The organism is Pseudoalteromonas gelatinilytica (genome assembly GCF_001641615.1).
In the GTDB taxonomy this organism is placed as follows: domain Bacteria; phylum Pseudomonadota; class Gammaproteobacteria; order Enterobacterales; family Alteromonadaceae; genus Pseudoalteromonas; species Pseudoalteromonas gelatinilytica.
On sequence record NZ_LRRU01000017.1, the window covers coordinates 173,014 to 227,059 of the forward strand.

Here is a 54,046-nt window from a genome sequence, read left to right on the forward strand (position 1 = left end):
AACGAGTGCAAACTCATCCCCACCAACACGTGCGACAGTAATATCGTTACATGCAAATAAATCTAAAGTATGACCAATATGGGCAATTATCTCATCACCAACGTGATGGCCTAATGCATCATTAATAAACTTGAACTTATCTAAATCAAGTAACATTAAACTTAATTTAGAGTCATTAAATTCTGCTCTGGCTATGCCTTGCGTGAGTCTATCATGCAGTAGCACTCGATTTGGTAGTGAGGTCAATTGATCATGATGAGATAAATAAGTCATCTGCATAGACATAGCTAAAGCTTCGCTTACATCTTGAAACACCATAACAGCGCCGCATTGATTATGGTTTTTATCAAGGATAGGAGCTGCGCTGTCTTCAACTCGATGTTCAATTCCTTGCTTACTTATTAGTTGCGTATTTAAAGCCATAGCAACAGGTCTATTTTCATTTAATGCAACGACTAATGGGTTAATTGATGAAGCTTTGGTCGTAGCATCGACTAACTTCATCACCTCTTCAATATGGCGACCTTTCGCTGCTGTTTGTGACCACCCTGTAAGTCTTTGCGCTACAGGGTTCATATACACAATATTTGCCTTTTTATCAGTAGAAATAACAGCATCAGCAATCGAGTCAAGAGTGATTCTCAACTGTTCCTTTTCAGCAAAAAGTTCTGCTTGAGTCTGTTGCAATATCTTTTCTTGTGACCTGATTTTTATATGATTTTCAATACGAATTCGACATAGTCTGAGGTTTAAGGGTTTTGAAATAAAGTCTATCGCGCCAAGAGACAATGCTTTTTCTTCTATCGCAGGATCACTGTGAGACGTAATAACAACAGTTCTAATATGTGCCAGAGTAGACTTTTTCTGTATGACTTCTAAAATATCAAAACCACTGACTTTAGGCATTTCTAAGTCAAGAACTAAGATATCAGGCTTAATTTTTTCTATAAGTTGTATAGCCTCGGAGCTATTGTTAGAAGTTGTAATCTTACCAACATCCTCTAGGGCATGCTCTAACTGTAAGGTATTAATTTCTTCATCATCAATGATTAGAACGCTGCAATTGTCCATTTAAGTTTCCCGCAATACTTTGTACCTACTTACAATAACGCTAAAACAGTAAATTTGCGACACACTTTTTTATTAGTCTTAAAATATTATTTTTTGTATATTAAACTGGTATTTTTGAAAGCATTAGCTAGTTTTTAATTAATGTGTAAGTAATACATATTAACTATGTAATAAAACAAAATGGATAATTTAGGGAGGAATTTTGAAACATTATTACATTAACGATAACGCCCAAAACACAGGTGAACATGAGGTACATACAGAGTCATGCCCGTACTTCAACTTGATAACAGACCGCACTTATTTAGGTTTCTTCCATAGTTGCAAAGATGCAGTAGAGAAAGCAAAAACCAAATATTCAAATGTTGATGGTTGTAAGCATTGTTGCTCGCTTTGCCATACTCGATAGAGAAATTTATAACTGAGAGACTGACTTGATTTAGTCACATTGTTCAGTCTCTCTCAAGTTGTGATAGCTAAATTAAAGGTTTGTTTTAAATTGGCCTACAGCCTCAACGACTTCTTTTGCGCCTTTTTGAATGTCATCGATTACATTACCTGCACTATTAGATAAATCCAAAGCATCTTTGGCTTCTACTAGGCTAGATTCAATTTGGGTTACAGCGTCCTGAGTAAGTACTTTGTTTTCTGCAACCACACTAATTATTTGCTCTGTAGCTAAACTCGTTCTTGATGCTAATTGTCTTACTTCGTCTGCGACAACTGAAAAACCACGTCCTTGCTCACCCGCTCTTGCAGCCTCTATTGCAGCATTAAGTGCTAATAAGTTTGTTTGATCTGCTATTCCTTTAATACTTTCAACCAATTGAGAGACTTTTGCTGATTGTACATCAAGTTTATTAATGCCTTCGCTCGCAGTTTCAAGTTTCTTAGAAAGCGCATTCATAGTTGAGATAGTTTGCTTTACAACACCTAAACCATTTTCTGCATCAGAGTCCGTTTGTTTTGAGATATCGTAAGCAATGCCAGCTGTTTCTGAAATAGCTTGCTCTCTTCTCATTTGTTCTGTAATGACAGTCGCGAACTTAGCAACTTTATATAAATCTCCATTTTCATCATGAATAGGGTTATAAGAAGCTTCAAGCCATACTTCATTGCCATAACTATCTATTCTTTTAAAGCGGTCAGAGATAAAGCGCCCCCCCTTTAACTCTGACCAAAACTCTTTGTAAGAATTTGAATTTGCTTCTTCTGGATCGCAAAAGATACTATGGTGCTTACCTAGTATTTGGCTTTTAGAGTACCCCATTGCATTTAAAAAATTATCGTTAGCACTCAGAATTATTCCATCTAGAGTAAACTCGATTACAGCAGATGAACGACTAAGAGCAGCAAGCATATCTTCTTTCTCTCTCGAATGAGAGATAGTGCGAGTGAGCTCAGATGAGAAAATAGCTATATCTTCATTTACAGGTTGAACAATGCTTCTAAGCCACAATTCTCTATCAGTTTTCGTTTTTAACTGTAAAGCACCATGCCAATGGTTAGTTTTCTTAAGTGCTGACAAGAATTTTTGTGTATGAGGTTTATTTAATGACTTTTTTAAGATCAAGCTTTCAATGCTTGCCCCTTTTAGATCCTCAACTTCAATTTCGATTGCCGCAGCAAAACGATGATTTGCTTCTAAGATATGCCCACTTTTACTTAATAAAAAAATACAGCATCTCTTCTTTCAGTTCCTGCTTAATATTTTCATACTCGGCAGTTTGCTCTTTCAGATAAGCAATTTCAGATAACAATTTTTTATTTGTAAACCACATTTGGGGTGTTTCCCTTAAGAGTCAACTCAAAATTTGAGTGTTAAGAATCAATAGTTTAGACAGTAGATACTAAAAGTAAAGATATGACAGATTAAGGGCTCATATTATCACTTCAACTGGCCTTCAGTACGAAGTTAGTGAGCAATTGGATCTTTATGTTAGTTCATAAATAAGAGAGGTTATGTAAATAACCTGTTTCTCTGTAATCTGGTTTGAGTGTCCCTCCCATCACTTTTATCCAAGATTAAAGTGCATGTGCGTAAGAATCAAAAATTGTCTTTAACGCCCCCCAAAGAGGCAGATCACTCTAGCGCATTTCTGGACATAAATGTGTCAGCGTATTTATTTGGTAACGCCTTGTATAGAGGCAAAAAATTGCTGGCTAAAATTAGCTACGAAGGAGCAAAAGCCAACTGTTTTTTGTCCTTTTAAACGACTTATTATATTCATGTTTCTACTACAAAAGTTTGATCGTTAACTTTGCTTATCGCAATTCCCAAAAAGTTACCCACTACTTCAACAAGTTCTTTAATCAAAAGATTATCTGTAATGTGAAAGTCCCATGAGTCATAATTTATCTCAATACTCGAAAAGGTCGCTTTGAGGGCTTTTGCATTTTTTGCTAAAGCACTAGAGTTGTTTCCTTTTACTCGAGAATTTGAGTGGACTATTTGATTTCTTAGTTGTTGGAACTCACATATACGGTCATATAATTTTTTCTCTTTTTTAAGGTCAATGTCGCAGGTGAGTTCAATGTACCTAATTGATTTCCTAATTAAGTTATTGTCGCTAAGATCTTTTAAACTTAATTTACTGTTTGTACAATTTTTTATCTCTTCACTCAGGTGTGACAGAGAACTTTCGAGTAAAGTATAAACAAGCACTATTGAAGAATGATAAAAATAACTTTTTAGCTTTGTTATTTCTTTATTGAATAAATCGACCAAAATTTCTTCGTCATCAGGGCGGCTATCAATATCAGAGGCCATATTCTCTTCTAAAGCATCGCCTTTTTCAGATATAGCTTCACTAATATCTACTACATAACTCCGTAAATATTTTAGCTCGTATTCAGTTCGCTCTTTAAAGTTAACTAAATCAATTGATTTTTCTGTAAATGAATTCTTTTTAGTTAGCATACGATGGCTTATAGAATAGATATAACGATCTATTAAGGTGTGAGCAACGCAAATAAGCCTCCGCACACCATCTTAATAACGAAAATCAACGCATAATAAAAATACAACGCGTTGCGGATCACTCTTGAACAGTTTGTTATAAATACTTATTTCAGTTCTTTTACCTTGCGAGCCATTAGCTGTGATCTGCTTATCAAGATCTCGTAGTATTTTTCACATGGTTTAACGTCAATGAAGCGATAGAGCTCTCGTCCAGCTTTAGTTAGAAACTCTGTTCGATTTTCACGATGACCTTTCAGTGTCATTGCAAACTTATAATTACTATATTCAATTACATATCGCTCATTCTTGGTAAAGTGGAATTGTTGCTGAGGTTGTACCAAACCAAGATCTTGAAGGTGACGAATGTCCGCCTCTTGTATCCCTTGATTTTCGATATGCTTGTTAAGAGATGAGTATTTAAAACGCAACAACTCACCGTTAACTTGAAAAAGGAACTGACAGTAACGATTAAATAACTTTAGATCATTATTACTCAGAGATTGAAGGACAAGCAATGTAGCTCTACTACACGCTTCTGGCTCTAAAACCTCACCGGCAAGTATTTTAGCCCAAAGTTCTTGGACATTTTCAATAGAAACATCTTGGCACTTATCAAAATAAAACGACAACCAATCCACATCTATAGTTACACCATCGGCAATATCATTATTCTCAAGGAAGTTAATTGACTTATCAACTATACCCTCAATATTTTCTTGTCGGCGCGTCTCTTGCGTTGAAATCCGTCTAGCAGCTCTGAGAGCAAGTGCGTCAGACTCTCCTTTAGCCATAATAACAAGCGTATCAGATTCGGCCCTTGCTTTTCTGCGAATCCTTGTAGGCTCATACAAAACGCCAATTGTGTTACTCACTGCATCAATCAACTTACATGCAGGTTCAGATAGAGCTTTTAAGTCGATTAGACTAGTTTCTGTCATTGTGCTTTCACCAAGTATCGATTGCCGTGTATTTATAACAATTTTATAGTGCACGCGTCGCGCATCTTTCTGCCAATGTCACGCTCATGTATTAATAAATGTATTAGTAACAAATAACATAACGCATTACCAATTCTAATTTTTATTGGTACTAAAGATATACAAAAAAGAAAATGCGCTCGTCGCTCAGTTTCTTGAATATGGGAGCACTACAATAAAACTGTATATTAATACTGTTATTTATGTCATCACCAACATAAAAGTTAGTGCAATATCAGATTATGGAGTAGAGCCAATATCAATAGGTGAATCACTGTATCTGATAGCTCAAAGGTAATCTATAGAGTAATTACGTTAACTCACTTTGGGGCACGAGTTATATTTAAAACCCGTCTGTGAAAAAAAATGGCTTAGATTTGCCACTTAAGCCATGCTGTTATGGTAAGTTGTGAAAAAGCACATGTGTCTACTGAGTCGATGACGATTTAATAAGTGATTCAGCCATACTTTCCTAAAATGAATATTTATAGGATACAATGATCTACTTCAAAGGTACTTCGATAGGCATCATCACTGCACCATTATCAGGCTTATTTTTCTCTTCTACGTGGATTGCAAGTGAAAGGTACATAATCGAATTTCGAGCGAGCTTCATCAACGTCATGAGCCTTGATTCAAATTCACTCTCTTTTATCAGCACAGAATGACTTGAAAGCTTTTGGTGCTCATAAATTTTTGACTGTGCTTGACGCAAACCTTCATCAAGTAATTTTTTTTTGGTCTCTAGTTCGGCTTTAAGAGTTATATTATGAGCCTTTTTCGCCAAAGCAATTTCACCATACAGCTCTTGAAGCTGTTCTTCAAAGTCATTTATACCACCATTAAGCTTTTCAAGCTGTGATTGCTTAAAAGCTTTACCTGATTGAATTAGGGTATAACCAAAATCATCAACAATCTTTAAAGAACAATGCTCTATAGCATTTCTAATTTCAGAAAATGCCTTTGCATCAGGATCAAGCCACCGACTAACAGAAGTCGAGTCTTTCACATCTCGAATGTCTTTCAGGATGTAGAATAAGGCATGGATAAAGCAATTCTGACTATCTTTAAGCTTACTGTGTGGTTTCCAGCTCTTACTGCCTTTCAGCTCACTAAAAATACTGTCAAAGCTGATTTTATGATCATACTTGATATCATTCAGATCAAAAAAGCGATTGATAAAGTAGGCAATTTTATCAAATATCGAGTAAAGTGTTCTGAACGCGCTTTTAAAATGACTAGCTTTTAGATTGGTAATGGAGTGTGACATATCATCAACGTGAGGATATGTTTTGTTGAAGAAATGTGTATGGTCACTAGGTATGTTTCTAGCCGAAAAAATTAAATAACGCGCATAGCAATAATCGTTCTTTAATTCATCGAAGTTCCCATGATACATAAGCTCTTCATGCATCGATAAAGCGAAGTTTATTTGTTGAGAAAAAGAGGGAAGGACCATAATGTCTTGATAGACAATTTCAGATACGCAAACGTCATTTAAGTCATTGATAAAAAGCTTGTTATCTCCACACCACTTTAAATATTCACCTTGCTTTCTTGTCTCAACTTCTTCTTCAAATGACTCAAAATAGTCAAAGTCTTCTGGTTCAAAAGTATCTTCAAACCATGCTTTAAAATTCATAAAATTGCTGTTTTCTGAATAAGCAATTCTTTGCTCAGGATGGAGTTGTTCAATACTTTCAAGACCTAAATTAATGAGTAGGTATGCAGTATAGTAATGGTAGTGCTTATGACTAGGATCGTAAACATTGCTCGCAAGAAAAAGCTCATTGTTTGCTTTAGATATTATAGTCACTGGGTTTTGTATGCATGTAAAGGCATTATCCCAGAATGGAATACAGCAGAAGGCACGACCTTGAGAACTTAGATAATTGCCTAAATTGGTTTCAATGCAACTTTGGAGAAAAAGTTCTTCGTCAGTTGGAGAGTCGATTTTTCGTATGACGTATAGAGCTTTTCTGAAAAATATAACGGATTTACTTAGTTCATCAGAAAACCAATCTAGTTTATGGTAGTTAAAAATCGCTACTGAACAATTACCCAATATATAGCAAAAACGAGCTTCATCAACGAGACTTTCAAACTTATAATCAACGCCCAACAACGATTCTAAGAACGTTTTAATCTTTTCATGATCATTAGCTATCAAAAACTCATCAGCCTTCATTGACAGCTCTTCAAGAGCACTTGAATTCAAGACATCTTCTGACATATAGCGCGCCGTTAAGTTAATTTCACATCATACTAACGCATTGGGAATTAGTATTCATTTTATATCAATAAGTCACATATGCTAATGGTCTAAACTAGCTAAAAATGTCATTCTCACTATGTCTGTGGCTTAAGAATTCAGCAACATTATGCTACCCCAATCCTGTTGAATCGTTAATGACATTACGAAAAGTAAGTCAAGTGACGATTTGGCTAAGCAAGTTCTCAATTGGTCGCAACACACTTTGGGGCAATAAGAACACTGCCTGCGTTACATCAACAATCGGTTTCTCTCGATATTTTAATCGCGTCTTCAATCTCTATTCCCAAATATCTCAGCGGAAAATTTGACCGACAACAGCGCCTTATTAAGTACGATCACCTTTTAATCTCAGCAGCATATCACTCCCTCTTTCCAAAAGATCTTCATAGGTTAAGACCTTAATTTTACCGCTGAAGAATATATTTCTTCTACGTAATCTCTCTTTATCTAACTCAGACAAGCTATCCCGTCTGCCAATAACGACAAAACCTGACGGTGAATAAAGACCATTTAACGAAGTTCTTGCGTATGGGTTGTTTTTATCAATCCAGTCTAGCCAATCCAATATCTGTTGCTCTGCATGCACGAGATGACTAGTTGGATTACCAACCTTTGTATATAACTTGAGATTTGATGATTCAAGTTCCACCACATCACATGAACCATCATATTTCTCGAGCGCATAATCTGTTTCGTACTCTCCACCTAAGCGGTGCTTGGGTATAACTCGCTTATATTCAAACCCGAATAATATGGGGTTTCTGGATAAATGTGCCTGTATAGAGTTTTCATTTCGTTTTTCAGACTCTAACAGTACTGTGAACTCATCAATTGCCAACTGTAAACTCAGTAGCAATCGATCTGCGCTTTCTAGATTCGAAAGTTCTTCCTTGATGGTTTGTCTAATAATAGAAATATCAGATGGGGAGTAATGTTTTTCAGGGTCTATACTAGATAATAGCTTTTTTGCACTTTCGAACTCATCAGATTGTCGAGACGTAAGACGATATCTCTCACCTTGAAGTTTGAAGCCACCCTCAATCATCTTGCGGTGTAATATAGCTAGTTCATCCTCGCAATCGGGAGTGTTTGGATAAACTGGGACTTCAGATATCGCAGCTATGGCTAAAGTACTTAGAATATCTTCCTCATAATCTTCTTCTAGAATTTGATCAAGAAGATGACAAACTTCCATCTCTCCACGTTCTATATTGAATGAAAAGCATATAATGTGAATAGTTCGTTTACCGCCTTCATTAGAATAAATTAGCTCTTTTGCAATATTTATTAGATCAAAATTGTTCATTTTGGGACTATCATCATCCTCAATCTGTTGAGAATGAATAACATTTGCAAGTTCTTTATTTTCTCCTGTGAGAATCGTGAGCCTACGCTGTCCGTCTTTCCATTTATCTAATCTACTCACCGATACTCCCTGAGTACTTAACATTTTAGTATTTATGCGACACGCAGTCTGTGTTGCATAATCGCTTGTTGGACTGAGCCGCTACCTGCTCGGTGTGTAAGAGTTGTTGTTGTTTATGCTATGGTAATTAGTTTTTTGGTGACTCTCACTTTCCTAACTAATTTAATCAGCTTAGCTAGTGTTATGTAAGCTTTCCCTGCATTACTCATCCTTTATTATTTTTCTATTACACCTAAGTATAGCTAGATAAGCAACTATATTTTTTGCACGCATATTGGTTTCCAGACTGAGCTGAAAAATAGGTTAACCCATTGATTTTACTTAGCTAGAAAGACAACTAAGTCATTCGCAATATTTTTTGTCGCTACATCTAAATTCATGCAACAAGTAATGCTTATTGCAACACTTAGCTGTATTTAGAGACTTTGTTAACCCTTAGCCACACAAACGATGTGAGGAAGGCGACCCTCCTCGAATATAAACACCTACCATTGGTCATGCAACTCTGTCAGATTTAATCGGTGCCACATAAATCAAACCTGACAAAACGGTAATTAAAAATAAAAAACCTATTTATAAATAATTATTTAAGCTTCTTAGATAAAATGCAGATGTAGTTTATGTCTGACTGCGCTTGTTACATCTGAAAGTTCTATTTTTGATTTATTATCAAAGTGAGCATCCTCTATAATAGTTATGAAATTACCACTCAGACTATCGATAAAATCACTGATTAAGCTCGTATCAACAACAAAGTGAAAATTATCACACATAAAGTAATCACTTAATGCATCTGTAATAATTTCTCTTATTAAAAAAAGATCATCACTTGTAGTTATATGAAATTGTAAATACGCTGATATTTTTTTGATAAATTCATAATTGTTAATACGAAACTCTTCTAAAACACGCTTGTTTGAAATCTCATTTTGCTTTGTAATTGTAGAGTAAAATATCTCATCACTTTGCCGAGAAGCTTGTCCTGAAATGTGAAGTGCAATATTCACAAAAGTTTTTGCGCATTCATAATTTGAAAACCTCACACTATCTATTTCCCTGTAGCCAGCAACATTTTTTTGGATAAAACCAACTGTGCCTTGACCGTTACTTATCAATGAAAGATTTCGGTTTTCTTTCAGCACTGAAACTAGTTTAAAACAGTTCTTGTCAACTTGTTCGAGGAAAGGTTTTATTGTAGCAGCAATAAGATTTGATGCTGATGAAAAGCTTAACTTTCTATTCTTATGACGAAACTTTTCACATAATTTTTCTGCATTTAACTCAAAGTATTTCACTTTATTTTCGAGAGATGCATGAAGAGATGAGTAATTTTTATTTGCCAAAAACTGCGCCCATGGATCAAAGCTTTTACATTTTGACTTTATTCCGATACCAATACTTTTGGTATTTTCATAAAAAGACTCAGCGGTTAATTTGAGTAACTCTGTAGTAAAAATCATAATTTTTCTCAGCATCAGACATAGGAGGTCGTTTAAGCAGCTAATGCATTAAAAAATGATTTGGACTTAGTAATATTGAGATATTTGATGATGGTCGACCACAACCAAGTCAGTTAAATACTGCCTTCGAATGCTAGTTATATTAGCACTGTCCCAAAAGCATAGTAAAAAATAGGAATAAAAAAATCAAGAGAGATATTAGAGGTAATTGAATCTTTAATATTAAAGATGAAATGGTGGCCCCTCCCAGACTTGAACTGGGGACCTAACGATTCTGGTTACCCACTACTTTCGTAATGGCCTGGACTATATCATCACCCTAGATAACTTTATCTGTGGGGTGTCGGACGCTAATGATGTATTACACAGCAAGTTCGTGCTGAACCATCTAGTCTCTGAACCTTCTCCAAACGCTTTTGGAGCTTGGCTGCTGATTAGCATGTTTAAATAAACGAAGCCTTCCAGCAATTCATCCGATTTTCCATATGCCATTACTGACATAGGTCACAATTTCTTATGAGTCGTGTGCTCTAACCAACTGAGCTAAGGGGCCAAATTTTCATTTTAAGTATGCACTTAAAGATAAGTGGGAATACTAACGGAATTACCGTTTAACTTCAAGGCATTGCACCTTTTCTTTGCCCTTATAAGTACACACCAAATTCTTATACCACATAAGAACTGGGGACCTAACGATTATGAGTCGTGTGCTCTAACCAACTGAGCTAAGGGGCCATTGTATTAGCGAAAGCTAAATTTTTTGATGCGTTTAGCAGGTTTAACTGACTAAAGCGGGATGCAGTATAAAAAGTTTTTGTAACCTTGTCACTAGCAAAACCCTTTATTTTAACAATCACTAAATCAACTGCTCAAATAGTAAACTCTTTGTTTTTACAACGACCTTAAAGCATGCCGATTAGTTTCTAGCCTCCGACATTGTTCTAGATCAAATAGCTAAATCACTAAACTCGTTAAAATAGCCGCTCAATCAATTGCGGAGTGCTGACTGTGATAAATTTACCTAGCTGGGATCAATCTCTGATCAACAAGTACAATATTTCTGGGCCTCGATATACATCTTACCCAACAGCATTGTCTTTAGCTGATGGTTATAACCAACAAGATATGATTAACGCGATTGCGGCATCGAAAAGCCGTTCTTTATCTTTGTATATCCATATCCCTTTTTGCAGTCAGCTTTGTTATTACTGTGGTTGTAATAAAGTAATCACTCGTCATCAATCTAAAGCCGATTTATACCTAGATAATTTAGCGCTTGAAATTGCTGAGCAAGCAACACTTTTTGCCGATTATAAGGTTGAGCAATTGCATTTAGGGGGTGGTACGCCAACGTTCTTATCGGCAGAGCAAATGAGTCGCTTAATGGCATTGGTTGAACAGCATTTTAATTTTGCTGATGATGCCGAGCGCGGTATTGAGATTGACCCTCGCTCTTTAGCTGATGGCATGCTAGTTCATTTACGTAAGCTTGGCTTCAATCGTGTTTCGTTTGGTATTCAAGATTTCAATGATGCTGTGCAACTGGCGGTTAATCGCCCGCAAAGTGTGCAATCTGTAAAAGGCTTGATTAGTGAGGCTCGTGAACTTGGCTTTAAGTCTATTAATGCCGATATGATTTACGGTTTGCCACTGCAAACACCTGAGAGCTTTAAAGAGACGATTGCACAGCTGATAGAGTTAAACCCTGATCGCGTGTCGGTATTTAACTATGCCCACTTACCAGATAGATTCGCAGCACAGCGTAAAATTAAAGACGCTGACTTACCATCTGCGGGCGATAAGCTCACTATGTTCAAAAATACCCTTGAGCAGATGTTAGCGGCGGGTTATCAGTTTATCGGTATGGACCACTTTGCCCGTAAAGACAATGAACTGGCAATTGCACAAAACGCGGGTCAATTACATCGTAATTTCCAAGGTTATACAACGCATGGCCAATGTGACTTATTAGGTTTGGGTGTGTCGTCGATTTCACAAATTGGCAATGCCATTTTACAAAACGAAAAAGAGTTAAAACACTATTACAAAGCCGTGCAAGAAGGCTTTGGCAGTGCAGTCTGTAAAGGTGTTGCTTTAACTGATGACGATACGTTACGTGCCGCAGTGATCAAACAATTGATCTGCCAGTTTGAGCTGGATATTCCTGCAATCGAAAAGCAGTTTAATATCAACTTTGCCAGCTACTTCTGCGAGGCACTACAAGCACTTGACCCGCTACTGGCTGATGGCTTGGTGTCTGTGAGCCAAGAAAAAATCACAGTAACAGCCCGTGGTAATTTATTTATTCGTATTATTTGTATGTGCTTTGATGCGCACCTACAACAACAAATCAAGCAAACTCGTTTCTCACGAGTTATCTAACCCAACAAAAAGCAGAGCCTAGGCTCTGCTTTTTATTTTGCTTAAATCACTGCACGTATGTTTAATTGAATACGACGTTTTCGCTGCCTGGGGCTGCTTTAAACTCTTCAATGATACGTACGCAATCTGCTTTTATCTCATCGCTAAGTTGCTCTTCAGCACGCCAGCGAGTGGTGTCCATTTTAAAAATCTCTTTTTTAGAGTATTTCTTACGGGCATCATGGGTTGGCATGTCTTTAACTACTTCGTACATTTTAAATATGCCTGGGTAGCGCTCACTTAACTCAAACTCTTCTGCAAAGCTGTATTGAGAGATCAGCACCCAAATGCGCAAGCTGCCTTCTGAGAACTCACATTGCTCTTCATTCATTGCACGGGCAATTAAATGAATGCTATCGGCTAACTTTGCATTACGCTTTGTTCTTGATGCCGCAAGCTTTTGCTCATGCTCAGCTTGCTTCTTGGCGATAAGCTTATTTTGCTCTTTTAGTTTATACAGAAGTTGTCCTGCATAAAACGCAAGCCCTGCGATAATTGCCGCACCAATTACGATGGCAATAATCAAGGTTGTGCTCATCGCTCATCCTCATCTTCGTCATCAAACCATTCGTTCGCTAAATCGTCAGATAAGTACTTATCGAAGTCTGATTCACCTTCATCGTAAAAATCATCTTCAAAGTCATCTTCGTACTCGTCTTCATCATCTTCGATACCTAATAGCTCACATAGAGCTTGGTGACGAGCAATACGACTATTAAAGTACTTAGCGTCTTTACCTGTTAGTAACTCGCCACGCTCATGACGTTCTACCAGTTTCAGAAGGCGCTCGTCATTTTCTAGCGCTTCTAGTTCTTGCTCTGGCGTTAACTCAGGCTCAGTTACTTTCTTCAGCTCAACCATTGGCTTTAAGTTGCGTTTCATTTCAACTTTTGGCTCCGCCTTAGGCGCAACTAAAGAAACCGGCTTTTTACTACCAACACGCTTATCTTTCGGTTGATTGTTCGCAGCAGTGTTTTCTGCTCTTTGTGCATCAGGCGCATTTCGAGACCCAGGTTTAGCACCTTTCGTCTTTTTAACTCGCTGCTCTTTTAACGCGCGCATCTCTCTAAGCTTTTCTTTACTTAGACGTACAGGACCATTCGATGGAATTTTACGCGACTTTTTCTTTCTACTCATATCTTGATCATCTCACTTAAGAGGTTGTGCACAACGCCTGTGTGGCATTGTAATGCTGGCATAACCAGAAGAATTCGATGTGCGGATGTGGTTGGTCAACTTGACGAACTGCGCACTTTTCATACTTTTAGTACAAACGGTGGCTATTGTAACAGGACAAATAAAAAGGCGGTAGAGAAAACATCTCTACCGCCTACTAATCTGAGCGCCAATTATCTGGACACTTCTCCCTTCGACTTTTTAGTCTTTATTATTTTTATTATTATTGTTTTTCCATTTTGTTATTGTTTTAACCTTCCGTGTAGCATTCCATTTTGTTTTTATTATTAAACTTCCATGAGCTTTTATTATTCTCGGTCAATCCTGACGCTTTTTTGTTATTTCCTTTAGGACACCTAACCAGTGTCAACCCCTAAAGACTTGCCGCAATCACTTTCCTTATTACATTGTCCATGTTGTTTTTGCTGTCTCAGCGACAGTGGTTAATTTACTCATTAATAATTTTGTTACAACTAATTTATATAATTTTTCTTACAGATAAGATATTGCAACAAGATCAAATCAACCAATAACAAAGACTTACAATTAAAAGTGAAATAAAAATAAGATTTAGCTTACAGCTCGATATGGTCAATGTCTCACAAGAGTGTGGGATATTTCGACATGGATTAAATACAAAAAAAGCAGCTTGCGCTGCTTTTTTCACACTAATCACATATTACTGCGCAGTATTACTACTGGCAATCAGACTTTAGTGTAAGCCACCTAAGTATTTTGAAAGTACTTCGATGTCTTTGTCTGTTAACTTTTTAGCGATGTCTTGCATCATACCGTTTAAGTCGTTATTACGCGTGCCATCACGGAATTTTTCAAGTTGTGACTTGATGTATTCTGGATGTTGGAACGAAATTTTCGGGAATTTTGCAAGTGATGTACCGTTACCACGTGGACCGTGACACGCAGCACATGCTGGAATACCACGCTCTGCATCACCGGCTTTATAAAGCTGCTGACCAACTTCTACTACATCTTTAGGTGTTGCACCTTCAGACATATTTAAAGAAGAGAAGTAAGCTGCTAGGTCTTTCATGTCTTGATCGCTAAGCGGCATAGCCATACCACTCATTACTGGATCCATACGACCTTCTTTGCCGCCAGATGTCATACCTAATTTCAAATCTTTTAATTGTTTATAGATATAATCTGCGTGTTGGCCTGCAAGCTTAGGGTAGATATTAACCGGCGCATTACCGTCTGGGCCGTGACAAGCCGCACACGTTGCCGATTTCTCTTTACCTGCGTTTACATCGCCATCAAATGCTGTTGCGTTGCTTGCTGACAACGTACCAAGCAATATAGTTAAAGATAGTGCTATTTTTTTCATGGTGAATTCTCTGTTTCCGACCCTGTATCATCTACAATATGGATGTTGTGATTTCTATATTCTACACGATAATAAATTCTCTGGCACGTTTTCTGCCCACATTAAGCTCATAATTTATAGGGATTTGACTTAGATTAAGTTTCTACCTAGTAATTTTCCTAATTCAAAGCCAATTTAGCACGCTTAAATACGCTTTTGAATGCTGCTTTAATAGTATAAAATACGTGCCTTAAGTGGAAATTAGCCACTGTTCGTTATTATTTATAAAAGACTAGGAGAGCCTGTGCTCAAATCTCGTATCAAATACAATACTGCGTCCTTTGTTACCAGCGCACCTGATATCTCACGCTTACCTGCTGATACGGGGATTGAAGTCGCGTTTGCTGGTCGCTCTAATGCGGGTAAATCAAGTGCCCTAAATACGTTAACAGATCAAAAATTAGCACGTACCTCTAAAACACCAGGTCGTACTCAGTTGATCAATACGTTTGAGCTAGATGCCGACAAACGCCTTATCGACTTACCGGGTTATGGTTTTGCGAAAGTGCCTATCGAAATGAAAAAGAAATGGCAAAAATCGCTAGGTGAATACTTACAAAAGCGTCAAAGCTTAAAAGGTATCGTTGTTTTAATGGATATTCGTCATCCGTTAAAAGATTTAGACCGTGACTTAATCGATTGGGCTGTGGGCAGTGAAATACCTGTGCTTGCACTTTTAACTAAAGCCGACAAGCTCAAACAAGGTGCGCGTAAAGCACAAGTTTTACAGGTTCGCCGTGAGTTAAGTAACTTAGAGGGTGATATTACTGTACACGCCTTCTCTTCACTAAAAGGCACAGGTTTACCAGAAGTTGCTAAAAAGCTTGATGAGTGGTTCTTAGGACCTATTGAAGTTGAAGCACCTGAGTCTGATGACGAACAACCAGAAGCTTAATCGCTTAGGCCAAGTAATAACGCTTGGCTAATGATTCTATATAATAGCCCTGCTCGTCTGAGCAGGCTATTTCAGCCCACTGATAATAAACATTTCTCGATACCCTCGCAGCCAAGCCATGCGCTAATTGAAGATAAGGCACACTAACCCCCTCAAATTCTCTTAGTAATAGTGGTTGCTTTGCTGATACCAACCATGCACGCTGTAAATTATCGACACAACAAAGTGCACGGCCTTGCTCTGTCTCTTCAAAGCGCCAATCAACAATAATAAAAGGCACATCAATGACGGTGATTGCCATTTTCTCAACAGGTGTTTTTAAAAAATAACTATCGGCTTCTTTGCAAAGCACAGAGGCAAAGAGTTTTACCATTGCCTCGCGCTTTATTTCACTGCCGGCATAAAACCACAGCCCTTGCGCATCAATCGTTATTGGCAGTTGCCCACAATTTTGTGGTTGCCATTGATCAAAAGGTTTATCGGGCGCTTGAAGTGCGGCTTCTAATTCGGCAAGTGATTGCATTACTTTTCTTTATCTAGCGTCAAAGAAAATGTTACAGGTACAGCTGTCGCAATTGATGGTAAACCCGCAAGTTTTTGTAACTCACTAATACCTTCTGTTACTTTGAAGTCACTTGCATTAATAATCACCGGCGTAAACGATGAAACAGTCACATCGCCTTTCGGTGACATATTGGCAAGCACATCAATTGTTAGCTCTTTCTTGTTGCCGTGAAAATCTAATTCAGCTTTCAACCCTTTAAGCACATGTTGACCAGGTTTTAGCGTTAACAGCGCTTTGCTTAAATCCGCAGTTAACACTGCATTAGGAAATTTAGCTGTTTCGAATAACAATTTCGTCATGCGCTCATTACGGATAGGGATCAGGGTTTCAACCGATGACAGATCGATCATTAACTTAAATTGACCTTGTTCGTTAAGTGTACCCGACACGTTTTTGAAATGATGCGCTTCTGCAACTGAATTCTTTTTGATAGACACAAAGCTCACATTGCTTTGCTCATTATTAACTTGCCAGTTTGCGCTGGCTAAAGGGGCAACTAAAATACTCGATAATGAAAAGGCAGCAATTGCCATAGATTTAAACATAACGCATTCCTTCGAAAGTAAATAAGAATCACTTTGATGGTATCACTTGCGTTAATTTGTGCAATGAATTGTATGATAAGAGAAAGAAAAAGCGACTCACTCAACAAGGAGTGAGTCGGTATAGCAAACTGGGGAGAAGCTATCAATACGTTGCATCCTTTCAGATGCATCATCAACAGGATGTCCTACAGGATGAGGACGGCGCGGACTTTAACAAATACCAGATTAAAAATAAATTGCCGAGCCGCAGAAACAACACAAATTGATAAACAAATAACGAATCACTAAAACCATCTTTTCTTGTTTACCTAAAATTAACATTACAGCAAGCCAATATTTAGGGTAAAGTGAATCAACAGCACGCAAAAATCAGGCTTTTTTAAGGCTTGTTAGTGATAAAAATTGCAGTAGAAGAGTAAAAGGTATGAAAAAAATCCCCTTAATTTTATTTGCTACCTTACTTTTTTTAATAACTCCCTACTGCCATGCCAAAAAAACAACGACACAATACCCGGTAGTTTTAGTTCATGGGTTAATGGGATTCGATAACCTACTCGGCCTCGATTATTTTTATAATATTGCTGAAAGCCTTAGCCAAGATGGTACCTTGGTGTTTACGCCGGCGGTCTCTGCTATTAATAGCTCTGAGGTCCGGGGCGAACAATTACTCACTCACGTAAAAGCAATTTTAGCACTGACAGGCGCCAATAAAGTAAACTTGATTGGTCACAGCCAAGGCGCGCAAACAGTGCGCTACGTTGCATCTGTCAGACCTGATCTGATTGCCTCAGTAACCAGTATTGGCGGTGCAAACTATGGCAGTGGCATTATTGATCTAATTAGTCAAAAGCTACCTGCGAACTCTCAAGCTGAACATACCGCGCGGTTCATATTTGATGGGGTTGGTGGGGTTATTTCACTGCTCTCAGGCCACAGCCAATTACCGCAAGATACACTCGGTGCTTTAAGTAGCTTAAGTACACAGGGCGCTGACGTATTTAATCAAAAATACCCTGAAGGTTTACCAGAAAATAAGTGCGATCAAGGTCAGTTAGTTGCCGAAAATGGCGTGTACTATTTTTCGTGGAGTGGTACAGCAGCACTTAGTAATATACTGGATCCCACCGATTTGCCCATGCTGCTCGGTTCATTACTTATTTTAGGCAAAGATGATGGCCTAATATCACGCTGCAGCAGCCATTTAGGCCACGTAATTAAAGATAATTATGACATGAACCACTTAGATGAGATTAATCAGTTCATTGGTTTACACAATTTTCGCGAAGTTGACCCTATTGAGCTTTATCGTCAACACGTAAAGCGGTTGCAGGAGTTGGGATTATAAACAAGTTAGCAAGTTAGCAAGTTAGCAAGTTAGCAAGTTAGCAAGTTAGCAAGTTAGCAAGTTAGCAAGTTAGCAAGTTAGCAAGTTAGCAAGTTAGCAAGTTAGCAAGTTAGCAAGTTAGCAAGTTAGCAAGTTAGCAAGTTAGCAAGTTAGCAAGTTAGCAAGTTAGCAAGCCTAAATGACTTAGCTTGCGCGTCAAGTAACTCACTAACTTTACTCTTTCCCCTTGTAACTCGCTAACTTTTAAGCTGATAGCTGACAGCTTTCATTTTTTCGCGACTATTAGTGCGCCTGTTGCCAGTTGTCACCGCTGTCGGCTTCAACAATCAGAGGCACATCAAGAGTCGCGGCTTCTGACATTAGCTTACAAATTTCAGCTTTATAGTCGTCAACACACTCTTCTTTAATTTCGAACACTAATTCATCGTGCACTTGCATAAGCAACTTCACTGAACCTTCAGCTTGCGCATTCACCCACTGATGAACTTTTAGCATCGCTTTTTTGATGATATCAGCAGCAGTACCTTGCATTGGCGCGTTTATCGCAGCACGCTCAGCAGCTTTACGACGAGCACCGTTACGGGCATTGATTTCTGGTAAATGTAAACGACGACCAAAAATCGTTTCTACATAGCCTTTATCAGCCGCTTTTTCACGGGTTGTTTCCATGTACTCAAGTACGCCAGGGAAACGCTCGAAGTATTTATCAATATAATGCTGTGCTTCATGACGTGGTACGTCTAATTGACGTGATAAACCAAACGCCGACATGCCATAAATTAAACCAAAGTTAACTGCTTTCGCTTTACGACGCATATCGCTGGTAACCTCTTCAAGGCTAACCCCGAAGACTTCTGCCGCTGTTGCACTGTGTACATCTAAACCATTCGCAAACGCAGTAAGTAGGCCTTTATCTTGTGATAAGTGCGCCATGATACGTAATTCAATTTGGCTGTAATCGGCAGCCACAATTTTATGGCCTGGTGCAGCAATAAAGGCTTCACGAATACGACGACCTTCTTCTGAACGAATTGGAATATTCTGTAAGTTAGGATCCGTTGAACTTAAACGCCCCGTTGCCGTTACTGCTTGATGATAAGAAGTATGCACTCGCTTCGTGCGCTCATTAACCATCAGCGGAAGTTTATCTGTGTAGGTTGATTTAAGTTTAGATAAACCACGGTGCTCAATAATCACTTTTGGTAATGGATAATCATGAGCAAGTTCTTGCAATACTTCTTCTGCCGTCGAAGGTGCACCCTTAGGTGTTTTCTTGATAACAGGCAGCTCAAGCTTTTCAAATAAAATAACTTGCAGCTGCTTAGGTGAACCTAAGTTAAACTTTTCACCAGCCATATCATAGGCTTCTTGCTCAAGCTCTAACAGGCGTTCGCCTAAACGTTGGCTGTGAGCAGCCAGCATGTTGCTATCAATTGCAACACCAGTACGCTCAATATCAGAAAGCACTGTGACAAGTGGTAACTCAATATCTTCGAATACTGACTTCAACTGGCTATCAGCATCAATTTTTGGCCATAACACTTGGTGAAGACGAAGTGTTATATCTGCATCTTCAGCAGCATAAGGCGCAGCTTTTTCTAGCTCAATTTGATTAAAGGTTAACTGCTTCTTACCTTTACCAGCAATATCTTCAAAGCTGATATTTTTGTGACCAAGGTATTTCAGTGCCAACGAGTCCATATCATGGCGGCTGCCTACACTATTAAAGACATACGACTCCAGCATAGTGTCGTATTTAATACCTTTTAACTCAAAGCCAGCATTCGCTAATACGCTTTTATCGTACTTAAGGTTTTGCCCAACTTTCGCTTTATTTTCGTCCGCTAAAATTGGGCCAATTTTTGCCATTACCGTTTCTAGGCTTAATTGCTCAGGCGCATCCGGGTAATCATGAGCAACAGGAATATAAGCCGCTTCACCCGCTTTTACCGCAAAGCTCATACCAACCAATTGTGCTTGCATATAATCAAGGCTGGTTGTTTCAGTATCAAAAGCAAATAATTCTGCGTCGTTTAACTGCGCCACTAAGGTATCAAGTTGCTCTTCGGTTAAAATCGTTTCGTAATGCGCATCAGCGACTTTTGGTAGTTCATTTGCTTCTGTTGGCACATCTAAATGCGTGTCAGCATCTTTAGGATTATCAAGTAGCTCAGCTAACCAACGACGGAACTCACATTCCCCATAAAGTGCAATCAGTTCATCACGGTTAGGCTCTTGCAACTTAAAGGTTTCAAGATCTGACTCAACCTCAACATCACACTTAATTGTTGCTAATTCATAGCTAAGTGGCAGATGATCCAGCGCTGCGGCAAGTTTTTCACCAATCTTACCTTTGATCTCACCAGCATGGTCCATTACACCTTGTAATGATCCATATTTTTGTAGCCATTTCACCGCTGTTTTAGGACCACAACCATCAACACCAGGGATGTTATCGACTTTGTCACCCATTAAAGCTAAGTAATCAATGATCAGCTCAGGGCCAACGCCAAATTTTTCAACCACGGTTTCAGGATCTGAAATGCTATCTGTCATGGTGTTGATCAGCGTGACATGTTCATTAACAAGTTGCGCCATATCTTTATCGCCAGTCGAGATCAGTACATGACGTTGCTGCTCTGAAGCAATACGCGCAAAGGTACCAATAACATCATCAGCTTCAACACCTTCAATACTAATCAGCGGGAAGCCCATTGCTTTAATAATGTTATGCAGTGGTGCGATCTGTGTGCGTAAGTCATCCGGCATAGGTGGACGATTCGCTTTGTATTCGCTGTACATGTCATTTCTGAAGGTTTTACCTTTGGCATCAAAGACCACCACCATATGTGACGGATCATATTGCTTGATCAAACTCTTAAGCATATTCACTACGCCATAGATTGCGCCTGTCGCTTCACCTTTTGAATTAGTTAGGTGCGGTGGCGAATGATATGCACGGAATAAATACGAAGAACCATCTACAAGAATAAGTGGATTTTCAGGGATCTGAGCCATGGTGAAATTGGATCCTAATTGAATAACATTAAATTGTTTGTAAGCATGCCATAAGGCTTTAAAGAAAACGACTGTGAATTATTAACCAATAATTGTTTCTTCAATAGCAAGCTGTGGATAACTTTGTAGATAACAAACACAGATAAACCTCCCGAAATGTAAAAACATTTAGGAAATTTTAATAAGTTCATGTTTTGATTTAAAAAAGATATTACGACGTTCTTTTTTTATTATTTTTGTCCGATGTGGAAAACGGTTTTAGCAGCGATAACCTTTTGCTTATTCGAAACCGAATTAACATCCCTTTTCATAACCGGAGGAGTATTCTAGCATAATGGATCAAAGATCATAGCGATCCTTTATACTTTTTTTTTCGTTAGTAATTTAGAAAAAGGCATAAACAGCTATTCATCATGCTTTGCGAGTTATTAAGCGGCGAAATTTTTTATTTTGTAGGCTGACTCGTATCCTTGTTAAACTAAAGCAAGTCGCATTAAGGAGAGTTCTAAAATGAAAAAAGTTGCTGTAATTTTAGCAGGTTGCGGTGTTTATGACGGCGCCGAAATCAACGAAGCTGTATTAACCTTATTACATATCGCAAAAGCTGGCGCGAGCTATGAATGCTTTGCACCCGATATCGAACAAATGCACACCATTAATCACTTAACCGGTGAAGAAATGACACCTAACCGTAATGTGTTAGTTGAAGCTGCGCGTATTGCTCGTGGTGAAATTAAAGCCCTTACAGAGCTAGATGTGAATGAGTTCGACGCCTTGATCGTACCAGGTGGCTTTGGGGCCGCGAAAAACCTATCAGATTTTGCCGTTAAAGGCGCAGATGCCCAAGTTCAAAGTGATGTACTTACCACTGCTAAAGCCTTTGTCGATGCCAATAAAGCGGCTGGGTATATTTGCATTGCCCCTGCCATGCTGCCACTTATTTATGGCAAGGGTGTCAAAACCACCATTGGTAACGACGCAGATACAGCAGCAGCAATCGAGCAGCTAGGCGGTGCACATCAAAACTGTGCAGTGAATGATGTTGTTGTTGATCAGCAGCATAAAGTCGTCACAACCCCTGCTTATATGTTGGCACAAAGCATTTTAGATGCTGACGCAGGTATCGAAAAATTAGTCAACAAAGTGTTAGAACTCGCTTAATCATCGGGCAAAAAGCCAGCTACTAATGCAGGCTTTTCTTGCGCTAACGCAAAAAAATGACGGTTTTTCTCAAGAAAAAGCCTTTTAGATCATTTTATAAATTGTGGCTTAGCGTTATAATCGTTCTAATTTCCGTCAGATATCGTGATTGATCACGTTCAAATCGAAGTGAGCAAGGCAAAATGAAAAAACTATCAGCTGCATTATTACTGCTAGCAACAACGGCATATGCACAAGCATATGACAACTCTTTGACTGAAGACGCAATTAAAAAGCGTCTAGCGCCAATTGGTTCTGTATATCTAGAAGGTGATAAAGCTGCGGCCGCTGCTGAACCTACAGGTCCTCGTTCTGGTGAACAAGTTTACCAAGCAGCATGTTTTGCATGTCATGGTACTGGCGCACTAGGTGCACCTAAATCAGCTGATGATTGGGCTCCTCGTATCGCTAAAGGTAAAGATACACTTTTAAACCACGCGCTTAACGGTTTCAACGCGATGCCTCCTAAAGGTACGTGTATGGATTGTTCTGAAGATGAAATCAGCGCTGCTATCGATTTCATGACTAGCAAGTAACAGTCTAAAAACTAATACTAAGGGCTTAATTTTATTAAGCCCTTTTTTTGTGCCTGTTTTTAACCGCTAGGCTAAGGCTGTAGCCAAATTAACCCCATCATAAATTACTATTTTGTTAACACCTGTTACTTGACGATCTAATAAAAAAGTGGAACTATAAAGGACGAAATTTAAACAATAATAAGATCTGGTTCTAAATCATTGGAAGATTCAGCAACACACATTGATAAGCTAGAGCGAAAAAATGCTCGCTTAAAATCGCTTTTACAAAAGTATAAGCAATCACATCACTTGCAACATGCTCTTTTACAATTATCAGAGCAAGCAAGCACTGTTGCCGAATTAACCCTACTCTACCCTGCTATTCATAACATTCTGCAAGACTACATTCCGAGCAGAAACTTCTTCGTTGTGTTACATAACCCGGTTTACGATAACCTTGAGTTATCTTACTTTGCCGATGAAAAAGATGGCCTTTCAGTACCGTTAAAATATGAGCAGTACTTTAAAGAAGGCCTTACGGGTTATGTATTTAAGCACGGTAAAACCAGCTACTTTACCAAACAGCAAACAGAGCAAGCACTAGAACAAGGTTTATTTAAAGCGTTTGGTACACCTGCCGAGCATTGGGTTGGCGTGCCCGTTTACCGTGAGCAAGTCATTATTGGCGTCATGGTCGCGCAAAGTTACGACAAAAAACAAGGCTATTCAGAGCAGCAAATTGAATTGCTAGAAGCGATGTCATTATATTTGGCAACAGCGATTGAACGAGTTAAAAAACGTGAGCTGCTTGAGTCTGAAGTTAAAATTCGCACCCGTGCTCTGACACAAAGCAACCAAGCTTTAAACGACGAAATTCAACAACGTAAAAATGCCCTCGACCGCCAGCAAATCCTGTTCAAAATCTCGGAGCTAGCAACACAAAGTAAAAACCTCGACGATGTATATCAGCATGTCCATAACATTATAAAAACCATTACCTATGCAGATAACTTATACATTGCCCTATACGATGAACAATCGCACTGGCTGAGTTTTCCTTACTGCGTCGATGAATTTAATGATAATGCTCTGCCGCGGCCTTTCGCTAAAGGTTACAGTGAACTGGTGCTCAGCACTGAAAAGTGCCAAGTCATAGACAGTGAAAGAGCAAAAGAACTTATCAAGTTAGGCGTAGTAGAAAGGCCTGTTAATGTACCACCAGAGCGTACCGCCACGAGTTGGTTAGGCGCGCCGCTGAAAACTTCGCAAGGTGTTATCGGTCTCATTGTTTGCCAAGCTTACAATAATAAGCATGAGTTTAGTCAGGATGACTGTGAGTTAATCACCTTTGTCTCGCATCAGATAGCTAACGTTATTCAAACCCACTTGGCCAACCAAGAGTTAAAACTTAGTCACCAAAAACTTGAGCATCGTGTTACTGAAAAAACCAAAGAACTTCGCCAAGCCAATATGCATCTGCAAATGCAAATTGAAGAGCGTAAAAAAATAGAACAACAGCTGTATCACGATGCACACCATGACTCACTGACGAGTTTACCGAATCGCAGTTTATTCTTAACTCAACTTGAAAAAACATTGCAGCATTACCAGCGCTACCCAGAGCAGCAGTTTGCAGTGTTATTTATTGACCTCGATAAATTTAAAGACATCAACGATCACCTTGGTCACCAAGCAGGCGATCAATTTTTAATTGGTGTTGCCGAGTCTTTCTCGCATTGTATTCGTGAGCACGACCTACTCGCGCGCTTAGGTGGTGATGAATTTGTGGTGTTGCTAACTCACTTAACTGAGCAACAGCAAGCCCAAGATGTTGCTAAGCGTATCATCGAAATAATGAGAAAACCTTTCTGTATGAAAGGTCAGTGCATACAAAGTGGCGCCAGTATCGGTATTACCTACTCGAAACCAAGCTACAAGCACACCGATGAAATTATTCGCGATGCCGACGCCGCCATGTATTACGCGAAAAATGCAGGCCGTAATCGCTTTGAATGTTTCCATCCGCTGCTTAATGCAAGCAATGTCCAGCATGATGCTGACAATATGCATCACTTAGATGATTTGCCTATGCACTTTAGAAGTGCCGAAATCATTACCTTGGATGAGCAAACTCGCGAAGAATCTTTACTCGAAGCATTTGGCGAGCACCCTGTACTTGGCAGCACCAGCTTTGAAGTGCTCAAGAAGTTTGCGACCGATAGAGTTCAGCACTTTGAAGTTGAACTCAGCCTACTGAAACAAGCCTTTACCCTAGCAAGCAACAGCAAACTCGAAAAAGTCCTGTTTCCTTGTTCTGGATTAGTGCTAGAGCGTATTAATTTTCAAGCACTGTGTAAGTTATTAAAAGCCCATGATGCAAATAGAATGTGTCTATTATTCAACGAACAAGAAATTCGTTACGCATCAGCGGTGCAAATTGAAAATTTAAAAAACCTGGTCGCTCAAGGGTTTTCAATTGGTTTGAATGAGTTTGCCAAAGATCGCTGTGAGTTAAACTTACTAACTGAGTTCCAATTCGATTACTTGTTATTAAGTTCAACGTTCAGTAAGCGTGTACTACAGCAAGAAAACTATCACTTACAATTGCAAGGTGTACTAGCGATTACTAAGCTGCAAAATATCCAAGTAATCGCGAAAGGCCCGTCGATTTTTAACTACCGCACATTACTCGATAAGCACGGATTGTCGTTGTTTATTGGTAAGCAACATGCGCTGGCGCCCTTCGAACACGAAGCACCAAGCGCACAATTTATTACTTCTTAAGCATCGCTCTTAAGTTAGCTACACGGGCTTGGCCTTTTTCCATACGCTCAGCCTGTGAAGACGGTGGCTTTTTCGCTTCAAAGGCTAAGTCATCTTGTGGTAACTCTTGCACAAAACGACTGAGCTCAGTATCTGACGTTTCACCAAATTGACGACGTAACTTAGCATAGGTCATTACCAACTCTTGCTGAGCACGCGTTATACCTACATAAGCGAGACGACGCTCTTCTTCAACGTTATCTTCATCGATACTGACTTGGTGTGGTAATAGACCTTCTTCCATGCCAACCATAAACACATACGGATACTCCAAGCCTTTTGACGCATGCAGCGTTAGTAATTGTACCGCGTCAGATTCGTCTTCTTCTTCGTTACGCTCAAGCATATCGCGCAGGGTCAGTTTACTGACCACTTCAGCAAGGTTCAGCGGTGGATTATCTGCATCCCCTGTTAGCATGTCGGTGATCCAACGATAAAGCTCTGACACGTTTTTCATGCGCATTTCAGCGGCTTTTGCACTCGGTGATGACTCATATAGGTAAGCTTCGTAGTTAATTTGCCTAACTAACTCTTTCACAGCTTCAAGGGTATCGCCGCGTACCGCATTATCAGAAAGCTCAACCACCCAACGAGCAAAGCCAGCTAAGGCATTAAAACCACGGCCTTTTAAGCGGTGTGCAAGTTCAGGTTCAAAACAGGCTGCAAATAAACTGATGTGCTTTTCATTAGCAAGCGTACCTAACTTTTCCAAAGTGACCGTACCAATTTCACGACGTGGCGTATTAACAATACGTAAAAAGGCATTGTCGTCATCTTGGTTCACCAATAGGCGTAAATACGCCATGATATCTTTAATTTCTGAACGCGAGAAAAATGACATGCCGCCGCTGATCTTATAAGGAATACGGTTGCTCATAAGTGCTTTTTCAAACACCCGCGCTTGGTGATTACCACGATATAGAATCGCGTAATCTTTATAGCTGGTGCGCTTCATGAATTTATGAGAAATGATTTCTGCGACCACTCGCTCAGATTCATGCTCTTCATCACGACAACCAATCACTTTGATAGGCTCACCATAGCCAAGCTCACTGAATAGTTTTTTATCAAACTCGTGAGGGTTGTTGGCAATTAAAATATTTGCCGCTTTAAGAATTCGTCCAGCACTTCGGTAATTTTGCTCAAGCTTAATTAAACGTAAGCCCGGAAAATCTTTACTCAATAGCACAAGATTTTGTGGCTTAGCACCACGCCAAGAGTAAATAGATTGGTCGTCATCACCTACCACGGTAAAACGAGCTCGCTCACCCACTAATAGCTTAACCAGCTGATACTGACTGGTGTTGGTATCTTGATACTCATCCACCAGCAAGTAACGAAAACGCTGTTGCCAACGCTCACGCGCTGTGGCGTTTTGGCTTAGTAACAAAGTAGGGATCATGATCAGATCATCAAAATCAAGGGCATTATAAGCACGTAGTTGATTTTGATAACGCGCATACAGCTGAGCAAATAAGGCTTTTTGCGGCTCACGGGCTTCACGAACGGCACGCTCTGGTAGAATCAATTCGTTCTTCCAGTTACCTATTTGCATTTTTAATAGGTTGAGTAAGTCTTTGTCTTTTTTTAGTTCTTCTTCGGTCAGCTCGGCTAGTAACTGGTTGGTATCTTGATCATCAAACAACGAAAAACCGGGTTTAAAACCTAGTGTCGTTAACTCTTTTTTGATGATCTCAAGCCCAAGGGTATGAAACGTTGAAACCCATAAGCCTTTCGACTCTTGCTTGCCGAGTGTTTGCGTAACACGCTCGCGCATTTCTTTTGCAGCTTTATTGGTAAAGGTTACCGCCGCAATATTGCGCGCTTGATACTCACACTTTTGCACTAAGTAAGCGATTTTATTGGTAATAACACGCGTTTTACCAGAGCCCGCACCGGCTAATACCAGACACGGTCCACTGATATACTTTACCGCTTCATCTTGTTTTGGGTTGAGTTTCATAAGCCCCTAAAGAAATTATCCAAAGACAGGACGGGCAATTTTACCGTAATCACTACACTACGCCTAGCCAATAAGGTAAGATTGTTTTTTTACGTGACTCAAGGGACGAAGATGATCAACCCAGCAAAACTTGAAGAAATCGCTAAGCAAATTACTGATAACATGCCACAAGGCGTAAAAAACCTTGCTGATACAATTGAAGGCAAAACTAAGCAAGCTATTCAAAACAAACTTGCTGAGATGGACTTTGTAAGCCGTGATGAGTTTGATATTCAAAGCCAAGTACTTATTCGTACTCGTGAAAAACTCACTGAGCTTGAAGAGAAAGTGGCTTTACTTGAGCAGCAACTTGCTAGCAAACAAGACGAACAATAAAAAAGGAGAGCGAATTAGCTCTCCTTTTTTCAATCTACTTCGGAATTAGCTTTTTTCAGCAATACGTTCAAATACACGCTTAACTGCCGTGCCATAAGTATCACTTGCTTCTTCTGCACAGGTCACAACCGACTCTAAGTCATTAAGGTGACCATTCGCTAAGCCATACACCCAACCATGAATTGTTAACTCTTGGCCTTTCGCCCAAGCGTCTTGCACAATGTTGGTACGGCACACGTTACGTACTTGTTCAATAACGTTTAATTCGATCAAACTGTTTAAACGCTCTTTTTCAGGTAATGCATTAAGCTGTTCGATGTGTTTTTCTTTTACATCACCTACATGGCGTAACCAGTTATCAATTAAACCAAAACGCGCTTCGTTTAATACTGCTTGAACACCACCACAGCCATAGTGACCAACGACCATGATGTGCTTCACTTTAAGCACTTCAACAGCGTATTGCATTACTGAAAGACAGTTATGATCAGTATGAACAACAACATTTGCCACGTTACGGTGAACAAATAGCTCACCCGGTAATAAGTCTACGATTTCGTTTGCAGGTACACGCGAGTCAGAACAACCGATCCACAAGTACTCTGGATTTTGCTGCATTGATAGAATTTTAAAAAACTCAGGATCATTTTCACTCGTACGCGCTGCCCAACGTCTATTATTTTCGAATAAATTTTTTAACTTTCTCATTGCGCCTCTTTACGGTTTTTAATAATTAGCTTGGATCAAGATATTCCTTGGTGTCAGCTGCTTTTCGCAAAACGTACTAACCGTTACTTGATACCCTTGTTGTTGCAAATATAAAGCACGATCGAGCACGAGCCAAACTTCAATTGCCCTTCTGAACACATGTCGGACGAGTTCAACTCGCTCAGTAACCCTTTTGCGCTTTTTACCTATCTCTAAAAATTTATTGTAATCAATGCCTTCCGGTAAATTTAATGATTTCTTCTCAGCAGCCCAAAAACAAAATGAGCCAAAAGAATCAGAGAAGATCGCTTTGTTCACTGATGGCACACTCACATAGTGCATTTCACCGGTCAATGTTTTACGTAACGCATCAAATCCAAGACGCCATTCAACTTCTGTTTTTCTGACCTTATCAACTCGACTCGGTGCCGTTACGGTTTCTTGCAGCGCCAGTTTTAAATCGCGATGAGTTAGCGCAAGTTGGCTTTGCTTGGCAGGCTCGCTCATTGCTTGATAAGCGTTATCTGTGAATAAATGATAACAGCATGGTGAAAAACTGATTTGCTGAGTTTTCGCTTTGCTTGCTTGCTGCATAAATGTTTGATGTAAACGACCACAGGCATGTAAAGCAACTGCATGCTGCTGGCTTTCAAAAAAGTCATCAGTGTCATCGGTTAATACATCAGCTTGTGAAAACTGCATCGCCAATTGCTGTTGTGTTGCACTGTGTTGACCTTGGTCGCACAAGTGTTGTTGCAGCTCAATGCTATGTACACGTGGCGCTCCATTGAATGCCAACATACGCCCTAAATGCCCTTTACCTGCGCACCACTCTAAAACAGGCTGGTTTAATGACTGCTGACTAATCGCCGCAACAAAGTCTTGTAGTTGCTCAAATTTACGACCTTTAATGCCATTACTTATCCAAAACGGAAATTCTGTACGTGCTAAATTGATAGCAGGTAACTCACAAAGCTGAGCCAACTGGTCGATACCCTCAATTACCTCAGCAAAATAACGATATAAGGCCTGCTGATCGGCATCAAGCTCACTCACTTGTTGGTCATCAAGCGCCCATAATAAATCGGCTAATTCAGGCCAGGGAAGATCATCAAAATCAAATGCGGTACATTGCCAGTATTGGCGGGTTGAAAATAGCAGTGCATCTAAAGCTGCAAAGTGCTCGGCAAGTGTCATAACTACTTAGCGACAAGAAATAAAAAGCAGTATAACAGTTTTTATCTTATTTAACGTCGGTTACTGCTGATCAAACGAATGTACAATGGCACACACGCAATACTTAAGATGATGGCAAGGATCAGCATCCACGATAATTCAATGCCTTCTGTTTGCTGTTGATCATACATAAAGCCATCAAAAGCCTGATCAAATTCATCCTGATCTAAGCCATATAAATCTGCAATCAAGCGCCACTTTGCCATCGACATATTGCCAAGATTAATGCCCGGAGGTTGAATGTAGCTTGCCAAAACATGGGCTTCGTAGGCCAGCTCTTGTACGCTTTTATGGCTGGCATAATGCTGCTTGGTCACATCAATGCTTTCTTCTAAGTGTAATAAGGCATACCGCCACCCTTTTAGGGTTGCACGATAAAAGCGTTCTACAACCTCAGGCTTTTTCGCTAAAAATTGCTCTGAGGTATATAAAATATCGCCATACACATTCAAACCAAACTTTTGCGGGCAAATGAGTCGGTGACCGGCTCCTTGTAATGTCATCGTGTAAGGCTCATTGGTGACATACACTTGCACCGCATCTAAATCACCGGCAAGCCACTCTTTAACGCCGCCTTCATGGCTAGCTGCCATCAAGCTTTCTAGGCTCAGTCCTGCACGCTGTAACATCACCAGTAACTCAGCATTTTCTATTGAACCGATTTTACTTAGCTTCTTACCAGCAAAGTCTCTAGGCTGAAAAATATCTGAGTTATTTTTTACCATCCAGCAGTAAGGCGAAAACTGCAGTATGGCTCCTAGGGCGACAACCGGAGCGCCTTGCTGACGCTTTTGTAATATGCCTGAGTGAGTAATGGCAAAGTCGGCTTTACCGCTTAGTACTTTAGGGAAGGTATCTGGATGGTTTGGATCAGCAGGAATAATAGAGACATCAAGGCCTGCCTCCTTATAAAAGCCTTTTTCTGCAGCCATATAATAGCCTGCAAATTGAAACTGGTGAGTCCATTTTAACTGTAAGCTAACTTTATCAGCACACTGTGCGCTCATAGAAAGCATTAAACAGATTAACCCTAGTAGGCTTTTTATACCTTGCACGCATCATCCTTGCTTGAAACCGTGCATTAACTATAGGAAAAATAGAGAAAAAATCAAGACTGCTAGTGAACAGTCTTGATTATATTAAGCTACTGATTTGCCGCTTTAACTTCGCTAAGTTCTTGACCTTGGCTAGTTAAGAACTGGGTGAAACATGGGTTGTTTGTTTCATCTTGAACGTTGTATCCCAAACGGTTCAAATGCTCATTGAATACCTCATAATCACTCGGTTCAATAGCAAAGGCCGCCAGCACATTACCAACCGATCCACCATGGTTACGGTAATGGAATAAAGTAATATTCCAATTACTACCAAGGGTATCTAAGAATCGTGCCAGTGCACCTGGGTATTCAGGAAATTCAAAGCGTAATAAACGCTCATGAAGCTGAGCTGGCGCTTTACCACCCACCATATAACGAATATGCAATTTAGCCAGCTCGTTATCTGATAAATCGCAAAACGTGTAGTCGTTTTCTGTCAGTGCTGCTTTTAACTCATCGAGCTCTTGCTGCCCTTGTCTTAAGGCAATACCAACAAAAATTTGTGCTTCGCCAGGACCTGCATAACGGTAATTAAACTCGGTGATAGCTCTGCCACCTAATGAGTTACAAAACTGCTTAAAGCTCCCCTTCTCTTCTTTAATGGTCACAGCGAGGAGTGCTTCGTTCTTTTCACCAAGTGCGGTTCGTTCAGCAACATAACGTAAACGGTCAAAGTTTAAGTTTGCACCCGATAAAATCGCAGCAACGTTTAAGCCTTTTACACCGTTTTGTTGGCACCACTTTTTCAGCCCTGCTGTTGATAGCGCCCCTGAAGGTTCAGCTATCGCACGAGTCGAAACAAAGATATCTTGCATTGCAGCGCAGATTTCATCGCCCGTTACAGTGACCACTTCATCACAAAACTTTTGCGCTAATCGAAACGTCTCAGTACCAATGATTTTTACTGCGACACCATCAGCAAAACTGCCAACACGGTCAAGCTCAACAGGCTTGCCTGCTTCAAGTGCTGCTTTTAAGCAGGCACTCTCGTCAGCTTCAACACCAATGACTTTAATATCAGGACGTAACGACTTAATGTACACCGCCATACCTGCAAGTAAGCCACCACCGCCAACAGGAATAAACACAGCATCAAGGTCGTTCAATTGCTGCATTAATTCACGGGCAACGGTACCTTGGCCAACAATGACATCAGGATCATCAAACGGTGGCACAAACACCCCATTACGCTGCTCTGTCAGCTCTAAAGCATGGGCTTTTGCAGCATCAAAATGATGGCCGTGTAATACCACTTCACCACCGAGTGAACGTACTGCATTCACTTTAATTTCTGGTGTTGTAACTGGCATCACAATCGTTGCTTTATGCCCTAAAAATGAGGCACTGAGTGCCACGCCTTGCGCATGGTTACCGGCAGAGGCTGTGATCACATCAGACCCTTTTGGCAACTTGCTCAGTTTATGAAAAGCACCGCGAAGTTTAAATGAATAAACCGGTTGTTGATCTTCACGCTTTAGCCACACATGGTTGCCTAGCCGTGCACTAAGATCAGCCATTTCGCTGACCTCAGTAACTTTTGCAAGCGGTTCCATGTTCGCTTGGATGATAGCGCGAAAATAATCGAGCTCTTGAGAAACCATAATTAACTAAGCTCCTCAAGTTTTGCTAAATCGCGCACTGCCCCTTTATCTGCACTGGTTGCCAGTAATGCATACGCTTTCAGTGCTGGTGATACATAACGGTCACGATCCAGTGGTTTATAAGCATCTTTACCACGTGCAAGTTGCTTTTGTTTACGTGCTTCAAGCTCTTCATCAGACAGCGCTAAAGTGATTTCACGGGTTGCAATATCAATCACTATCTTATCGCCATTTTCAACATAGGCGATTGCACCACCGCTTGCTGCTTCTGGTGAAACGTGACCAATTGATAAACCTGATGTACCACCCGAGAAACGACCATCGGTGATAAGCGCACACTTTTCACCTAAGCCCATTGATTTCAAGTAACTCGTTGGATACAGCATTTCTTGCATGCCTGGGCCGCCTTTTGGTCCTTCGTAACGAATTACAACAACGTCACCGGCTTTTACTTCACCGTTTAGAATGCCTTCAACCGAATCATCTTGTGACTCGTATACAACTGCTGGGCCTTCAAAGTGCAGCATTTCTTCAACTACACCGGCACTTTTAACAATACAGCCATCAAGGGCTAAGTTACCTGAAAGTACGGCTAAGCCACCATCTTGACGAAAGGCATTTTCAACACTGCGGATACAGCCGTTTTCACGGTCATTATCAAGTTCTGGCCAGCGGCACTCTTGGCTCATTGCTTTTGTAGTACGGATACCGGCAGGGCCTGCTTTATAGAATTTTTGCGCCACTTCATTATTCGGATCGGTCGCATCCCATTTAGCCACCATTTCAGCCATACTGTGGCCTGCAACGTGATCCACAGATAAATCAACAAGACCTGCTTTACCTAACTCACGGATAATTGCCATCATGCCACCAGCGCGGTGCACATCTTCAATGTGATATTTATTGGTTGCAGGTGCCACTTTACAAAGGAAAGGTGTTTTGCGAGAAAGCTCATCGATGTGCGACATATCAAAATCAACACCCGCTTCTTGCGCCGCAGCTAATAAGTGTAAAACCGTATTTGATGAACCACCCATGGCAATATCAACGACCATTGCATTCATAAAAGCAGTGCGATTAGCAATTGCACGAGGTAACACTGCTGCATTGTCTTTTTGATAATACTCTCGGCATAAATCAACAATACGCGCACCTGCTTCAACGTAAAGTTGTTTACGGTCTTTATGTGTAGCAAGTGTGGTACCGTTACCCGGCAGTGCTAAACCAATCGCTTCTAATAAACAGTTCATTGAGTTGGCAGTGAACATACCTGAGCATGAACCACACGTAGGACACGCAGAGCGCTCTACTTTTTCTGAGTCTTCATCGCTTACTGTGGTATCAGCGCCTTTCACCATGGCATCCACTAAATCAAGTTTAATGTCGATATCAGCAAGGCGTGTTTTACCCGCTTCCATTGGACCACCTGATACGAAAATAACCGGAATATTTAAACGCAGTGCAGCTAGCATCATCCCCGGAGTGATTTTGTCGCAGTTAGAAATACAGATCATAGCATCGGCACAGTGTGCATTAACCATGTATTCCACTGAGTCAGCAATTAAGTCACGCGATGGTAGTGAATACAGCATGCCACCATGACCCATTGCGATACCATCGTCGATTGCAATAGTATTAAATTCTTTTGGTACACCACCCGCTTCAGTGATGGTTTCAGCCATCAGCTCACTAAGTTGGTTAAGGTGAACGTGACCCGGTACAAACTGAGTATATGAGTTAACAACAGCGATAATTGGCTTACCGAAGTCTTTATCTGTCATCCCTGTTGCACGCCACAAAGCACGCGCCCCTGCACGTTTGCGACCTTCTGTTGTTGTTGCACTTCTTAATTTAGCCATAATTACCTCAGTTGTTGCAGTGGCATGCCACTGACTTCCTCATTCCTAATTTATTTCTCACTAAAGCATTAATCTGATTGCTCTAGTTACCTGTTGATTTTTTACTAGATTGCTTGTTGTTGAAATTGGTTTTCAACATTGACGTGTTTCACATCAACCAATTTATTTAACTGTGATGTTAGTAGATAAATTGGCTTATCGCTGTCTACCGTCATGGTGACATGAAACGCTTCATCAGCCATTTCTAAATTCATGGTTGTTAGGTCAAAGCCGCGATGACGTGCAACGCGTAAAAAGCGCTCTACAGCGACACTTTGATTCTTTAGTGCAATCGTTAGGGTGTGTTTCATTTTACAGTCTCCGTCATCATTTCATCATTAGCTGCACCCGGTGGTACAAGCGGCCATACATTTTCTTTATCATCGATACAGGCATGAAGAATGTATGGACCTTCACTATTAACTAACGCATCAACCGCAGCATCGACTTCATCTGCTTTAGTGATGGTTTGACCTGGAATGCCAAACACCGCTGCTAACTGCACAAAATCAGGATTATCTGAAAGGTTTGTTTCAGAATAACGACCTTCAAAAAATAGCTGCTGCCATTGACGTACCATGCCCAAGCGCTGGTTATCTAGGATTAGAATTTTAACTGGCAGATTGTTACGGCGAATTGTTGCCAGTTCTTGAATGTTCATCATGATTGAGCCATCACCCGACACCGTGATCACAAAATCATTTGGGCGCGCAACTTGGGCGCCGATAGCGGCTGGTAAACCAAAGCCCATGGTACCTGCACCACCACTACTTAAATGGTTGCTTGGGTGGCTAAACTTCATGTGCTGTGCCACCCACATTTGGTGCTGACCCACATCACAGCACACAACACCCGTTGATGGCATTTTTTGGCTTAGCTGGTTTAATAAGTAAGGGGCAAACACTTTTTCGCCCGGATAGTCATAACGCCACGCATGCTCTTTCATCATGCTTTCGATGTGCGTTAACCACTCATCTGGTGTAACAAAACAATCAAGTTGCGGTAATGAGGTTTTTAAATCTGCAACTAAAGACGCTTTTGCAGGCTTACGTTTACCAATTTCTGCGGCATCGATATCAAGGTGTATCACTTTTGCTTTTGCAGCAAATTTACTTAAGTTGCCAGTAACACGGTCGTCAAAACGTGCGCCGATACAAACAAGCACATCACATTGTTGCACAGCTAAGTTAGCCGCTTTACCGCCATGCATACCTAGCATACCCAAATCATATTCATAATCAGGTAATACACTGCCTAGCGCTTTCAACGTTGATACCGCTGGCATATGTGTTTTTTCTAAAAATTGCATAAGCTCGTTTTGCGCATCAGCAGCTTGTACACCACCACCGATATACGCCACAGGACGCTGCGCCTCACTTAAGATTTGATTGGCTATCGCAACTTGGTTTGGGTCTAATTTTGGTAAATGATCTTCGGCGGCTAACCAAGGGTGGAATGGCACTTGCGCCATTTGGATGTCTTTCGGGATATCAACTAACACTGGACCTGGGCGGCCGCTTTGCGCTAAGTGGATGGCTTCTTGTAATATTTCGGCTAAATCTTCAGCTCTTTCAACCATGTAACTGTGTTTAGTACATGATAACGACATACCTAGAACGTCCACTTCCTGAAAGGCGTCGGAGCCTATCGCTGCGGTAGGTACTTGCCCTGTGATTGCAAGTAACGGCACTGAATCCATCATCGCATCAGCAAGGGCTGTTATTAAGTTAGTCGCACCTGGGCCTGATGTTGCAAAGCACACACCTAACTTACCTGTGCTACGGGCAAACCCTACAGCAGCAAAACCCGCTCCTTGTTCATGACGCGTCAAATAATGTTTGACTGGCGCACCGTACAAAGCGTCGTAAATAGGCATGATGGCACCGCCCGGGTAACCAAAAACATCCTTAACGCCATGTTTAGCTAATAAATCGATTGTTAACTCTGCGCCTGTCATCGTAAATCCTCATTCCTCAGTGACATTGTGTATTTGCTGCGACTCAAACCTTAAAACAAAAAAGCCCCCCGGACTGTTAAGTGCGGGGGGCTTTTTAAATGCTTCACTTTTCTCTAAGCACTAACTAGCCCCCGCGGTAATAATAATCACCACGACGTTAATTAGAATTAGAGAAAGTTTGTTAGTAAGCATTTATCTGTAACCAAATTCTGTTCATTTGTAGCGGAAATCTAGCCATCCCGCTGTCTTTTTCTATTAGTACCGCGCTGGGGGCGTTAAGTCAACATAAAATTCAATTCAAAAAACAAGCAAAAAAACGATTTTAAAGAAATAAATATCCAACAATTAGCATTAATAAGATTTATTTTTCACCATTTGCTAAATATTGAAATTTCATACCTCTTTATCTGCCATTCTATGATTGATTAATTTTTAGCAATTAGATGTGATTTTTCTGCTTAAAGCCGATTTAATTTAACGCCTCTTTAAAAAATTAGTTTAGTATTGAAAATAACCACGTTATGAAAAGGAAAGTTATGAAATTCGTCCAGCGTATAAATGCCCTATTTTTTATGGTGCTACTGCTTGGTTTTAGCCAATATGCACTTGCAGAGCCGGGGTTATGGAAAGTAGAAAAAAACGGCGTTGCTTCTTATTTATTTGGTACCGTGCATGTGGGTGACAACAGCATGAAAGGCTTACCAAGTAAGGTAACGAAAGCACTTGATAACTCAGATAAAGTCATTGTTGAGGTCGATATCAGCGCTATTTCACCAATGGAAATGCAGCGTCGCTCATTACCATTTATGATGCTGAAAAATGGCAAAACCTTACAATCAGAATTATCACCTGAAAACTATGCAAAACTGCAAAAGTACTTTGCAGATAAATCAATTGATATTGCGATGTTTAAGAACTTAGCACCGTGGGCGGTGATGGTCACCATGATGCAAATGGAGTTCCAAAGCGTCGGTTTTTCAGATCAATACGGCATCGACAAGCAAGTACTTGCTTACGCTCAAGAACATAAAATTTCTGTTGGTGAGCTAGAAACTCTTGAACGCCAAATGGAAATGTTTGAGCACTTAGCAATTATGAATGACAAAATGATCGAAGAAACATTCGACCAACTTGCAGATGTAGACACCTACTTTTTTGGTCTTATCAAGGCTTGGAAATCAGGTGACATGAAAACACTTACACAGTTTTATAACGAAAGCTTTGATGACACACAGTATGGTCAACTAAGCGAGCAAGTGATGTTGATAGACCGTAACAATGACTGGGTTAATCAACTATCTACTCGCATCGGTAAAGAAAAGCTGTTCATTGCAGTGGGCGCTTTGCACTTACCTGAGCAACACGGCTTATTGAAGCAGTTAACAGACAAGGGTTTTACAGTTACCCGTATCTAAATGATTTCAATCGTTTAAAAAGCGCCTTAAGGCGCTTTTTTTGTGAAATCAGCCATCTCTAAATAGTTGTCGATACCGGCTATTTTGTCACTCGCATGGTGATTAACATACACCACGGTGCTGGTACCTGCAGCGCAGATTTTTTCTATCAACAATAACACACGCTGTCTATTCGCTTCATCAAGACCTAAGCAAGGCTCATCAAGAATCAATAAGTTAGGGTGTTTAACCATAGCCCGAGCAATCAATAATAAACGCTGATCACCAAAAGATAACTGGCTAAATGAGCTGCTTTGTTTGTCACTTAACCCTAATAACGCTAACCATTGTTTGGCTATGGTAAGTTGCTTATCAGTGGCTTTTTGGTAAAGACCAATGCTGTCATAAAAGCCCGAAACAACCGTATTGAGTGCGGTGATACTCACTCGATAATCCATATGCAGCGCGTTGGAGATATAACCAATGTGCTGTTTAATTTGCCAAATACTCTCACCGCTTCCGCGCTGGTAGCCAAACACCTTGATATCGTTGTTGTAACACTGCGGGTTATCACCAGTGATAAGGTTCAGCAAACAAGTTTTACCTGAGCCATTTTTACCTGTTAACTGCCAATGTTCGCCTTGGTTAATTTGCCAGTTGAGTTTTTCAAAAATAGCCTCGCCGCCATAACTTACCGATGCGTTGTTTAATCTTACCAGCATAGAATCAGTGAGCGGAGGCGCTTGATGGTCAATATCTGCCTCAGGTATTTGTAACTGAGTATGCGTGAGATGCAATAGCTTGAGTAAATCATCGCGCTGCTCGGCTGTAGGCTTTGCTAATTGCTCTGTGACATGACCCTCTTTAACGTAGGCGTAGTGATCAACAAAGTCAGGGATCTCAGTTAAGCGATTAAGCACAAAAATAAGGGTCGTCGTTTTACTAAGCTCAGCGAGTAACTGATTCAACCCAGCCGTTGCCTTGACATCTAAGCCATCAAAAGGCTCATCAAGCACAAGTAAATCTGGCCGACCTATTATGGCTTTAATCAGCATCAATTTGCGGGTTTCACCGGTCGATAAATCGCGAAATGCCTTGCTAAGTTTGTCACTAAAATCAAATAGGCTTATTAACTGCTGTAGCAAATCACTATCAAGCTGTTGCTCGTCTCGGCCTGCAATAATCAGCTCATAAACCATACTTGAAGGCGTAACGCCATCAATAATGTCATCTTGATCTTTTGTTAGCTCAGCCGCAAGGAGCTGCTTTTGACTGTCTGGGGAAACCAATGCTATACGCTCAAAGCTATTCTCATACTGGCCTTTTTCTATTTTCGCAAAACCGGCAATGGCAGCTGCCACGGCCGATTTGCCCGCGCCATTGGCGCCAAGAAAAACCCATTGCTGCAATGGCGATACATTGATATTAAGATCATCTAAATAATAAACGTCATTGCCCTGCCCCTTTAGGCTGGCTCTAACATTAACCAACTGCACTTGTTGCACTTTGAATCCTCATTCTAAGTTACCGTTAGCTTGACGTTACCGCATTCGATAAAAAATTAAAAATCGTTTAAACCTTTTTTAAACACAGCTGCGACTAAGGTATAAAAGGTCATTAACAGGAATCAGACAATGAAAAAATTACTTTGTGTAGCGGCATTAGGCTTAGCACTTACAACAACATACGCAATGGCAAAAGACTCACGTGAGCTAAATCATAACTTTGCAGTGAATGGTGCAAGCCAACTTGATATAGATTTTCCGGTGGGCAGCTTAGAAGTCGAAAGCTATGACGGCAGCGAAGTCGTGGTTACAGTTCGCATTGAACCAAAAAATGACAATAGCTGGTTCAGCTCTGATGTTGACTTATCAGATATCGAATTAAGCCACTCGCAAAGTGCCAGCTCTCTTAGCTTAAAACTAGATAACGATGATATTCAACAAAACTGGCATGTAAAAATGCCTAAATCGATGGCAATTGATGTTGAGTTAGGTGTTGGCGATATTGAAATTAACGACGCTAGTAATTCGGTAGATATTGAGTTAGGTGTGGGCGCGGTAAGAATTGATAGTGCGCTTGATGACTACAAACGTATCGAGCTTGATACCGGTGTGGGCGACACTAAAATTCGCGGCTTAAAAAATGACGGTAATACCAGCCGTAAAGTGGTTAGCTCGCATTCAAGCTACCGTGGTAATGGTCAATACAATATTGAAGTAGAAGTAGGTGTTGGCGACATTAAAGTAACGAACTAATTGAATGCTTTGGTTATCCCTGTGAGCTCTTAGTAAATAAAATGCTGAGAGCTTTTTGCACTGAATCTAGCGAGATCGGTTTGTAAACGTGCAAGTTTGCTCCAAGTTCGTATACTCGTTGTAAATCATCATTCGATGTATTGGCTGTCACCACCAAAATTGGCACCTGCTGCCCCTGCTCATTACGAATAATATCAATCGCTTTAAAACCATCCATAACGGGCATATTCAAATCCATAAAAATTAAATCGTAGTGCTTTTCTGACGCTTTATCTGTGGCGATTAAGCCGTTTTCAGCCACATCAAAGCTGTAATTTAAATGGCTAACCATGCGCCCTAAAATAGTGGCGTTTAGCGGGTTATCTTCAACAATTAAGCAGTGTAAAGCTTTCGGCAACGGCGCTGGCATTACTGATTTAGGCGTGCTCTCTAGTTCTAAATTAATTAATACTTTCACACCTTGTGGCTCAGCATTGAGAAATTGGATTTCTCCTTTTAATGCTTTAACAATGTGCATAACCCTAAGCAGCCCCGTTTTTAAGCCTTGAAAGTGTTGCTCTGAGTCATTTTCGTAGCTAAGTAAATCTGTCGGCGGCTTTTCAAACCCCTTACCGTTATCTTGTATTTCCATTACAAAGTGCTGCTCACCTTGGCACGCAGCAGTTACGGCAATACGGCCTTGGCTTGGAGTAAATTTAACGGCATTGTTAATGATTTCAGCAACAATTTGCGTCAACCTTGCATGGTCAGTACTCACCTCTTTATCGAGTGAGTCAGCTAAGTTCACGCTCAAGGTAATACCTTTATCGTTACAGGCATATTCATAGGGTGAGATAGCTTGCTTTAATGTTGATAACAAATTGCTGCTAGTGAAACTTAACTGCCATTCTCCCGAGGTTAACTGCTGTAAGTCCATTAATTCGTCTAGCATGGCCACCAGCCTATTCACGCAATAAAGCGCCTGCTGTTTAGTCAGCTGCTGACTGTCGCTGATATCAAGCGCTTCGATGGATGCGGTTAAACCTTGCAATGGTGTTCTAAATTCATGACTAGTACGGGCAATAAAGCGCTCTTTATTTTTATTAACACGCTCAGCAAACTCTTTTTGTTCTTTGTACTTAGCAATATTTTTAGTGACCAGTTTCTCCATAGGTTTAAAAATGAAAAATAGCTCAATTGCTAGTAACGTCATGGCGAGCAACCAAAACAATAACTCTAGCACTGCCAAAAATGTGACTTTTTGAACTGATTTTTGCTCAAGTAACTTAACCGCTTGGTCTAGCTTTGTGAGTAGTGCTTCAAGCTGATTGCTAACAAATGTTGAGCGGTCCACATAGGCAAAATCATCGGTATTGTTTAATAGCTGCTGCGCTTTACTCACATAGCGCTTCACATGTTCATCTAACGCAGTAGGCGGCGAGAAATAATGGGCCTCAAGCGCCTCATTTAAATGAATATAGTGACCTTGCTCATCTTGTTGAATTAAAAATTGATGCCCTGCAATAAATTGCTCAACCGCTTGTTGCAATAGCCTTCGGTGTTGCTGTTGAAAATGATCGGATTCATGATAAATGAGTGCATTGCCATACAAGGCAATTTTTTGTGACAGCATGCGTTGCTTACCGGCAATATTGATGACCTTGGCATCACCCTTTTGGATATACAAAAGGCTCTGTATCAAGATGGCTGATACAGAGATCAATATGGCAATCGCCAATAACCCCCAGCGATATCGTTTTCGGATATCTGTGACTAGCTGCAACATGCTTTACTCATTATTTTTTTAAAAATAATTGTAGTTCATAGAATACAAGAAAGCCCACTTGAAGTGGGCTTTAAACATGATAGTTAACAGAAATTTATCGATTTTCGAGTCGGTTATAGTCAAATAAACCAAACTCGACGCCGCGATACTCTTTCGCTACACGGTGTAAAATATCGCTGTATTGCCAAAACTGTGGATGTGTTCGGCGAATAGCAAACTCACTTTTCAGATCTCTGTAAGCTGCTTCATCTGTTGCTTTAGCCAGCCCAGCTGCAAAAGCTGCAACCTGCTGATCATTGTGCAAGTACCAAATTGCTTCTGGGTAATCACCTATAAACCCAGGCACAATCGTCACTGTATCTTCGTCATAAGCGCGCTGCCCTTCTTCATTCAATAAGCTCGAAATATTGTAATGAGCATTATGATGGATCAGGGTATAGGCCTTGTGCTTATCTTCGCCATCTTTGACTAACACAAACGAAATTTGCGGTAGCAAGTTCACAGCTTTAACTGGAAGATCGTTAATTCGCGCAAGCGGCTCAGGTACTTTCGTATAGTCGTAACGGGGGCTCAATATTGGCTTCAGTTTCGCTTTTAGCATATTGAATAACTCAGACTGCGGATCCATTGTTTTGTATTCAATGCCAGTAGGTTGACTAAATGACAATTCATCCTCAAAGAAGCTCGTTAAGCTAGGTGGCGATTTACGATACCACTGGGCTTTAATTTCCTTACGCTTAGCTTCTGGTAATAATGCAAGGTAGTTTGCTTCACCTTCTAAGCGTAAAAAGTCCATGTACAAACGAGTTAATAACTGATGACCAATGTTGCCATAGACATCAAACCCCGCCACCAGCAAGTAATGGATACGTTCAAATAACGCATAGTCGAGAATCCAAGCGGTCTTTGGTTGCTGGCCTATCCAACCCTTTACAACCGTTGCGCTATCGAAATGGCGAAATACCGTCAGCGCTGCATTTTGGTTATGACCATCTCCTTGCCAAAGTAAATCGGTTGTAAGGTGCTGACCGTTAGCAAACATCTTATTTGCCAGTGCAACTTTGGCAGACAAATATTTGTTTTGGCGTTTTGAATACTTCACCCAGCTAGAAATCGGCAAAGCATTACTTTCTTCTTCAGCCGGTAATGCTAATGCATCTTCATGTTGTAACAACATTTCACCGACTTTAGGTGTCGCCGCCATTTCAGGCTTCGCAAAACCCACCCAGAACTGGTCGTTAATTACATTTAACGCGATTTGACCACGACAAACCGGCCCTTTAATAAAGCCCATAATAATAAGCTCAGCTTCATCAAGCATAAATTGATAACGTGAGTTTACTGGTATTGCCGCAAAGGCTTTAAATGGGTTTGACGCCACTTCTGGCTTATAGCTTGGCAGTTTATCTACTTGATAATCAGCTTCAATAAATTGCGAATGTAAGCGTGCAAGCTTTTCGTCATTTAATGCTAAAGGTAAATGTGTTTTCGCTAAAATAGTCGAACGATCATGCATTAAACGATAGTAAACACGCTCAACCTTAGGGTCTTCATAGGGGCGACGGGTGCTAATGTGTTTGATCTCTTCACCCGGTGGCGTTGAAGAGCGAACCAGCTTAAAGTAGCTGTGTTTATCGCCATGCTCAGGGAAGTAAATATGCGCTAAATACCAGTGCTCATAAATATAGCGAGCAGCCAGTTGATGCTTTAAACCATCTTGATTTAAAAATGCTTCCCACCGTTCGACCTGTTTGAGTACTCCTTTTTCAGGAGGCTCGATATGAGCTAAATAACCGCCTTTTCGGAGCCACTTAGCAAGGTGCTGAAACTCTTCACTCGAGATACCCGGTAAACCATAAGGCATACCACTATGCGGGCTATCTTTAGCAAATGAGTCAAACTCATTCATTGTGGTACATGTTTGCTCACGGTCGAGTGAAAAATCAAACTCATCGCCTAAAATTGCTTGTTTAGGCAGTGGGCTGCTTTGCTTAAGTACTAAGGCATTATAAAGCACACTACCGGCAAGGTTCGCTTCTTCGGTTTGAGCTCGCTCATTAAGTACTGGGGTAAAGCCTTTTTCACGCCACTGGGCGGTACTTGTCGCATCAAACAGCAAGCGGCTTGGCTCTTGCGCTAGTAAACGTGTGCCGTCATAAACACGCTCTTTACTTAAGCCGCGGTCGATACCTTCCACAGAAGATAACTTAAGCTGACACGGTGCATCATAGCAGCCATGACAAACCACACAGCGACTATCAAGTACGGGCTTTACATCACTTAAAAACTCAGCACCTTCAAGTGTTGATGCTGCAACCACGCGCTGTTGTGGTTGTTCTTTACCAAACAGTTCATCGTAATGAGCGGCACCTAAATATGCACAGCCACTTAATAGAATAAGACCAAATACGGTGGTGAGGAGTTTTCTCATCCTTCCTCCTCGATATCTTCAACGTCATCACCTAAATCGAAGGTTGGCATCATATCGACTTGCGGCGACACAAAGGTTTGGTCGTTGTCGCAGCTAAGCATCGCACTCAACAGTGGTCCACGAACGAGTGTCAGTTGCGCATCGTGCTCACGGCCAATCAATACTTGGTAGTCATCATTTAACGCTTCAAGACGATATTCATTAACGGCGATTGCAACACTGCTATCAACAGCTGGATTTTGACAAAGCTGTGCGAGTAAGTCTTCGCTTAAGGTTATATGTATTAATACATCTGGGGACTCGATGTCACGGCTATGAAGGTTTTCATCGAAATAAAAAAGAGGAAGGGTTAAATCGCTATTTTGCTCTAATTCCATGTGCTGCTCTCTACATCAAAATGACTTTTAATTGTACGAGTATAGCAAACTATAAGTTCAATAATTAGCGAAACTTATCAGCCGTTAGCAGCTTTTTAGCTGCTAACTAACCGAATTATAAAAACAGTGAAAAATGCATTACCAAGGTAGCGTTTCGCCGTTTGAATGCCAAAACCCACCTGTGTTGCTAAGGTTTAATTCGTCAATCCGCTTGATGAGCCGCTCTGCGGCAGTTTCAGGGCTGATATCGCCGGCAAAATTAACCATTTGCGTTTGTACAAAGCCCGGATGAAATAACCCTACGGCAATTTTTTTATCTTTTAGCTCATGGGCTAAACTAACACTGGCAGCATTAAGTGCCGCTTTTGACATACGATAACCAATGTAACCACCCGAGCTATTATCTGCAATTGAGCCCATACGTGATGTGATCATCGCTACTTTGGCATCAATACCTAAGCTTTGCTGTAATGCATGAGTAATACGAATAGGCGCGATACTATTCACGCTAATTTGTTTTTCGATGGCAGCAAAGTCCATGTCAGCTAATGTTTCGTTATGAAAAATACCGGCGTTGTTAACCAAAATATCAATTTTGTCGCCGTGCAAGTAATTGGCAAGGGTTGCAACATCATCGGCATCAGCCACATCAATATCGCTAATAATTTTTACGTCGAGTGCTTTTAGCTCTTCGCTTGGGGTGCGAACCACTGCAGTAACACGGTAACCTTGGGCTAAATACTGTTTACAAAAATTTAGGCCAATACCTTTATTGGCCCCCGTAACCACCACATGCTTAGTCATCAATCTGCTCCTTAGTAGGCTTTTATATACCCAAACCACTTCAAGATGCGAGTTTCTGCATCTTGAAGAGGCTTAGCTATATACTTTGGGACAGATTGACAAAAACCAAGGGCTTAAGTTAATTCATCAATGGTTGATTTAAGAATAGAAAATACAGCCCCTTGCGGATCGGTAATAACACTAAAGCGCCCAACATCTGGAATGTCTGTTGCTGGCACACAAATAGCCCCATTAAGCTGCGTTGCTTTGGCGACAGCCTGATCGCAATCTGCTACCGCAAAATATGGCATCCAATGGGGTGGAATGTCATCTGGCCATTCATTGGTCATTTCAAGCATGCCTGCAATCGGTTGCCCATCGATGGTAAATAAGGTGTAGTCCATGCCCTCCATGGGTTTCACCTCAAACTGCCATCCGAACAACTGACAATAAAAGTCGCGACTTTTTTGCATGTCTTTCGACACAAGCTCAAACCAGTAAGGCAGGTTTAGCTCTTGCACTCGTTTAGCCCCGATATGCTCACCCGCTTGCCACAAGGCAAATGTTGCACCGCCAGGTTCTTGCAGCATCACCATGCGACCCGCTGTCATGACATCATGTGGCCCTGCCAAAACCGTTGCCCCCAATGACTTTGCCTGCTCAGTGCTTTGGTCAACATCATCAACAGCAATATATAATAACCAATGGGTTGGCATCTCACTCATACTTGCTGGCAGTTGATACATAGCGGCAATATCATCACCTTGCTTTTGCAGCATGGTGTAATACATATCTTCACCTATTGGCTGGTCGTCAAAACCCCAGTCAAAAAGTTGCGTATAAAATTGCTTCGCAGCTTGCCAGTCTTTCGCGCATAACTCGGCCCAGCAGAAAGTACCTGCAGGGTGTTTTGTATTTATTTTTGTCATGGCTGTTCCTCCTTCATTAACGGTAATCAACAAGCTGCTTTTTTGCCAATTATTTTTAAAATTTATTTAATTCACGTTTAGAAAAATTAAATAATCATAATCAATAACTTAGGTTTAAACCCTGCTAAAACAGAGAATTGCAGTTATGGCACTATATTGATTGTCACAATAAACGCATGTATAAATGCGAACAATTTTTAATAACAATTGTATAGCGATTTAACTATGACGATGAAATTTGCGCTTCCTTTTTTACTTACTCCTATCGCTGCGTTTGCAAATCAGGCCCAAGATATTGAACGTATTACCGTTTCTACAACTCGTAGTACGGCACCTGTTAGTACTGTACCTGCAACTATCAGTGTTATTACTAGTGAAGACATTGCTGAGCAACTTGCTCATACTCAAGATCTATCGCAAATTTTAGGTAATTTATTACCGAGCTTTTCACCAAGTCGTCAAAAAATGACCAGTGCAGGTGAAACACTCCGTGGCCGTGAGCCGCTATACATGATTGATGGTGTTCCTCAGTCAAACCCGCTTCGTAACGGTTCTCGTGATGGGAATACGATTGACCCTGCAATGATCGAACGCATCGAAGTGATCAGTGGCGCAAATGCAATTCAAGGCATGGGCGCAAGTGGCGGTATTATTAATATCATCACAAAATCAGCTGGCGATTTTAATCACCAAATGAGCGCGGGGTTTAGCACTCCAACAGACGGTGGCAGCGACAGCCAAAGCTATAAAGCCAGCTACTTATTCAGCAAACAACTAGATGATATTAGCTTCATTGGTGGTGTATCGGCTCGTAGTACGGGTATGTATCGCGATGGAAACGGTGACTTTGTTGGTTTAGATGGCACACAAGGTGACACGCAAGATTCAACCAGCCTAGACTTATTTTTAAAAGTTAAATATCAGCTTGATAACGAGCAAAGCATTCAAGCAATGCTGAACCACTACAAAATTGAAGGTAATGGTGACTTTGTAGCTGTAAATGGCGATCCAGCAACAGGCCTTGCAACCTCAGCTGAAAAAGGGGATGTAGAAGGCGACACGCCACGTAACCGTGTAACAACCTTTACCCTAGATTATAACCACAGCAATGTGGCTGGCGGTAACCTTGCTATTCAATTATTTACGCAAGATTTTGCAGCTATGTATGGCGGCGGCACATTTGCGTCGTTTCAAGATCCAGCCTATGGCGAGAGTATTTTCGATCAGTCTCAAAATAAATCACAAAAGTTTGGTAGCCGCGTTACTTACAATAAAGATAACCTGTTAAACAGCCAGTTTGATATTGCGACCGGTATTGATTTACTTTCTGACGAAACATACCAAGAGCTTGCGCAAACAGGTCGCCATTGGGTGCCAAAAACCAAGTTTAATAACATCGCGCCATTCGCTCAACTACGTTATGACGGCTTAGAGGATTGGACGTTCAATGCCGGTGTTCGTTACGAGTACGGCAAATTAAAAGTGGATGATTTTACCACCCTAGCCTCATACAACAGCAGCTTTGTAGAAGGCGGTGAGCCAAGCTTTAATGAATTATTAGAGAACTTAGGTGTTGTCTATCAAGTAACTGATGAACTTCGTCTATATGCAAGCTACAGCGAAGGCTTTAGCATGGCTGATGTTGGTCGTGTGCTGCGTGGTATTAATCAAGCAGGTTTATCGGTTGAGAGTTTCTTAAACCTAGAGCCGGTTATTTCTGATAACCGCGAATTGGGTTTTGAATATGCTAACGATAGCTTCAATATTAAAGCCAGCTACTTTGAGTCTGACTCAGACTTAGGTTCACGTTTACAAGCTGATGCTGATGGTATTTACAGCGTGCAACGTGAGCGTACTGAGATCTCAGGTTTTGAAGCAAATGCTCAATATTACCTAACTAACAGCACAACATTTGGTGCAAGTTACGCTGATACAGAAGGTCAATATGATGGTGATGGCGACAATAAAGTAGAAAGCGATTTAGGCGGCAGCAATATTTCACCTACACGTTTAAACCTTTACTGGCAGCAACAGTGGCCAGCGAATCTATCTAGCCGCGTACAAGCTAACAAAGTATTTTACCGCGACTTTAATACTGGGGAAGAGTTTGACGGCTACACAACCGTTGATTTATCGGTACAATATCAAAGTGTTGAGTACGGTGCATTTAGCCTAGGTATCGATAACCTGCTAGATAAGTATTACATCACTTACTACGGTCAAACACGCCCAGCAGCAACACGCTATTTTGCGGGTACGGGTCGTACCGTAAACCTAACTTGGAACTATGCATTTTAGGTTTAAGCTAAGTAATTAAACAATAAAAAAGGCACCTTGGTGCCTTTTTTTGTGGTTGGTACTAATTAGTGATGATGTCCATGCTCACCTTTGAGCTGATTACCTTGCGCATCATAGAAACCGCTCGCGCCATGCTCAACAAACCCTAAGTTGATCATTTTAGCTAAAAATGGATCGCTTTCATTATCACCGATATCTGCGTAATCGGTGGTTTGGTAGTTATCCCATTTCGCAAACTCTGCCTGCACCTTTTGCTGGTTGTGATGGCTGGTTGTTAAAGCAATTTCACGGCTATAAGTGGGTGTTGAAATACGAATTGCTTTAAGTAACTTTTGATTGGCAAGCCAGCTTAGCTCGACTTTGCTTTCACCTTGCTGCTGTGTGTAATATTCTGTTAGTTCACAGCCTTCACCCGTGCTTTTTTGGTGCGTCATTGACGCTAAAAACTTATCGCTTACTAACTGATATTTGCTACTCCAATCTTGCTCACCTTGCACTTCCGATGGTTGATATTCAATGCCACGCTGCGCTTGCTGGAAATAACGAATTGGGCGAATTTGTTGATTACGTAATTGCTGCCATAGCTCAATAAACTGTGGATTTTGCTTAGCCACCTGATGAGGCGTGCGCCATAGAGTGAAGGTGTCTTCAGAATGCTGCTTATTAGCGACAATGTCTGTGGTGACTTTATAGTCTGCTTGCGTAAAACCGGTATTCATATCGCATTGCCCTGCAACAGCAAGTGGGCTAAGTAATGAGGCAAGTAAGATGGCTGCTTTCACGGGATTCTCTTTTTATCTTGGTTTTCTTTATAACTGATTGAGTAAGGGAGGCTCAGAGCCTCCCAAACACTCATTATTGTGCTAATTTAGCATCGGCTTGTTTAACAAGGTCAGCGGCATAATCCATAACATGGAAAATAAGGCTTTGCTCATTAGTGCCTGTAACTAAATGTGCACCTGGGCCTACTGCATACACACCCACATCTTCTGCTGCGTGTGTTTCAGAGCCTAATGGCACGAGCGCTTCTTGGTGGAAACCAGGTGCCGTGGTATCAACATCGGTTAAGTCAACACGACCTGTTACTGGCGCATAGTTGTAACCTTCTTCTGCATCAGTCTCATCACCTAAATCGCGGAAACCGCCACCATTGGTATAACCAACCGTTGTGTATGGCATGTTATCTGCGGCAAGAGATGGTTCATCGCTACCCACAGGTACCACTTTACCTAAGATTGGGTTACCACGTTTTGGGTAGCCTGCAATGGTAAATACGTGGCTGTGGTCAGCTGTAACGATGATTAACGTGTCTTCAATGCTGGTTTTATCAAGAGCAACTTGTACTGCTTTTGATAGCTCAACTGTATCGCTTAGTGCATTGTAAGCATTACCAGCGTGATGACCGTGGTCAATACGCCCTGCTTCAACTGTTAAGAAGAAACCATTGGCGTTGTTATCTAGTACATCAATTGCTTTTGCAGTCATTTCAGACAGTGACGGCTCACCCGCTACATCGTTTGCACGGTCTGCTTCGTATTGCATGTGTGATTCATTGAATAAACCAAAAACACGCTCAGTCGTATCTGCATTGATTGCATCAAAACCAGCTTGGTCCATTACATACTGACCCGCAGGGTATTTGGCTTTCCACTCAGCTGTTAGGTCGCGACCATCCGTACGGTCACCTTCTACAGCGCTCATCGCATCAGCTGAGTTATAAGCCGCATCTTTTGGTAAGAAATGACGACGACCACCGCCCATCACAACTTCTAAACCATCAACATCAAGGCCTTCGTAGCGAGCTTCAAGGTTTGCTTCAAAGTTAACTAATTGCGATGCAATATCTTCACAACCAGCGGTAACTGCTGCCTCTGGCATATCAGATACATCTTCCCAGTTACGGTCAGCCGATTTGGCATAGGTTGCTGCTGGCGTTGCGTGTGTGATTCGAGCTGTCGAAATAATACCTGTCGACTTACCAGCAATCTCAGCAAGCTCAGTGGCTGTGACTAGTTCATTACCTGCAACCGTTGCACAGTTACCACGTTCGATATCTTCATCAACACCAATAACGCCAGCATCCGTTTTTACGCCCGATGCCATTGCCGTCATCGTACCCGCTGAATCAGGTGTTTGCGCATCAACGTTATAGGTTTTAGCAAACCCTGAGAATGGGAGTGTTTCAAAGCTAAGTTGGTGCTCTTCACCCAGCTTACCTTCTAGCTGGCCGGCCATGATACGTGCTGCTGTGACAGTCGAAATACCCATGCCATCACCAACAAACAGAATCACATTTTTCGCTTTACCTGACTCTTTTACAACAGCCGCAATGTTTTCTTCGCTAGTAGCGACTTTAACTTGTGCTGACTTGAACCACGCATTATCAGTCAACGGCGCTAATTGCGATGCTGTTAACGACGTTGCTGGTGCATTACATGCAACGGTTGTATCCGTTACTTCTGCTGAGTCTAGCTCACCGTTATCATTGCTATCTGCACCTGTTAGGGTTTCTGTACCACCGTTTACGCACTGCTCAGAACCTACAGCTAACGTGTTTTCTACGGTTAATGTTTTTGGAGAGTTGTCATCGTCATCCGAACAACCCGCTAATGCCACTACTACAGCAAGAGAAATTAAATTTAGTTTTTTCATCGTCGTCGCCATTATTCTTCAATTAGTTCTAGAGCTTGGTTAATGATGTGGAAAATTACGTTTTGCTCCACAACGCCTTGTGCTAGTTGCGCACCTGGACCTTTTGCATGAAGCGAAATATCTTCGCCCGCATGAGTCTCAGAACTTAATGGCACAGTCGTTTCTTGGTGATAGCCAGGTGCAGTCGTATCAACACCGGTTAAATCAACACGACCTGCAACAGCAGCATCGTTATAAGACACCTCTGCATCTGTTTCATCGCCTAAATCACGGAAACCTAAGCCATTTGCATAGCCAACGGTGGTGTAAGGCATACCATCTGCCGCAAGGCTTGGCTCTTCGCTACCAATGGCAACCACTTGACCTAAGATTGGATTCCCGCGTTTCGGATAACCCGCGATAGTAAATACGTGGCTGTGGTCGGCAGTAACAAGAATAAGTGTTTCTTCAGGATTGGTATTCTCTACTGCTGTTTGCACTGCTTTGGCAAATTCAACGGTATCGTTTAACGCGTTATAAGCATTACCCGCATGGTGACCATGGTCGATACGGCCTGATTCAACGGTTAAGAAAAAGCCTTTTTCATTGCTCTTTAAGATATCAATTGCTTTACCTGTCATTTCAGACAGTGACGGCTCACCCGCTACATCGTTAGCGCGGTCTGCTTCGTATTGCATATGTGATTCATTAAACAGTGCAAATACACGTTTAGTATCGGCATTAAGCGTATCGAAACCCGCTTGATCCATAACGTACTTGCCATCAGGGTACATTTCTTGCCATTCAGCAGTTAGGTCACGCTCATCCGTACGGTCACCTTCTACTTCGCTGACTGCATCAGCTGAGTTGAACGTTGCGTCTTTTGGTAAGAAGTGACGACGACCACCGCCCATCACAACTTCAAGACCATCAACGTCAGTGCCTACGAAGCGTGCTTCTAGGTTCTTTTCGAAATTAACAAGTTGTGAGGCAATGTCTTCACAACCCGCTTCAACAGCATCAGCTGGCATGTCTGATACGTCTTCCCAGTTACGGTCAGCTGATTTTGCATAGGTCGCAGCTGGCGTTGCGTGAGTAATACGCGCTGTTGAGATAATACCTGTTGCTAGGCCTTTGATTTCTGCTAGTTCTGTAGCGGTAATTAACTCGTTACCAGCAACGGTTGCACACTTGCCACGCTCGATGTTTTCGTTAACACCAATAACACCTACATCAGTTTTAACGCCTGAAATAATTGCTGTCATTGTGCCTGCAGAGTCAGGTGTTTGCGCATCAACGTTGTAGGTTTTGATTTGCGCAGAGTAAGGGAATTCTTCAAAGCTTAGTAAGCCTTCTTCGCCCGACTTACCTTCCATTTGACCTGCCATGATACGTGACGCAGTGAGCGTTGAGATACCCATACCATCGCCAACAAATAGAATGACATTTTTAGCTTTAAACGTTTGCTCAGCCTGAGCTGCCGCTTCTTTTTTTGTTAATGTAGCTTCAGCGGCACTATACCAATCATTTTGTTTTTGACTGTCTGGTAACACACCTGCATTGGCCGTCGCTGACAATGCCAACGTTAAACCAATTGCAGTAGCAATTTTATTAATTTTCATCGTTACGTTCCGTTAGTACGTTATTTTAAGAATTTGAGTGCTAACTAAACTGCACTTGGATAATTAGCGCAGTAATACTAAGAACGCATTGTTACTAAAAAAGTGACTTTTCATGACGAAATGATGAAACAAAAACGACTTTAGATATAAGTAAGTATTTAGTTTCAGGGGAAATAATAGGGTTAGGTGCTAGGGGTGAGTTGCGAGTTGCGAGTTGCGAGTTGCGAGTTGCGAGTTGCGAGGGTAAAGGTTCTAGGTTCTAGGTTCTAGGTTCTAGGTTCTAGGTTCTAGGTTCTAGGTTCTAGGTTCTAGGTTCTAGATCAAGCCTAATTGTAAAAATGGTTCTAATTCGGCACTAAAGTGCCTCCTACGGTATTTAATTTCTGAGTAAGACACCGAACTTAACAACCCCATCAGTCTAATCTGACGTCTGATAGCTGATAGCTCTGTTTACGTTGGGTTTCGCTACGCTCTAACCAACCTACCCGAAGAATGAACAGGCCGAATGCTGAGCGAGACACCACACTAAACAACCCTCTCGATCTAATCTGACGTCTGATAGCTGACAGCTGATAGCTTTTCTTCACCCATAAAAAAACCCGAGGCTAAGCTCGGGTTTTTCTTAATGCTTGATGCATTACTATAGTTGATTACTCAACGAT

Annotated in this window: 41 protein-coding genes (1 of these 41 cut by a window edge); 11 read left to right on the top strand and 30 right to left on the bottom strand. The window is 41.0% G+C overall.

What is annotated here, in order from left to right; translation table 11 throughout:
* Positions 1-1,071 carry the 5' portion of a two-component system response regulator gene (locus NH153_RS08465; protein WP_063702808.1) on the bottom strand. 1,041 nt of this gene lie to the left of the window's left edge, so the window shows 1,071 of its 2,112 coding nt (coding positions 1-1,071); the start codon lies at positions 1,069-1,071; the stop codon falls past the left edge of the window.
* 202 nt (positions 1,072-1,273) lie between these two features.
* Here NH153_RS08465 and NH153_RS21610 point away from each other — a divergent pair, with 202 nt between their 5' ends.
* Positions 1,274-1,480 (top strand): hypothetical protein, encoded by a 207-nt coding sequence (locus tag NH153_RS21610; RefSeq protein ID WP_082874020.1) that lies wholly within the window; start codon positions 1,274-1,276, stop codon positions 1,478-1,480.
* Positions 1,481-1,552: 72 nt separating this feature from the next.
* On the opposite strand, the gene NH153_RS08470 is transcribed toward NH153_RS21610, so the two are convergent.
* From NH153_RS08470 to NH153_RS08495, 6 genes are all read right to left on the bottom strand, one after another.
* A complete protein-coding gene (locus tag NH153_RS08470) occupies positions 1,553-2,749 on the bottom strand; it encodes a methyl-accepting chemotaxis protein (protein WP_338052258.1) in 1,197 nt (398 codons plus the stop codon).
* 549 nt (positions 2,750-3,298) lie between these two features.
* Positions 3,299-3,991, bottom strand: a complete 693-nt coding sequence (locus NH153_RS08475; protein WP_063702810.1) for a hypothetical protein — start codon at positions 3,989-3,991, stop codon at positions 3,299-3,301.
* Between the two features lie 146 nt (positions 3,992-4,137).
* Positions 4,138-4,971: a DUF2806 domain-containing protein gene (locus tag NH153_RS08480; RefSeq protein WP_063702812.1), complete on the bottom strand. Its 834-nt coding sequence runs from the start codon at positions 4,969-4,971 to the stop codon at positions 4,138-4,140.
* A 541-nt stretch (positions 4,972-5,512) separates the two neighbouring features.
* Positions 5,513-7,243 (bottom strand): LA2681 family HEPN domain-containing protein, encoded by a 1,731-nt coding sequence (locus NH153_RS08485; RefSeq protein WP_063702814.1) that lies wholly within the window; start codon positions 7,241-7,243, stop codon positions 5,513-5,515.
* Positions 7,244-7,610: 367 nt separating this feature from the next.
* On the bottom strand, positions 7,611-8,711 hold the full coding sequence (locus tag NH153_RS08490; RefSeq protein ID WP_063702816.1) for a Shedu anti-phage system protein SduA domain-containing protein: 1,101 nt from the start codon (positions 8,709-8,711) through the stop codon (positions 7,611-7,613).
* A 596-nt stretch (positions 8,712-9,307) separates the two neighbouring features.
* Complete coding sequence (locus NH153_RS08495) at positions 9,308-10,171, bottom strand: hypothetical protein (RefSeq protein ID WP_063702818.1); 864 nt, start codon at positions 10,169-10,171, stop codon at positions 9,308-9,310.
* 1,008 nt (positions 10,172-11,179) lie between these two features.
* Here NH153_RS08495 and hemN point away from each other — a divergent pair.
* Positions 11,180-12,553, top strand: coding sequence for an oxygen-independent coproporphyrinogen III oxidase (hemN, locus tag NH153_RS08500; RefSeq protein ID WP_063702820.1), 1,374 nt, complete (start codon positions 11,180-11,182; stop codon positions 12,551-12,553).
* Between the two features lie 61 nt (positions 12,554-12,614).
* On the opposite strand, the gene NH153_RS08505 is transcribed toward hemN, so the two are convergent.
* From NH153_RS08505 to NH153_RS08515, 3 genes are all read right to left on the bottom strand, one after another.
* On the bottom strand, positions 12,615-13,130 hold the full coding sequence (locus NH153_RS08505; RefSeq protein WP_063702822.1) for a DUF2489 domain-containing protein: 516 nt from the start codon (positions 13,128-13,130) through the stop codon (positions 12,615-12,617).
* Complete coding sequence (gene yihI / locus NH153_RS08510; protein WP_063702824.1) at positions 13,127-13,729, bottom strand: Der GTPase-activating protein YihI; 603 nt, start codon at positions 13,727-13,729, stop codon at positions 13,127-13,129. The genes NH153_RS08505 and yihI overlap by 4 nt, the downstream gene beginning before the upstream one ends.
* A gap of 751 nt (positions 13,730-14,480) precedes the next feature.
* Entirely contained in the window at positions 14,481-15,113 is a 633-nt protein-coding gene (locus NH153_RS08515; RefSeq protein ID WP_063702826.1) for a c-type cytochrome, read from the bottom strand.
* 283 nt (positions 15,114-15,396) lie between these two features.
* Here NH153_RS08515 and yihA point away from each other — a divergent pair, with 283 nt between their 5' ends.
* On the top strand, positions 15,397-16,047 hold the full coding sequence (yihA, locus tag NH153_RS08520; RefSeq protein WP_063702828.1) for a ribosome biogenesis GTP-binding protein YihA/YsxC: 651 nt from the start codon (positions 15,397-15,399) through the stop codon (positions 16,045-16,047).
* Positions 16,048-16,051: 4 nt separating this feature from the next.
* Here the strand turns inward: yihA and NH153_RS08525 are convergent, their stop codons facing one another.
* Entirely contained in the window at positions 16,052-16,570 is a 519-nt protein-coding gene (locus tag NH153_RS08525) for a DUF1285 domain-containing protein (RefSeq protein WP_063702830.1), read from the bottom strand.
* Entirely contained in the window at positions 16,570-17,157 is a 588-nt protein-coding gene (locus NH153_RS08530; protein ID WP_063702832.1) for a YceI family protein, read from the bottom strand. Before NH153_RS08530 ends, NH153_RS08525 begins: the two co-directional genes overlap by 1 nt.
* 424 nt (positions 17,158-17,581) lie before the next feature.
* On the opposite strand from NH153_RS08530, the gene NH153_RS08535 reads away from it, so the two are divergent.
* The gene (locus tag NH153_RS08535) at positions 17,582-18,502 is read left to right on the top strand and encodes a lipase family alpha/beta hydrolase (RefSeq protein ID WP_063702834.1); all 921 of its coding nucleotides are present in this window, start codon (positions 17,582-17,584) and stop codon (positions 18,500-18,502) included.
* Between the two features lie 282 nt (positions 18,503-18,784).
* Here the strand turns inward: NH153_RS08535 and polA are convergent, their stop codons facing one another.
* On the bottom strand, positions 18,785-21,520 hold the full coding sequence (gene polA, locus NH153_RS08540; protein ID WP_063702836.1) for a DNA polymerase I: 2,736 nt from the start codon (positions 21,518-21,520) through the stop codon (positions 18,785-18,787).
* Between the two features lie 510 nt (positions 21,521-22,030).
* On the opposite strand from polA, the gene elbB reads away from it, so the two are divergent.
* From elbB to NH153_RS08555, 3 genes are all read left to right on the top strand, one after another.
* A complete protein-coding gene (gene elbB, locus NH153_RS08545; protein ID WP_063702837.1) occupies positions 22,031-22,681 on the top strand; it encodes an isoprenoid biosynthesis glyoxalase ElbB in 651 nt (216 codons plus the stop codon).
* A gap of 182 nt (positions 22,682-22,863) precedes the next feature.
* Positions 22,864-23,256 (top strand): c-type cytochrome, encoded by a 393-nt coding sequence (locus tag NH153_RS08550; RefSeq protein WP_063702839.1) that lies wholly within the window; start codon positions 22,864-22,866, stop codon positions 23,254-23,256.
* 201 nt (positions 23,257-23,457) lie between these two features.
* On the top strand, positions 23,458-26,022 hold the full coding sequence (locus tag NH153_RS08555; protein WP_063702841.1) for a bifunctional diguanylate cyclase/phosphodiesterase: 2,565 nt from the start codon (positions 23,458-23,460) through the stop codon (positions 26,020-26,022).
* Here the strand turns inward: NH153_RS08555 and rep are convergent.
* Positions 26,012-28,024: a DNA helicase Rep gene (gene rep, locus NH153_RS08560; RefSeq protein ID WP_063702843.1), complete on the bottom strand. Its 2,013-nt coding sequence runs from the start codon at positions 28,022-28,024 to the stop codon at positions 26,012-26,014. The genes NH153_RS08555 and rep overlap by 11 nt on opposite strands.
* 111 nt (positions 28,025-28,135) lie before the next feature.
* On the opposite strand from rep, the gene ubiK reads away from it, so the two are divergent.
* Positions 28,136-28,399 carry a ubiquinone biosynthesis accessory factor UbiK gene (gene ubiK, locus NH153_RS08565; protein ID WP_036971505.1) on the top strand — a complete coding sequence of 88 codons (264 nt, stop codon included), beginning with the start codon at positions 28,136-28,138 and terminating at the stop codon, positions 28,397-28,399.
* Between the two features lie 45 nt (positions 28,400-28,444).
* Here the strand turns inward: ubiK and can are convergent, their stop codons facing one another.
* From can to ilvG, 7 genes are all read right to left on the bottom strand, one after another.
* On the bottom strand, positions 28,445-29,107 hold the full coding sequence (gene can / locus NH153_RS08570) for a carbonate dehydratase (RefSeq protein ID WP_063702845.1): 663 nt from the start codon (positions 29,105-29,107) through the stop codon (positions 28,445-28,447).
* Between the two features lie 18 nt (positions 29,108-29,125).
* The gene (locus NH153_RS08575; protein WP_063702847.1) at positions 29,126-30,304 is read right to left on the bottom strand and encodes a methyltransferase; all 1,179 of its coding nucleotides are present in this window, start codon (positions 30,302-30,304) and stop codon (positions 29,126-29,128) included.
* Between the two features lie 50 nt (positions 30,305-30,354).
* Positions 30,355-31,359, bottom strand: a complete 1,005-nt coding sequence (locus NH153_RS08580) for an ABC transporter substrate-binding protein (protein WP_171038292.1) — start codon at positions 31,357-31,359, stop codon at positions 30,355-30,357.
* A 128-nt stretch (positions 31,360-31,487) separates the two neighbouring features.
* Positions 31,488-33,041: a threonine ammonia-lyase, biosynthetic gene (ilvA, locus tag NH153_RS08585; protein ID WP_063702849.1), complete on the bottom strand. Its 1,554-nt coding sequence runs from the start codon at positions 33,039-33,041 to the stop codon at positions 31,488-31,490.
* Between the two features lie 2 nt (positions 33,042-33,043).
* Entirely contained in the window at positions 33,044-34,900 is a 1,857-nt protein-coding gene (gene ilvD / locus NH153_RS08590; protein ID WP_063702851.1) for a dihydroxy-acid dehydratase, read from the bottom strand.
* A 104-nt stretch (positions 34,901-35,004) separates the two neighbouring features.
* A complete protein-coding gene (gene ilvM, locus NH153_RS08595) occupies positions 35,005-35,250 on the bottom strand; it encodes an acetolactate synthase 2 small subunit (protein ID WP_054554110.1) in 246 nt (81 codons plus the stop codon).
* A complete protein-coding gene (gene ilvG / locus NH153_RS08600) occupies positions 35,247-36,896 on the bottom strand; it encodes an acetolactate synthase 2 catalytic subunit (protein WP_063702853.1) in 1,650 nt (549 codons plus the stop codon). Before ilvG ends, ilvM begins: the two co-directional genes overlap by 4 nt.
* A 536-nt stretch (positions 36,897-37,432) precedes the next feature.
* On the opposite strand from ilvG, the gene NH153_RS08605 reads away from it, so the two are divergent.
* Positions 37,433-38,311 (top strand): TraB/GumN family protein, encoded by an 879-nt coding sequence (locus tag NH153_RS08605; RefSeq protein ID WP_063702855.1) that lies wholly within the window; start codon positions 37,433-37,435, stop codon positions 38,309-38,311.
* A 26-nt stretch (positions 38,312-38,337) separates the two neighbouring features.
* Here NH153_RS08605 and modF read toward each other — a convergent pair whose 3' ends face one another.
* On the bottom strand, positions 38,338-39,795 hold the full coding sequence (modF, locus tag NH153_RS08610; protein ID WP_063702857.1) for a molybdate ABC transporter ATP-binding protein ModF: 1,458 nt from the start codon (positions 39,793-39,795) through the stop codon (positions 38,338-38,340).
* Positions 39,796-39,924: 129 nt separating this feature from the next.
* Between modF and NH153_RS08615 the strand changes: the two genes are divergently transcribed.
* Positions 39,925-40,548, top strand: a complete 624-nt coding sequence (locus tag NH153_RS08615; protein ID WP_063702860.1) for a toast rack family protein — start codon at positions 39,925-39,927, stop codon at positions 40,546-40,548.
* 13 nt (positions 40,549-40,561) lie between these two features.
* Here NH153_RS08615 and NH153_RS08620 read toward each other — a convergent pair whose 3' ends face one another.
* From NH153_RS08620 to NH153_RS08640, 5 genes are all read right to left on the bottom strand, one after another.
* The gene (locus NH153_RS08620) at positions 40,562-42,313 is read right to left on the bottom strand and encodes a response regulator (RefSeq protein ID WP_063702862.1); all 1,752 of its coding nucleotides are present in this window, start codon (positions 42,311-42,313) and stop codon (positions 40,562-40,564) included.
* Positions 42,314-42,407: 94 nt separating this feature from the next.
* Complete coding sequence (locus NH153_RS08625) at positions 42,408-44,744, bottom strand: fatty acid cis/trans isomerase (protein ID WP_063702864.1); 2,337 nt, start codon at positions 44,742-44,744, stop codon at positions 42,408-42,410.
* Complete coding sequence (locus NH153_RS08630; RefSeq protein ID WP_063702866.1) at positions 44,741-45,121, bottom strand: hypothetical protein; 381 nt, start codon at positions 45,119-45,121, stop codon at positions 44,741-44,743. The genes NH153_RS08625 and NH153_RS08630 overlap by 4 nt, the downstream gene beginning before the upstream one ends.
* Positions 45,122-45,259: 138 nt before the next feature.
* A complete protein-coding gene (locus tag NH153_RS08635; protein ID WP_063702868.1) occupies positions 45,260-45,925 on the bottom strand; it encodes an SDR family oxidoreductase in 666 nt (221 codons plus the stop codon).
* A gap of 113 nt (positions 45,926-46,038) precedes the next feature.
* Entirely contained in the window at positions 46,039-46,833 is a 795-nt protein-coding gene (locus NH153_RS08640; RefSeq protein ID WP_063702870.1) for a VOC family protein, read from the bottom strand.
* Positions 46,834-47,064: 231 nt separating this feature from the next.
* On the opposite strand from NH153_RS08640, the gene NH153_RS08645 reads away from it, so the two are divergent.
* A complete protein-coding gene (locus NH153_RS08645; protein ID WP_063702896.1) occupies positions 47,065-49,131 on the top strand; it encodes a TonB-dependent receptor in 2,067 nt (688 codons plus the stop codon).
* A gap of 65 nt (positions 49,132-49,196) precedes the next feature.
* Here the strand turns inward: NH153_RS08645 and NH153_RS08650 are convergent, their stop codons facing one another.
* From NH153_RS08650 to NH153_RS08660, 3 genes are all read right to left on the bottom strand, one after another.
* A complete protein-coding gene (locus NH153_RS08650; protein ID WP_063702873.1) occupies positions 49,197-49,913 on the bottom strand; it encodes a hypothetical protein in 717 nt (238 codons plus the stop codon).
* Positions 49,914-49,986: 73 nt separating this feature from the next.
* On the bottom strand, positions 49,987-51,783 hold the full coding sequence (locus tag NH153_RS08655) for an alkaline phosphatase (RefSeq protein WP_063702875.1): 1,797 nt from the start codon (positions 51,781-51,783) through the stop codon (positions 49,987-49,989).
* Between the two features lie 11 nt (positions 51,784-51,794).
* Entirely contained in the window at positions 51,795-53,384 is a 1,590-nt protein-coding gene (locus NH153_RS08660; protein WP_063702877.1) for an alkaline phosphatase, read from the bottom strand.
* Between the last annotated feature and the right edge of the window lie 662 nt (positions 53,385-54,046).

What these genes read in the sequence shown, in the direction of transcription:
- NH153_RS08630 (WP_063702866.1), bottom strand. Translation starts at nt 45,121, where the DNA reads ATGGAATTAGAGCAAAATAGCGATTTAACCCTTCCTCTTTTTTATTTC.
- can (WP_063702845.1), bottom strand. Translation starts at nt 29,107, where the DNA reads ATGAGAAAGTTAAAAAATTTATTCGAAAATAATAGACGTTGGGCAGCG.
- NH153_RS08615 (WP_063702860.1), top strand. Translation starts at nt 39,925, where the DNA reads ATGAAAAAATTACTTTGTGTAGCGGCATTAGGCTTAGCACTTACAACA.
- NH153_RS08550 (WP_063702839.1), top strand. Translation starts at nt 22,864, where the DNA reads ATGAAAAAACTATCAGCTGCATTATTACTGCTAGCAACAACGGCATAT.
- NH153_RS08495 (WP_063702818.1), bottom strand. Translation starts at nt 10,171, where the DNA reads ATGATTTTTACTACAGAGTTACTCAAATTAACCGCTGAGTCTTTTTAT.
- polA (WP_063702836.1), bottom strand. Translation starts at nt 21,520, where the DNA reads ATGGCTCAGATCCCTGAAAATCCACTTATTCTTGTAGATGGTTCTTCG.
- NH153_RS08660 (WP_063702877.1), bottom strand. Translation starts at nt 53,384, where the DNA reads ATGAAAATTAATAAAATTGCTACTGCAATTGGTTTAACGTTGGCATTG.
- NH153_RS08485 (WP_063702814.1), bottom strand. Translation starts at nt 7,243, where the DNA reads ATGTCAGAAGATGTCTTGAATTCAAGTGCTCTTGAAGAGCTGTCAATG.
- NH153_RS08625 (WP_063702864.1), bottom strand. Translation starts at nt 44,744, where the DNA reads ATGAGAAAACTCCTCACCACCGTATTTGGTCTTATTCTATTAAGTGGC.
- ubiK (WP_036971505.1), top strand. Translation starts at nt 28,136, where the DNA reads ATGATCAACCCAGCAAAACTTGAAGAAATCGCTAAGCAAATTACTGAT.
- NH153_RS08575 (WP_063702847.1), bottom strand. Translation starts at nt 30,304, where the DNA reads ATGACACTTGCCGAGCACTTTGCAGCTTTAGATGCACTGCTATTTTCA.
- ilvD (WP_063702851.1), bottom strand. Translation starts at nt 34,900, where the DNA reads ATGGCTAAATTAAGAAGTGCAACAACAACAGAAGGTCGCAAACGTGCA.
- NH153_RS08480 (WP_063702812.1), bottom strand. Translation starts at nt 4,971, where the DNA reads ATGACAGAAACTAGTCTAATCGACTTAAAAGCTCTATCTGAACCTGCA.
- NH153_RS08640 (WP_063702870.1), bottom strand. Translation starts at nt 46,833, where the DNA reads ATGACAAAAATAAATACAAAACACCCTGCAGGTACTTTCTGCTGGGCC.
- NH153_RS08645 (WP_063702896.1), top strand. Translation starts at nt 47,065, where the DNA reads ATGAAATTTGCGCTTCCTTTTTTACTTACTCCTATCGCTGCGTTTGCA.
- NH153_RS08655 (WP_063702875.1), bottom strand. Translation starts at nt 51,783, where the DNA reads ATGAAAAAACTAAATTTAATTTCTCTTGCTGTAGTAGTGGCATTAGCG.
- ilvM (WP_054554110.1), bottom strand. Translation starts at nt 35,250, where the DNA reads ATGAAACACACCCTAACGATTGCACTAAAGAATCAAAGTGTCGCTGTA.
- NH153_RS08605 (WP_063702855.1), top strand. Translation starts at nt 37,433, where the DNA reads ATGAAATTCGTCCAGCGTATAAATGCCCTATTTTTTATGGTGCTACTG.
- NH153_RS08475 (WP_063702810.1), bottom strand. Translation starts at nt 3,991, where the DNA reads ATGCTAACTAAAAAGAATTCATTTACAGAAAAATCAATTGATTTAGTT.
- NH153_RS08580 (WP_171038292.1), bottom strand. Translation starts at nt 31,359, where the DNA reads ATGCTTTCTATGAGCGCACAGTGTGCTGATAAAGTTAGCTTACAGTTA.
- NH153_RS08535 (WP_063702834.1), top strand. Translation starts at nt 17,582, where the DNA reads ATGAAAAAAATCCCCTTAATTTTATTTGCTACCTTACTTTTTTTAATA.
- NH153_RS08515 (WP_063702826.1), bottom strand. Translation starts at nt 15,113, where the DNA reads ATGAAAAAAATAGCACTATCTTTAACTATATTGCTTGGTACGTTGTCA.
- rep (WP_063702843.1), bottom strand. Translation starts at nt 28,024, where the DNA reads ATGAAACTCAACCCAAAACAAGATGAAGCGGTAAAGTATATCAGTGGA.
- ilvG (WP_063702853.1), bottom strand. Translation starts at nt 36,896, where the DNA reads ATGACAGGCGCAGAGTTAACAATCGATTTATTAGCTAAACATGGCGTT.
- NH153_RS08635 (WP_063702868.1), bottom strand. Translation starts at nt 45,925, where the DNA reads ATGACTAAGCATGTGGTGGTTACGGGGGCCAATAAAGGTATTGGCCTA.
- NH153_RS08505 (WP_063702822.1), bottom strand. Translation starts at nt 13,130, where the DNA reads ATGAGCACAACCTTGATTATTGCCATCGTAATTGGTGCGGCAATTATC.
- NH153_RS08525 (WP_063702830.1), bottom strand. Translation starts at nt 16,570, where the DNA reads ATGCAATCACTTGCCGAATTAGAAGCCGCACTTCAAGCGCCCGATAAA.
- NH153_RS08620 (WP_063702862.1), bottom strand. Translation starts at nt 42,313, where the DNA reads ATGTTGCAGCTAGTCACAGATATCCGAAAACGATATCGCTGGGGGTTA.
- yihI (WP_063702824.1), bottom strand. Translation starts at nt 13,729, where the DNA reads ATGAGTAGAAAGAAAAAGTCGCGTAAAATTCCATCGAATGGTCCTGTA.
- elbB (WP_063702837.1), top strand. Translation starts at nt 22,031, where the DNA reads ATGAAAAAAGTTGCTGTAATTTTAGCAGGTTGCGGTGTTTATGACGGC.
- ilvA (WP_063702849.1), bottom strand. Translation starts at nt 33,041, where the DNA reads ATGGTTTCTCAAGAGCTCGATTATTTTCGCGCTATCATCCAAGCGAAC.
- NH153_RS08530 (WP_063702832.1), bottom strand. Translation starts at nt 17,157, where the DNA reads ATGTTTAAATCTATGGCAATTGCTGCCTTTTCATTATCGAGTATTTTA.